Source organism: Massilia soli (assembly GCF_016809835.1).
GTDB lineage: Bacteria > Pseudomonadota > Gammaproteobacteria > Burkholderiales > Burkholderiaceae_D > Telluria_A > Telluria_A soli.
Genome location: NZ_JAFBIL020000004.1, coordinates 1 through 56,925, shown reverse-complemented (window position 1 = coordinate 56,925; position 56,925 = coordinate 1). Strand labels below are relative to the sequence as shown.

Below are 56,925 nucleotides of genomic sequence, written 5' to 3'. Positions count from 1 at the left end.
CGCGGAAGCGCACTTCGATCTTGGACGGGTGGACATTGACGTCCACCAGCGCCGGGTCGAGGTCGAGCGCCAGCACGTACGACGGGAAGCGGTCGCCGTGCAGCACGTCCTGGTAGGCCGCACGCACCGCGTGCACCAGCAGCTTGTCGCGTACGTAGCGGCCGTTCACATAAAAGAACTGGCCGTCGGCGCGCGCCTTCGAGGCGGTTGGCAGTCCGGCGTAGCCGTGGATACGCAGGGGGCCGGCCGATTCGTCGATCGGCAGGCGCGCTTCGGCGAAGTCGTTGCCGAGAATATGGGCGCTGCGCTTGGCCATCTCGCAGACGTTCCACTGGTCGATGGTGCGGCCGTTGTGCGACAGCGTGAACGACACGTCCGGCCGCGCCAGGGCGATGCGGCGCACGACTTCCGCGCAGTGGCCGTACTCGGTCTGCTCGGACTTGAGGAACTTGCGCCGCGCGGGCGTGTTGAAATACAGGTCCTGGACATCGATGGTGGTGCCCAGCGCGCCCGACGAAGGCGCGACGGTGCCATGATGCGAGCCGACGATTTCCCATGCGTGCGCCGCATCGGCGGTGCGCGACGTGACGCTGACGGCGGCGACGGCGGCTATCGACGCCAGCGCCTCGCCGCGAAAGCCCAGCGTGTTGACGTTTTCAAGGTCGTGCAGCGACGAGATCTTGGAGGTCGCATGGCGCGCCAGCGCGAGCGGCAGCTGCTCGGGCGGGATGCCGCGGCCATTGTCGGTGATGGCGATGCGCTTGACGCCGCCTTCCTCCAGGCGCACGGTGATCTGGGTGGAGCCGGCGTCGAGTGCGTTCTCAAGCAGCTCCTTGACCACCGCCGACGGCCGCTCGACCACTTCGCCTGCGGCGATTTGGGAGATCAACTGGTCGGGGAGGGCCTGGATGGGGCGGTGTGCGGGAATCGGGGCGTTCATCGGAGAATTATAGCCTGCGGACATGTCGTCGTTCCCGGAACTGCCGGAACCGGCTTCCCGCTTGCGCGCACTGCTGTCCGGAATAGTCTTGTTGACAGTGACATTGCATCAATCGGGCTCGGGGCGCTCACAGCAATTGCGGCATTGAAACCTGGAATGCAAGACTTAACGTCGCCCCTGCGAAGGCAGGGGGCCATACTCGGCATGTTAAGTATGGGCCCCTGCCTTCGCAGGGGCGACGTTGGCCTGCATTGCCGATGTCGTTGTGGCTGTAGCTTCTAAAACGACGCGCGTCGTCTTATTTGGCTTCGCGCACGGGGATCGGGGCGTTACACAGCTCAACATGGCCGGCGGCGACCTTGTTCCACGGCCCGCCACGGTTGCGTTGCGCCTCGACCACGGCCTTGTACATGGCGCTGTCGGTGCGCATCACTTCAAACTTGCTGCGCTCGGCGTCCGGCACGTCGGCGGCGACCCGGAAGCGGCCGATCGGGACGTATTGCTCCGGCTTGTCGTAAAAGCCCATCGGCGCCGGGCCGCGCGTGAGCGACGACAGCAGCGGCATGCCCGACACAACCCGGCCGACCACGGTGATGTTGCGGTCGAGGTGGCGCGGGGCGTGGCCGGTAACGGCGTACAGCGACGAGCCGCCGCCGGAGTCGGCGTCGGTGTCGCGCCCGACCCCGACCATGCCGTAGCAATGCACCAGCCAGGCTTGGCCGGTCTTCGGGTCGCGCGCCGAGGGGAAGCCGTTCGAGTGGCCGACCTGGGCGGCGTAGCCGTCAGGGTCCGGCAGGCGCGTAAAGCGCTTGTCGTTCGCCAGAGGGACGGTAAATTCGGCCTTCAGCTTGGCCTTGGCGTTCTTGAACGGGCGCGGCGTCTTTTCATCGGCGTCGCCCCACTGGGCCACGAAATTGTCTTGCGAGCGGATCACGGCCAGGCCGTCGAAGTAGTTGTCGCGCGCCAGCGTCTTGATGTTGGCAACGTGATTTGGCGCGAAGTCGGGCGCCAGTTCGATGATGACGCGCCCGCCGGGCAGGTCCATGTAGACCGTGTTGTCCGGGTCGAGCGGGCGCCAGTCCGATGGCTTCGAGGCCTTGACCAGGTCGCCAACGGTCGGTTTTTCGGCCAGCGCCTTGGCCGCGTGCGCCGGCGCCAGCGTCATCAGCGCCACCGCTGCGGCGCCTGCCAGCAGCATCGCCTTGTTGTTCGCATCCATCACGTGCATCCCTTGTCTCCTGTCGGTGTTGTTTTTTTCTGCCGCTTGGGGCAGTCGCGTGCCGATTGTAAACTGGAATATCGGCGCGGCGGAAACTTCTGAGCCAGCGCAATCATCTGCCATTGTTGTCGGCGATTGCCCGGATTGCCGGGGCCCCGGAGATGGTATGATGCGGCGCTACCTTTTAGGAAATATATGGACCTGATGCAGTTTCTCGACATGATTCTTCATGTCGATAAAACCCTCGGCATGCTCCTTGCCGAGTACGGAATTTACGTTTACGCCGTTTTGTTCGCGATTGTCTTTTGCGAAACCGGACTGGTCGTGCTGTTCTTCTTCCCCGGCGACACCCTCTTGTTCATTGCCGGCGCGTTCTGCGCCACCGGCGAGATGAACTATTGGCTGCTGATGGCGCTGTTGATCACCGCTGCCGTCACCGGCAACACGCTGAACTATTGGATCGGCGAGAAGGTGGGCCAGCGCATGTTTACCCACGATTACCGGTGGCTCAACAAGGACGCCCTGCACAAGACCCACATGTTCTTCGAGAAGCACGGCGGCAAGACCATCATCCTGGCGCGTTTCGTGCCGGTGGTGCGTACCTTCGCGCCTTTCGTGGCCGGGGTCTCGGACATGACGCACACGCGCTTCCAGTTTTACAACATCACCGGTGCCACGCTGTGGGTCGTCAGCCTGGTCACCGCCGGTTATCTGTTCGGTAACATCCCTATCATTCGTGACAACCTGACCGCCATCGTGCTGGTCGGCGTTGGTGCGGCGATTGTCCCGATCGCCCTTGGCGGCCTGTACAAGTTCGGCCGCAAGATGCTGAGCCGGTAAGTAGCAAATTGGTACCGCGCGATGATTTATCGCGCGGTAGTTGCTCCGCGGACTCAAGTTTCCCGGTGTTTGCGCCGATAAACCAGAATGTAAGCCACCTTTCTGGATTCTCATGCGTAACCTGATCATCCTCTCCGCCTGCTGCTTCGCCATTGCGACAGCCGATGCGAAAGATCCACCTGCCGCAGCGCCAGCGCCCGCGCCTGCCGCCGCCTCTGGCGTCGCGTCGTCGAAGCCGGCAACGGCCGCGCCGGTCAAGCCTGCGCCACGGCCATTGACCGCCGCCGAGCAGCGCATCATCGATGAGCAGGCCGAGCTTGACCTGCAGGCGCGCATCGCCGCCCGCATTGCCGAAATGCGCAACAGCCAGCAGCAGCGCGCCGCCGCCGCGGCCCGCGCGCGAAAGGCCGCCGCATCCAAAAAGAAAGTGGAAGTCGCCGTGGCCAAGCCGCCGCCGCCCGCCAACGGCACCCACTGGGCCTACGATGGCGAGTTCGGCCCGGCAAACTGGAGCAAGATCAATGCCAAATGGAGCCAGTGCGGTACCGGCGGGCGCCAGTCGCCGATCGATATCCGCGACGGCATGAAAGTCGAGCTGGAACAGCTGGCCTTCGATTACAAGCCATCGTCGTTCAGCGTGGTCGATAACGGCCACACGATCCAGGTGAACCTCGCCGGCGGTAATTTCCTGACGGTGCAGAACCGCTCGTACGAACTGCAGCAGTTCCACTTCCACCGGCCGTCGGAAGAGCGCATCAACGGCAAGAGCTTCGAGATGGTGGTGCATCTGGTGCACCGCGATGCGGAAGGCAAGCTGGCGGTGCTGGCAGTGCTGCTGGAACGCGGCGCGGCCCACAACATGATCCAGACGGTTTGGAACAACCTGCCGCTGGAAAAGCACGACACCGTGCAGCCGTCGGTGGTGCTCGATGTGTCCGAGCTGCTGCCCGAGCGGCGCGACTATTTCACGTATATGGGATCGCTGACCACGCCGCCGTGCACCGAGGGCGTGCTGTGGATGGTGATGAAGCAGCCGATACAGGCGTCGCCGCCGCAGATGGCCTTGTTCAGCCGCCTGTATCCGTTCAATGCGCGCCCGGTGCAGGCCAATTCGGGGCGCGTGGTCAAGGAATCGAACTAAGGCTGTCGTTCCCGCGACGGCGCACTGCTGTCCGGAATATTCTGCTTGACACGAATCGCTCGGCAGCCAAGCATCATTGCCAACGTCGCCCCTGCGCAGGCAGGGGCCCATACTAATCGTGCCGAGTACGGACCCCTGCCTTCGCAGGGGCGACGTTAAGTCTTGCATTCCAAGTCTCAATGTCGCGATTTCTGTAAGCGCCCCGAACCCGATTGATGCAATCGCACTGTCAACAAGAATGTCAGGCGTAGACGACGTTGATCTGATGCCGGCCGGTCCAGGTGGCGCCCGCTTCCAGCGTCACCGGCTCGATCAGCGCCGGCTCGATACACACGAAGTGCTGGTACTCGTCGCCTTCCATGTCCGCCAGCGCCGCTGAATCGGCAGCGCCCGGGTTCCACACCACGGCGTCCGTGAATCCCTGCTGATCGAGCCGCAACGCCCCCATCCCCGACCTCAGCACGATCGAGCGCTCGACGCCGAAATAGATATGGTCGTACTTGTCGGTGATGAGCATCTCGCCTTCCTGCACGCCGTCGATGGCGGTATAGGCCAGCCGGTCGATCATGAAGTAGCTGTGCAGCGCGGCGGAGAACGGGAACGGCGCCGTGCCCGCGTTACGCACCGCCATCACGAAGCGCAGTTCATCGAGCAGCACCTCAACCCGCAGCGTCAGGCTGAATGCATGCGGCCAGGCCGCTGCCACGCCGGGGGCCAGTTCTGCTTGCGTGAGCGTGAATTCCGCGAAACCATCGCCGTTGTCGCCTAGCCGCCAGGTGCTGACGCGCGCAAAACCATGGCGCATGCCGTTGCCGCGCGCGGCAAACTGCGGAAAGATCACCGGCACCCCGCCGCGAATGGCACGGCTGCCGTCAAGCGACGACTTCGCGCTGCAGAAGATGCGTTCCTGCCCATCCGACGTTACCCATGACACCAGGTGCGCGCCATACAATGTGACGATGGCGACGGCGCCGTCGGGTCCTTCAATCCGCACCGCCGGCAGGGCGCCGAAATCGGTCATCGAAATTGCTGTCATGTGCACTCCCTCTAGCCAAGCCGACTCTTTGCCATCGGCGGGTTTTTAGCGAAGTAGGTCTTGATGCCCTTCATGATCGCCGAGGCGATCTGGTCCTGGTAGCCGTTGTCGCGCAGCTTGGCTTCTTCTTCCGGATTCGAAATGAAGGCGGTCTCGATCAAGATCGAGGGAATGTCCGGCGCCTTCAGCACCGCAAACCCGGCCTGTTCGACCGCGGCCTTGTGCAGGCGCGCAAAGCCGCCGATCTCGCTCAGGACGGCTGCGCCCAGCTTCATGCTGTCGTTGATCTGGGCCGTCGTCGACAGGTCGAACAGCACGCTGGCGAGCTGGCGGTCCTGGGTGCCCATGTTGACGCCGCCGATCAAGTCGGCCGCATTTTCCTTGTTGGCCAGCCAGCGCGCGGCGGTGGAGGTGGCGCCTTTTTCGGAGAGCACAAACACCGACGACCCGCGCGCGCTCGGCTTCATGAAGGCGTCGGCGTGGATCGACAAAAACAGGTCGGCCTGCACCTTGCGCGCCTTTGCGACGCGGGTGCCGAGCGGGACGAAGTAGTCGCCGTCGCGCGTAAGCATCACGCGCATATTGGGTTCTTCTTCGATCTTGAACTTGAGGCGCTTGGCGATCGCCAGCACGATGTCTTTTTCACGCGTGCCGGCCGCGCCGATCGCGCCCGGGTCTTCGCCGCCGTGGCCCGGGTCGAGCGCGATCGTCACCATGCGCACCACCTGCGGCTTGTCCAGCTTCGGCGCCGCCGGTTTGACGGGCGCGACGACCTCGGGCGTCACCACCGCCATGGCCGGCATTTCGGATTTCTGCTTGGCCAGCGGGTCGGGCGCGGCGGTAGGGGCAGGCAGCTCAGGCTTGCCGGCGGGCGCGAGGTCGTCGCGCATCCACTCGCCTTTTTCGATCATCTGGGCGATCGGGTCGCTCGGCACCACCGGGTACAGGTCGAAGATCAGCCGGTGCTTGTATTCGCCCACCGGCGCCAGTGTAAATACCTGCGGCTTGATTTCTTCCTTCAGGTCGAACACCAGCCGCACCACGTTGGGCCGGTTCTGGCCCACGCGTACCTGCTTGATGTACGGGTCTTCCGATTCGATTTTGGCGACCAGGCTTTTAAGGGTCGGGCTGAGGGTCAGGCCCTCGATGTCGACCACCAGGCGCTGCGGGTCGGGGACGATGAAGTGGGTGGCTTTCAGGTCGCTGTCGTTTTCCAGCGTCACGCGGGTGTAGTCGGGAGCGGGCCAGACGCGCACCGCAAGTATCTGCGCGGCGGCCGCTGGCAGCGGCGACAGCACCGACAACAGCAGCGTGCCGCCAGCCTTGAGCATCGTCCGGCGATTAATCGGCTTGGTCACGGAGGGGGGAGTTCGAGGCGTTCGAGGCATAACAGGCCCAAGGGAGACAACGCTTGCAATTCTACATCACGACCTTGCCCGGCCACGTTCAGTAACACATTCAAGTCGGGCGGCGGCAACACCGGGTCGGCTTTCTCGGGCCATTCGACGATGCAGATGTTGCGACCATTGAACTCTTCGCGGAAGCCGGCATCGAGGAATTCCTCCGGGCTCGACATGCGGTACAGGTCGAAGTGGATCACGTTGACGGCCACGCCGTCCAGTTCGATGCGATACGGTTCCGACAAGGTGTAGGTCGGGCTGCGCACCGGGCCGACGTGGCCGGCCGCATGCAGCATCGCGCGGGTGAGCGCGGTCTTGCCGGCGCCAAGGTCGCCGTGCAGGTGGATCACGAGGCCAGGCGCGAGGGCGCGCGCTAACGCCGCGCCTAGTGCCGCGGTGGCCGATTCGTCGGGGAGGTGGGTGGTCAAATGCTGCATCGAATAGAATGTGAGGTTAAGTCCTGCCTGATCCGGCTGGCGCTATTTTAATCCTGCCGAGCATGCAACACTCAGAACCCGACCTGCAGCAACTTGCGCACGCCATCAAACAGTGGGGCGCCGAACTTGGCTTCGCCGATGTGCGCATCGCCGACGTCGACCTGGCGCATGCCGAAGCAGGCTTGCAGGCCTGGCTTGACGCCGGCCGCCATGGCGAGATGGATTATATGGCAAGCCATGGCATGAAGCGCGCGCGTCCGGCCGAACTGGTGCCCGGGACGGTGCGCACGATCTGCGCGCGCATGGACTACCTGCCGCCATCGACCCCCGCCGACTGGCGCGAGCGCGAGACCGCGCGCTTGCGCGATCCGCACACCGCCGTCATCTCGATGTACGCACGCGGCCGCGATTATCACAAGGTGATCCGCAGCCGCCTGCAGCAGCTGGCCGACCGCGTCACCGCGGCAATTGGCGACTACGGCTACCGCGTGTTTACCGACTCGGCGCCAGTGATGGAATTGCCGCTGGCCGAAAAGGCCGGCATCGGCTGGCGCGGCAAGCACACCCTCATGCTGAACCGCGAAGCCGGCTCGATGTACTTCCTTGGCGAGATCCTGGTGGACCTGCCGCTGCCGGTCGATGCGCCGGCCAGCGCGCACTGCGGCCAGTGCCAGGCCTGCATCGACGTGTGCCCGACCGGCGCGATCCTCTCTCCCGGCAGGCTCGATGCGCGGCGCTGCATTTCCTACCTGACCATTGAACTCAAGAGCAGCATTCCGGAAGATCTGCGGCCGTTGATCGGCAACCGCGTGTACGGCTGCGACGACTGCCAGACGGTGTGCCCGTGGAACAAGTTCGCACAGCGCGCGACGGTGCCCGACTTTGACGAGCGCAATGGCCTGGGCAGTGCCAGCATGGCCGAGCTGTTTGCGTGGACCGAGGAGGAGTTCAACCGCCGCCTGGAAGGCAGCCCGATCCGCCGCATCGGGCATGAACGCTGGTTGCGCAACCTCGCGGTCGGCCTCGGCAATGCTGCCGACGGCGCGCACGGCGACGCCGCCATCGTGGCGGCCTTGCGCTTGCGCGCGGATCATCCATCGGACATGGTGCGCGAACACGTGGAATGGGCGCTGGCGCGCCACACATAGATTCGTCGTTCCCGCGAACGCGCACTGCTGTCCGGAATATTCTGCCTGACACGAATCGCTTGGCAGCCAGGCGTCGTCGCCCCTGCGAAGGCAGGGGTCCATACCAAACATGCCGAGTATGGACCCCTGCCTTCGCAGGGGCGACGTTGACTCTTGCAATCCAAGTCTCAATGTCGCGATTCCTGCGAGCGCCCCGAACCCGATTGATGCAATGGCACTGTCAACAAAGTTATTCCGGGCAGCAGTGCGCGAACGCGGGAACCTACGCGCCCAGGCTTAGAGGCGCTTGAGGCGCAGGGCCGACCAGTCGCTGTCCATCGAAATCATGGCCACGCCGGTGACGCCGTTTTCCTTGGCGTACGCACTGATACTGTCGCGGTTGATGTCGGTGGCCTTCGACGCTGTTTGCTTCAGATACGCAATCCAGAGCGACCCTTTTTCGCCCAGCCGGGCGAGCGCCTCGGGCATGAATTTTTCCAGCTGGTCGCGGTTCAGTGCAAACAGCAGCACGATGTCGGCCGGGGTATCGGCGTCCACCACGAGGGACTGCGGCAGCTGTTCGACAACCCGCGGATGAGCCGTGCCGTTAAGAATGGCCAATGATTTGGCATTCTTTAAATACATCTTGTCCGCAATAGTTTTTTCGCTCATCTGAATAGCCATTTCTGGTTGTCATGTATTACACGGGGACGTGGTCCCGAGCGTGCCTGAGCGATAGTATCAGCAATCGGACTGCGCACGATTCGGGTGGCGTTTCACGCTGGCTGAAGCTGCGCAGGCGTCCGGGCTTTGCGTGCGCGCAGCCGTTCCCACGCACGGTCGTGATACGGCAGCACCAGCACATTGATGACAGGCTCCAGCAGCGCGGCCATGCCGCCCAGCGCCAGCGAGCCGGAGGCGGCGTACATCACGCCGAAGGCGACCACGGTGTGGAGTGCGGTCTGGCTCAGCCTTTCGGCCAGCAGGGCGGTCCGGGCGTTGTCCTGAAGTGCCGCGATGGCGGCGCGCAGACGCTTCCAGCCGTGTTCGTGGAGCGGGAGCAGGGCGACGTTGACCAGTGGTTCGAGCAGCGCCGCAACGCCGCCCAGCGCGGCCGAGCCCGTCATTGCCCAGGTCACCGTGAAGGCGATGCTCATGTGGGTGACTACCTGGCTGAAAGTTTTCGCTGCTGTGACCATGTGATTCTTCCTCAACTGTTGTTAGGGAAGATGATAATCGTTCGCATTTGGAGCGGCCAGTTGAATGAATCTCTCGCGTCAATAGGTGATCGCTATCCCCCCGTCGTTCCCGCGAAAGCGCACTGCTCACAGAAATCGCGACATTGAGACTTGGAATGCAACACTTAACGTCGCCCCTGCGAAGGCAGGGGTCCATACTCGGAACGATTCGCATGGGCCCCTGCCTGCGCAGGGGCGACGTTGGCATGCATTGCCGATTTCCTTGTAGCTTCTAAAACGACGCTTGGCTGCCGAGCGATTCGTGTCAAGCAGAATATTCCGGACAGCAGTGCGCGAAAGCGGGAACCTACACTGACTGTCCATGTTTGCGGCGTATGGTTTCCCGCCTGCGCGGGAACGACGCCGCTATTTCAGCAGTCCGGCCAGTTCGACGGCGGTCTTGACCTGCATTTTCTCGAAGATGTTTGCGCGGTGTACTTCCACCGTGCGCATGCTGATGCCCAGCTCGTCGGCGACAACCTTGTTCAGTTTTCCAGCCAGGATTTTGTCCAGCACTTCGCGTTCGCGCGCCGACAGCGCAGCCAGGCGCGCCTGCACCTGCGCAGCGGCGCCCGCGGCGCGCGACGCTGCCAGCGCTTCCTGCACCCGGTCCATCAACTGGTTGTCGTTGAACGGCTTTTCGACAAAGTCGAAGGCGCCGCGTTTGAGGCTGTCGACCGCCATCGGCACATCGCCATGCCCGGTCAGGAAAATCACCGGCATGCGCGCCGTCAGCGCACGCGCGCCAAGCTGGTCGAACACCGCCACGCCGTTCATGTCGGGCATGCGCACGTCGAGCAGCACGCAGTCGCCTTCGGGCGCGAAGCGGGCGCCGGCGCTGTCGAGGAAGGCCTGGGCGGTCGCATAGCCGCACGCCTCGATGCCGCGCGAGCGGGCCAGCCAGGCGAGCGAGTCGCGAATCACGTCTTCGTCGTCGACGATGTGCAGCATGCAGTCTCCTTATCGTTAGTGATGCGCCGGCGCCGGCTCGGCCGGCAAGGCGAAAGTAAATACCGTGCCGCCGCCCGGGTTGGGACGGTGGCCCAGCGTACCGCCGTGGAACTCGATCGCGGTGCGGCAAATCGACAGCCCCATGCCCATGCCTTCGGCCTTGGTCGAGAAGAACGGCGAGTACAGGCGCGCGCTGACGTCGTCGGGGATGCCGTGGCCGTTGTCGATCACCGATACCTCGACCTGGCCATTGAGCGCGCGCGCCTCGATGCGCAGGATGCGGCGCTCCGGCGCGCTGTCTTGCATCGCCTCGACGCTGTTGCGGGTCAGGTTCAGCAGCACTTGTTCGAGCATCAGGCGGTCGGCGCGCACCGGCGGCAGCGCGACGTCGGCATGCACCTGGAGCGACACGAAAACGCGGCGCGCCTGCAGGTCCATCAGGCCGCGCACTCCCTCGATCACGCCGGTGATGTCGACCAGCTGGCGGTCGGGGTCGCGCTTCCTGACGAATTGGTGCACGCTGCGGATGATCTGCCCGGCGCGCTTCGCCTGCAAGCCGGCTTGTTCCAGCGCGGGGCGCAGCGTGTCGGCGTCGACCGCCTGGCCGCCGCCGGACAGCATGTTGAGCGCGCCCGAGGTGTAGCTGGAGATGGCCGCCAGCGGCTGGTTCAGTTCATGCGCCAGCATCGACGAGATCTCGCCCATGGTCGCCAGGCGCGAGCTGGCCTGCAGCTTTTCCTGCTGCTGGCGGTTCAGCTCTTCGGCATGCTTGCGCTCGGAGATGTCGAGGATCGATCCCATCCAGCCGGTGTGCTGGCCGTCGTTGCCGATCAGCGGCGACTCGAAAATCAGCACCGGGATGCGCTGCCCGTCGGAGCGCTGGAACACGGTTTCGAACTGCGGCGTCACGTGCCCGGACAGCACCTCGGCGAGGCGCTGCTGGTACTCGCCCATCGCTTCCGGCGCCCAGTACTGCATCGGCGGCGCGCGTCCGATCAGCTCCGCTTCGGTCAAGCCGACCATGCGGCAGAACGCCGGGTTCACGTAAGTGATACGGCCTTCGAGGTCGCGCGCGCGCAGGCCGGTGATCATCGAGTTTTCCATCGCGGTGCGAAACGCCATCTGCTGGCGCAGCGCGCCTTCGGCGGCCAGCCTGCGCGTGACGTGGCGCCACAGCGCCGCCAGGCTGGCGACCAGCCCGAGCGCCAGCAGCACGACCGAGCCGACCAGCAGGTTAGGCAGCAGCCGCGGTGCGGTCTTGACGCTGTCGGTGGAGAGCAGCAGTTCGGCGCCATTCAGGTCGAGCGGGCGGTTGTGGGTGTAGACGCCGCGTCCGGGGCCGGCCGACTCGCGCCGCGCCATGACCTTGTCGCCGGCGTCGCGCAGCGCCACCGCGTTGTCCTGCGCGAACCACCATGGCACGGTCTCGTCGAGCAGGGCGTCGAGGTCGTAGCTGAGCACCAGGCTGCCGGCGTGGAAGCCGTCGCGCGTGAGCGGCAGGTGGTAGTCCATCTGGGCAGTCGTGCCGCCGGCGCTGGCCGGCCTGCTGTAGCGGCCCTTGCCGGTCTGGCGCGCCAGCAGCGCCGCTTCGCGCGAGGCCTCGGTACTGGCCGCCGGGGCGCCGGACGAGGCGCGCACCTGGCCGGCGTCGTCAAGCCACACCACCCGGGTCAGGTCGCGCGCGACCTTGCGCATCTGTTCGAGGCGGGCCTGGACCGCTGGCGCCTCGATGCTGCCGGCAGCGATTTCGGCGCCGAGGTTGTCCAGGGTTTCGGCATTGCGCTCAAGTTCGAAACGGATCGCCTGTTCGACCCACAGCGTGTCGGCGATCAGCTGTTCCTGGCGCTCGTTGCTCTCCATCTGGCGCGCCTGCCATGGCAGCCACAGCAGCACCGCGAGGAACAGCAGCACCAGCGTGACCGGCAGGATCCAGCGCAGCGGGCCGGCGAGCTGCATCGGGCGGGGACGGGTGGTCGGTGTATTCATGCCAGGCGGGTGAACGTGGTTAACAGGTATTGTGGTTTTCCATGATAGCAGTGCAGAATGGGGGACGTCAGATCGTCTGAGGAGACAAGATGCAGCTTAGAGCCATGCTGGCGCTACTCGCCGCCGCGGCGAGCTTCAGCGCCTGGGCCGATGCGCCCATCGTCATCAAATTCAGCCATGTGGTTACGCCCGACACGCCGAAGGGGCAGGCTGCCGAGCGATTTGGCATGCTGGCGGAAAAATACACCAAAGGCCGCGTGAAGGTCGAGGTTTATCCGGACAGCCAGCTATACAAGGACAAGGAAGAACTCGAAGCGCTGCAGCTTGGCGCGGTGCAGATGCTGGCCCCGTCGCTGGCCAAATTCGGCCCGCTCGGCGTCAGGGAATTCGAAGCGTTCGACCTGCCTTACATTTTCCCGTCCAAGGCGGCACTGTACAAGGTGACCGAAGGCCCGATCGGCAGGGCGCTGCTGCAGAAGCTGGAACCGAAGGGCATCACCGGACTGGCTTACTGGGATAACGGCTTCAAGGTAATGTCGGCGAATAAGCCGTTGCGCATGCCGGCCGATTTTCGCGGCCTGAAGATGCGCATCCAGTCGTCCAAGGTGCTCGACGCGCAGATGCGCGCGCTGGGCGCGTACCCGCAGGCGCTGGCGTTCTCCGAGGCTTACCAGGCGCTGCGCATCGGTGCGGTCGACGGCACCGAGAATCCGCCGTCGAACATGTTCACCCAGCGGATGCACGAGGTGCAGAAGCACGTGACGATGTCGAACCACGGCTACCTGGGCTACGCGGTTATCGTCAACAAGAAGTTCTGGGATGGCTTGCCGGGCGACGTACGGCGCCCGCTGGAACAGGCGATGCGCGAAGCGACCATCTACGAGAAGCAGATCGCGCAGCGCGACAACGACCTGGCGATGGAAGCGATCCGGCGCGCCGGCAAGACCACGGTGCACACGCTCAGCGCGCAGGAACAGGCCGCGTGGCGAAAGGCTTTACTTCCTGTGCATAAGCAAATGGAGAGCCGGATCGGCAAAGGCTTGATCGATTCCATCACCAGTACGGCGAAATAAGAAGATCGTTTACGTCTAAATGAAGATTTCCGCAAGTGTACAAAAAGCCACAGCGCGTAAATCAAGATAGGCTATTATTGCCACCGAGTTGCACAGGAAGCATTAGGCACACAAGGATTCGGTTTGGGGAGTAGTTGATAAAAGCACGGTATTCAATACCGAAGAAGTATCGAGGAGACACGCGTTTTACAGAATGCCGTTGGCATGACCGACAGCCGGAAACGTGACCATACTTGAAGCGCACCCTGCGGGGTGCGTTTTTTTTTGGCTATGTCTTTTAAATGTGGAAAGCAGCGCTGCCACCCCTACGTCGTGCCCGCGCAGGCGGGCACCCATACTGCGTATGCTGTGCCCGCGACATTCACGTCCACCACCCGGTGTCAGTCTGGATTCCCGCTAGCGCGGAAAGGACGTATTGGATTGCACACGTAACGCTGACATGTTTTTCTTCGCCGGTACCCTGCGGCTACGGTAAACTGCGCGCATGAAACCACAGCAAGGCAGCGACATTTTCAGCGCCATCGTCGGCGCGCCGTTCGGCGCGATCGGCATCCGCACCGACGCCGGCGTGATCCGCGAGCTGGTCTACCTGCCGCCGCACTTCGGCGAGAAGGACGCCACCGACGCGCTCGCCGACGAGGCCGCATCGCAGGTGCAGTGCTACCTGGCCGACCCCGACTTCCAGTTCAACCTGCCGCTGATCGCGGCCGGCAGCGCGTTCCAGCAAAAGGTGTGGGCCGCGATTTCGTCGATCCCGCGCGGCACCGTGCGCACCTACGGCCAGGTCGCCAAGCACATCGGCTCGGCGCCGCGCGCGGTCGGCCAGGCTTGCGGCGCCAACTGGTTTCCGCTGGTGATCCCGTGCCACCGCGTCACCGCGGCGGGTGGCCTCGGCGGCTTTTCCAACCACGACGACGAGAACGGCTTCCACCTGAGCGTCAAGCGCTGGTTGCTGAGCCACGAAGGCGTGAATACTTCCCCATGGCAACAGCAAGCAATCTGGCCCTGATCGACGAGTTCTGCGACAACCTCTGGCTGGAACAGGGATTGTCGAAGAACTCGCTCGACGCCTATCGCCGCGACATGCGGCTGTTTGCGCGCTGGCTCGAGGTCACGCGGCCGGGCAACGATTCGCTGTACCAGGTCGAGCCGCACGACCTCGCCGCGTATTTCGCCGCGCGCCACGCCGAGTCCAAGCCCAGTTCGGCCAACCGGCGTTTGTCGGTGCTCAAACGTTTCTATCAGCTGGCGCTGCGCAACAAGCAGGTGAGCAGCGACCCGTGCCTGCATATGGCCTCGGCCAGGCAGCCAACCCGCTTCGTCCACACCCTGAGCGAGGCGCAGGTGGAAGCGCTGCTCGCCGCGCCCGACGTCGACACGCCGCTCGGCCTGCGCGAACGCACCATGCTGGAGCTGATGTACGCCAGCGGGCTGCGGGTGTCGGAACTGGTGGACCTGAAGATGGTCGAGCTGAGCCTGAACGACGGCGTGCTGCGCGTGACCGGCAAGGGCAGCAAGACGCGGCTGGTGCCGTTCGGGCAGGAAGCGCGCCACTGGATCGAGCGCTATGTCAGCCAGGCGCGCGGGGTGATCCTCGACGGCCAGGTCGACGACGCGCTGTTCGTCACCGCGCGCGGCGGGCCGATGACGCGCCAGATGTTCTGGGTCGTGATCAAGAAGCATGCGGCCAGGGCCGGCATCACGGCGCCGCTGTCGCCCCACACCTTGCGCCACGCCTTCGCCACCCACCTGCTCAACCACGGCGCCGACCTGCGCGTGGTGCAGCTGTTGCTGGGGCATTCGGATATTTCCACAACGCAAATCTATACCCATGTGGCGCGCGAGCGGCTAAAACACCTGCACGCCCAGCATCATCCACGTGGTTAATTCAAATGCCTTCCGCATAACTGCGTCATAATGGCAACGGGGGGCAGTGTTGACTGTCCCATTTAACCTGAGAGGTGACGCATGGCTAAGACCAATTTCTCCTATGAGAAACGGCAGCGAGAGTTAGAGAAGAAGAAGAAGGCTGAAGAAAAGGCCCGTAAAAAAGCGGAAGCAAAGCTGCGGGGTGAGCCCGAGCCGGCGGAAGAGGGCGACACGCCAGAGGAAACGCAGGAAGAGCAGGGCCAGGCATAACGCCGGTTCGCTGAAACAAAAAATTCGGCGGATGACGCGCTGTCGCGCTCTTCCGCCCTACGACGTCAACGGACCGTAGGGCGGAAGAGCGCGACGCGCGTCATCCGCCGATTTGCTTTCGCTTACGCGGCTTCGGCCAGCTCGGCCGGCTGCTTGTGGTCATCCGGCGCCCCCTTGAACCAGCGCGCGGCCTTCTTGCCGAGGTTGTCGAGGTAGGTGTAGGCCACCGGCACCACCACCAGCGTCAGCAGGGTCGAGGTGATCACGCCGCCAATCACCGCACGGCCCATCGGCGCCTGCGACTCGCCACCGTCACCCATGCCGATCGCCATCGGCAGCATGCCGAAGATCATCGCCAGCGTCGTCATCAGGATCGGACGCAGGCGCACCTGGCCCGCATCGAGGATCGCGTCGTGCTGGCTCTTGCCATGGCGCTGCCCGTGGTTGGTGAAGTCGACCAGCAGGATCGCGTTCTTCGTCACCAGCCCCATCAGCATCACGATACCGATCACCGAGAAGATGTTGAGCGTACTGCCGGTGACCAGCAGCGCGATCAGCACGCCGATCATCGACAGCGGCAGCGACACCATGATGGCGATCGGCTGCAGGAAGCTGCCGAACTGCGAGGCCAGCACCAGGTAGATGAAGATGATCGCGATGCCCAGCGCCTTGGCCGCGCCGCCCAGGGTCTCGGCCATTTGCTCGGCCTCGCCGCCGACGTCGAAGCGCACGCCTTCGGGCAGGTCGATGCTGTCCATCGCCGCCTTGACTTCGCTGTTGACGTCGCCGTTCGGGCGGCCTTCGATGGCGGCGTAGACCGCCACCCGGCGCTCAAGCGCCTGGCGCTTGAGGACCTGCGGGCTGGTCGAGGGAACGAATTCCACCACCTGGCGCAGCGGCACCATGATCGGGTTGCCGTCGGCATCCATCTTGCTGGAGGCGAGCATCAGGTCGGCCAGGTCGGACACCTTCTGGCGCCCCGATTTCGGCAGCTGCACGTTGACGTCGTAATTCTGGCCGTCCGGCGCCAGCCAGCGGCTGATCTGGTCGCCGGCGACGAAGGGACGCAGCGCCGTGCCGATCTGCTGGGTCGACAAGCCCAGGTCGCTGGCCAGCTCGTTGTTGATCTTGACGATGGTGGCCGGGTTGGCGCCTTCCTGGCTGTATTCGATGTCGACCACGCCTTTGATCTTGCGCATCTTCTCCATCAGGCGCCGGGCGCCGGCATCGAGCTTGGCTTCGTCCTGGCCGAGAATGGCGATGAAGATCGGCTTGTTCCCGACCGACATCGTGATGCCGGCGATCGGCGCCAGGCGCGCGCGGATCAGCTGCTCCAGCTCCTTCTGCGAGCGCCGTTCGGTCTTCTTCACGTCGGTCAGCTTGAGGTTGACCTGGGCGGTGTTGCGGCCGTCCCAGGTGCCCACCGTGGTGATGACCTTGTCGATTTCCTTGAACTCGCCCAGCGCCGCTTCCACCTGGCGCACCTTGGCCTCGGTGTAGTCCAGGCTCGAGCCGACCGGGGTCTTGAAGCGCAGCTGGATGTAGCCGTTGTCGGTCTCCGGGAACATCTCGCCGCCGACCATCGGCATCAGCGCGAGGCTGCCGACGAACAGCGCCAGCGCCAAGGTCAAGGTCGATTTGCGCCAGCGCAGCGCCAACTCGAGCACGCGGCCGTACCAGACGTGCACGCGGGCGATGCCGTGCTCGACCTTCTCCATCAGGCGGCCGAGCCATGGCAGGTACTTGAAGCGGTCCTTGACCGGATCGCGCCACACCGACGACAGCATCGGGTCGAGCGTGAACGAGACGAACAGCGACACCAACACCGCCACCGCCACGGTGATGCCGAACTGCAGGAAGAAGCGGCCGATGATGCCGTCCATGAAGGCGACCGGCACGAACACGGCGACGATCGCGAAGGTGGTGGCCATGACGGCCAGGCCGATTTCGTTGGTACCGTCGTTGGCGGCGTCGACGTGGTTCTTGCCCATGTCGTGGTGGCGCACGATGTTTTCGCGTACCACGATGGCGTCGTCGATCAGCAGGCCGATACACAGCGACAGCGCCATCAGCGTCAGGAAGTTGAGGGTGAAGCCGAAGTACTTCATCGCGATGAAGCTGGCCATCACCGAGATCGGCAGGGTCAATCCGGTGATCACGGTGCTGCGCCACGAGTGCAGGAACAGGAACACGATCAGCATCGTCAGGACCGCGCCTTCGATGATGGTGCGCTTGACGTTGTCGAGCTGGCTCTGGACCCGCTGCGACTGGTCTTCGAGGATGGCCAGCTTGATATCGGCCGGCAGCGTCTTTTGCATCTTCTCGACCGCGAGCTTGATGCCGGTGCCCACTTCGACCACGTTGGCGTCCTGGATCTTGGTCACTTCGAGCGTGATGGCGCGCACGCCGTTGATGCGCGAAATCGAGGTCTCTTCCTGCTCGCCGTCGATGATCTCGGCCACCTGTTCGAGGTAGACCGGGCCGCTGGCGCGGCGCGCCACGATGATCTTGTTGAAGCCGCGCGCATCCTTGATCTTGCCTTCCACCCGCACCAGGCGCTCTGCCGCGCCGTAGCTGATGTTGCCGGCCGGGAGATTGGTGTTGGTGGCCTGGATCGCGCGCAGTACTTCATCGACGCCGACGTGCTGCGCCGACAGCGCATCGGGCTTCAGGTTGACCAGTACCTGGCGGTTGGTCTTGCCATTGACGCGCACCTGGCCGACGCCGGCGACGCCCTGCAGGCGCTTGGTGATGAGCTGTTCGGTAAGCGTCGACAGGTCGCGCACGCTGCGCGTGTCGGACATCAGGCTCAGTTCGACCACGGCCTGCTCGTTGTCGCCTTCGGCGCGCACGATGAACGGCTCCTTGGCCTCTTTCGGGAAGGTGGGACGCACCCGGCTGATCTTGTCGCGCATCTCGATCATCGCCTTGTCCATATCGGTGGACAGGTTGAATTCAACCGAGACGCCGGCGCGGCCTTCCCACGAATTGCTGCGGATCGACTTGATGCCGCTGACGGTGTTGATGGTGTCTTCGAGCTGGCGCGTGATGTCGTTCTCTACCTGTTCCGGCGACGCGCCTGGGTAGGCCACTTCGACCCACGCAAACGGCAGCGCCACATTCGGCATCGCTTCGACGCCCAGGCTGCGGTAAGAGAACAGGCCGAGCACCACCAGCGCCACCATGACCATGGTGGCAAAGACCGGATTCCTGATACTTGTTTTAGTGATCCACATGGCTTAGCCTTTCGCGCCTGCTGCCGCGGCCAGCACCGGCTTGGCCGCCGGCGCGTCGACCTTGACTTTGCTACCCGGCTTGACGCCATCGAGCCTGGCCACCAGCACGCGCGCGCCGACCGCCAGGCCCTGGGTGACTTCGGCCATGCCGTCGTCTTCATTGCGCAGCCCCAGCGTCACCGGGGTCGAGACGACCTTGCCGTTTTCAACCGTGTAGACGATGTCGCGATTGTTCTCCGTGCGCAGCGCCGCCAGCGGCAGCAGCGGCGCCGGCGCCGACCTGGTGGTGGTCAGGCTGCCCTTGGCGAACATGCCGCCGCGCAGGGCGGCATCGGCATTGGCGACGCGGATATACACCATCATCGAGCGCGAGCCGGGTTCAGTGGTCGGGTTGATGCGCGCGACCTTGCCGGTGAAGCTGCGGCCCTGGTAGCCGTCAACCCTGAAGGCGACGTCCTGGCCGACCTTGACGCGCGGGATATCCGAGGCGGGGACCTGGGCTTCGAGCGTCAGTTCGCGCAGGTCGACGATCGAGAATACCGGCATGTCGGGCGACAGCTTTTCGCCTGCCTGCACATGGCGCTTGCTGATCACGCCGGACATCGGCGCGACGATCACGGTGTCGGCCAGCGCATTGCGCGCCATATCAAGCTGGGCCTGGGCCGCCTTGACGCTGGCGCGCGCCAGCGCCACCGCGTTGGAGGTCGCATCGAACGAGTTCTGCGAGATGAAGCTCTGCTTGAGCAGCATCTGGCTATTGCTGTTGTTCTTGAGCGCGAGGTCGAGGCGGGCGCTGGCTTCGTCCACCATCGCCTGCTGCTGGGCGACGCGGGCGCGCTGGTCGGCCTGGTCGAGCCGCGCGAGGACCTGGCCCTTGGCCACGGAGGTGCCTTCTTCGATGGTGGCGCCGGTGACGACGCCGGACACCTTCGACTTGACGGTTGCCTGCGCCAGCGGCGTCAGCGAGCCCGACAGCGGCAGCTTGATGTGCAGTTCGCCCTGGGCGATGCTGGCCACGTCGCGCGGCGACAGTTCGTACACGTCCACCTTCGGCGCGCCATCGCCGCCGGCCTTGGCGGCCATTGGCGCCGCTGCCGGCTTCCCAGGCTGCATCGCATACCAGCCAGCTGCGCCTATGGCGAGCACGGCCACGGCAACCGCGGGCGCGCGCCAGCGCTTCTTGCTGACGGTTTTAATGGAGGGGGCTGCTGGAGGAAGGTTTTCGAGTTTCATAATCGTTCTTTTTATATGTTCGGTTGAACGGTAGGTCGCGCATGTGCTCCGCCCTGGAAGCCAGGATGGAGCTCCACGCGCATGTTGACACTGTAGGAAAGGCGCGCGCCAAGCGCCAACGGAATGCGACAGGAAGCCGTTTCGGTCCGCTGAAGTGCAAAAACGCGGGACCAAACGTCGGCCCGCACGGTTTTGACGGGAACGCGAAAGCGCAAGGGGGGCGACTTTGCGTGTGCGCAAGCGCACGCCGAATACGCTGCCCCAAAATGGCCCCTTGCAGTAGGCGGAAAGTGCGCCCGCCGCCCTTTAAAGGATGCACCGTGACCTCCAGCCCGAAGGCTTCGCTTTACCAGCACGAACCGGACGGCCCGGGGCGCGAGGCCATCGAGGTGCTGTACCGCATTGTCGCCGCCATCGAACTGTCGCCCACGGTGGCCATTCACAGCGTCGACCGCAACGGGCTTGTGCGCTTCTGGAACCATCGCTGCGCCGAGCTGTTTGGCGTCAGCGCCGGCGAGGCCATGGGCAAGCCGCTGCTGAGCTTGGCGCCGCGCCGCAACGCGGCCTATTTTGCCGAGGTGCTGCAATCGGTCTGGGACACCGGCTCGCCCCAGGCGCATGACTGGGAAGTTGGCTTGCACGACGGCAGCACGCGCTGGATGTACTCGGCCCACTATCCGGTCGTGCGCGATGGCGAGCCGCAGCAGCTGTTCTGCATGGAAGTCGATGTCACCGACCGGGTCGCGCCAAATGGCGCCAACGGCCCGGGCCCCGGGTTCCAGGAGCTGTTTGCGCTGGCCGGCGACGCCATCGTCCTGCTGCAGAATAACGTCGTCATCGACGCCAACCCGGCTGCCCTGCAGCTGTTTCACTGCAGCACCAAAGAACAGCTGGTCGGGCGCACCCTGCCAGACTTCGCGCCGCCCACGCAGGCCGAGGGCGCGCCGCCCGGCGAAGCCGCGCAATCGCTGGCCGACGTCGCCGGGCGGTATGAGTGGCAGTACAGGTTGCCTGATGGCAGCGGCTTCTGGGGCGAGGTGCAGCTGACCCCGCTCATGCTCGACCATGCGCCGATGGCGTATGCCACCATCCGCGACATTACGCTGCGAAAGGTGTCCGAGCGCAACTTGATGATGGCGGCCCAGGTGTTCGACAACAGCCGCGACGCCATCTTGGTGCTCGACCGCAATTACAAGGTCATCGCCGTGAACCGCGCATTTTCCGACCTGATGGGCTACGCGTCCGAGCAAATCGTCGGGAAGGAAGCGCCCAGCTTGCGCTCCGGCGTGCACGACGAGGAGTTCTACCAGGAGATCTGGAGCTACGTCGCGGTGCATGACCACTGGGAGGGTGAAATCTGGACCCGCCGCCACGACGGCGCCGAGTTCCCGTGCTGGGTCGCGCTGACGGCGATTCGCAGCGGCAGCCACGGCCTGGCCGACTACATCGCCATCTTGTCCGACATTACCGACCGCAAGCGCGTCGAGGAGAAAAACCGCCACCTCGCCGAACACGATTTCCTGACCGACCTGCCGAACCGCGTGCTGCTGCTCGACCGCCTGCGGCAGGCGCTGGCCGCGGCGCGCCGCCAGCACACCAAGGTGGCGGTCATGTTCATCGACCTAGACCGTTTCAAGGCCATCAACGACGGCTTCGGGCACCAGGCCGGCGACCAGGTGCTGAAGGAAACCGCAGCCCGGCTGACGCGCTGCGTGCGCGGCGTCGATACCGTCAGCCGCCACGGTGGCGACGAATTCGTCGTGGTGCTGGCCGACATCGGCGGCGTCGACCAGGCCGCCCACGTCGCGCAGACCGTAATGCAGTCGATCATCCAGCCGGTCAGCGTGTCGGGAACCGAGCTGACCGTGAGCGTGTCGATCGGTATCAGCATCTACCCGTCCGACGGCGGCGACATCGATACGCTGACGCAGCACGCCGACGTCGCCATGTACCACGCCAAGCAGGACGGGCGCAACGCGTTCCGCTTTTTCAGCCCCGAAATGAATGCCCATGTGGTGCAGCGGGTGCAGATGGAAAACAACCTGCGCCAGGCGATCGCCAACAACGAGTTTGTCATTGAGTACCAGCCCGAGATCAGCTGCGAAACCGGCCAGGTGGTGGGGCTGGAAGCGCTGCTGCGCTGGCGCCATCCGGAGCGTGGCATGCTGGCGCCGGACGAATTTTTGCCGGTCGCCGAGTCGAGCGGGCTGATCGTGCCGATCGGCGAATGGGTGTTGCAGCAAGCATGCGAACAGGCGGCGCGCTGGCGCGACGACGGCCATCCGGTGTGCGTCGCGGTCAACTTGTCGAATGCCCAGTTCTTTCACAACGACCTGCTGGCCTGCGTCGACCGGGCGCTGGCGCGCACCGGGCTCGAAGCGCGCTACCTCGACCTGGAGATCACCGAGAACGTCATCATGAACGCGGACGAGGTCACCATCGGCGCCGTGCTGGCGCTGGCCGGGCGCGGCGTGCAGCTCACCATTGACGACTTCGGCACCGGCTGCTCCAACCTGTCCTTCCTGCGCCAGGTGCCGCTGTCGAAACTCAAGATCGACCGCACGCTGGTCGGTGAAATCCTGCGCGACCTGAACGACGACAGCATCGTTCCGGCCATCATCGCGGTGGCGCGCGGCCTGAAGCTGCGCGTGATTGCCGAAGGCGTCGAGACGGAAGAGCAGCTGCGCTTCCTGCGCCAGCACGGCTGCGACGAATACCAGGGCTACTACGCCGGCAAGGCGTCAGTCAATCCCGACCTTACATCCCCGCATCGATGAGGCCGTGGGTTTCGTCGAACAGGCGGATGCGCGCCAGCACCTGGCCGTGGTCTGAGGCTTCCGGCAAGGCCAGTACAAGGTGGTCGTTCAGGTAGTTGACCTCGACGACTTCGCCGATCGCCGTCGGCAAGGCGCCGTTGAACTCTTCGGACAGCAAGATATGGTCGATGGTGCTGAAGCGCCCGTCGTGCATGCTGGAAAAGCCGACCTGGCGGATGCGGTCCTGGCTGCGCTGCAGGTCGAATGAGTCGAACATGCGGTCGCCCAGCGGCCCGCCGATGCCTTGCACGATGGCGGTGGTGACCGAGTCGGCAACATCGTTAAAGTCGCCCAGCACCACGCGCGGACGCTTGTTGGCGCGCGCCAGGTCGCTGAGCATGACGCGTAGCCCGACGGCCTCGGTGCCGCGCCGCACCAGCGAGCGCAGGCAGGCCGTCGCGTAAATCTGTGCGTCCTCGCCGGTGTCGCCGTTGCGGTAGTCGGGGCGGCGCGATTTCAGGTGCACCACCACCACATCGACCGTGCAATCGGGCGACAGGATGACCGGAACGTGGATCACGGCGCGGGTGAAGCGGTCGGCGTCGCGGCTGCCCGGCGGCAGCGATATACCGGGCGGGAACAGCAAGTGCGGGGTGGCCGCGCCGCCCAGGGGCAGGCGCGAGACCAGCGCGACGCTCGGCGTCAGGCGCGCGGCGGCCGGGTCAGGGTCGAAGCCGATGTGGTGCGCATCGCGATAGTTGCGGGTGCGCGCCAGCGCTTCGCGCAGCGCGCCTTGCGAGAAGATCTCCTGAAAGCCGATCACGTCGGCATCCAGCAGGTCGATCTGGCGCGCGGTCCAGGCGATCTTGGCCTCGTACTCCTCGGGCGTCGAGGGCAGCAGGTTGTCATACAAGCGCGCACCGCGCGGTGCGAGATTGAAAACATTGAAGGTGGCAAAGCGAATCTCTTGCTGCATAATAAGACTCCTCAATGAACCTTTAGCGTAACACGCATGGCCCGCAAAGAGCATATTTCAGAAACTCAGGCGACCCAGTTCCTGCGCAAGCACCAGGTTGTCTTTACCGAGCACCCTTACGACTACGAGGAACATGGCGGCACCGCGGTGTCGGCGCGCGAGCTTGGCGTGTCCGAACATGACGTCGTCAAGACGCTGGTGATGCAGGACGAAGCGGCGCGCCCGCTGATCGTGCTGATGCACGGCGACTGCAAGGTCTCGACCAAGAACCTGGCGCGCGCGATTCCGTGCAAATCGGTCGAACCGTGCAAGCCCGAGGTGGCGCAGCGGCACACTGGCTACATGGTCGGCGGCACTTCGCCGTTCGGCACCAGGAAGGCGATGCCGGTGTATGTGGAGGAGGGCATCCTCGCGCTGGAAAAGATTTATATCAATGGCGGCCGGCGCGGCTACCTGGTCGGCATTGACCCGCAGGCGGTGGTGGCGCTGCTGGGCGCCAAGCCGGTGCAGTGTGCTTTGGAATAGCGACTGTATATAATCACGCCCGGCCCTGACGCCGGACTATAAAAAGAGAGACACATGAATACAGTATTGTTTGTTATTGCCGCCTACCTGATCGGCTCCATTTCGTTTGCCGTGGTGGCGAGCCGCCTGTTCGGCCTGTCGGACCCGCGCACCTATGGCTCGGGCAATCCGGGTGCGACCAATGTCCTGCGCAGCGGCAACAAGAAAGCGGCGATCGCCACCCTGATCGGCGACGCGGCCAAGGGCTGGTTCGCGGTCTGGCTGGCGATCCGCTACGGCGAGCAGTTCGGCGTTGACGACACCGGCATCGCGCTGGTGGCGCTGGCGGTCTTCATCGGCCACCTGTGGCCGGTGTTCTTCCGCTTTGTCGGCGGCAAGGGCGTGGCCACGGCGCTGGGCGTGCTGATCGGCCTGAACGTGTGGCTGGGCCTGGCGACGCTGGCCACCTGGCTGATCGTGGCCTACGCATTCCGCTACTCGTCGCTGGCGGCACTGATCGCCTCGGTGTTTGCGCCGTTCTACTATGGATTGCTGTTCGGCGCGGATGAGATCCTGTTCGCCGTGGCGGCAATGAGCGCGCTTCTGCTGTATCGTCACAGCAAGAACATTTCGAATCTGCTGGCTGGCAAGGAAAGCCGGATCGGCAGCAAATCGGCCGCGGCCAAGGCTACGGCGAAGAAAAAATAGGCGTTGTCCGCGCTACGTGCCCATCGTCGTTCCCGCGCAGGCGGGAACCTATACCGGGCGAGGTGACAATTCCAGCATGGGGCACCCGGCCGCGCGGGAACGACGACGGGTGACGGCAGGTTCAACATTTAGCTGTGTCAGCGCTAAAAATACGGAGGTATATCGTGGGCAAGCAGGTCAGAATCGATTTTGTATCAGACATCTCGTGCCCCTGGTGCGTCATCGGCCTCAAGTCGCTTGAGCAGGCGCTGGAACGCGCCAAGGACGCGGTCGGCGCGGAGATCCACTTCCAGCCATTCGAGTTGAACCCGGCCATGCCGGCGGGCGGCCAGGATATCGGCGAACATATCGCGCAAAAATACGGCGCCAACGAAGAGCAGCGGGCCGCGACCCGCGCGACCATCCGCGCCCGCGCAGCCGAACTGGGCTTCGATTTCAACATGGACACGCGCAGCCGCATCTATAACACCTTCGACGCGCACCGCTTGCTGCACTGGGCCAATACGCTGGGAAGCGAGTATGCGCTCAAGACGGCGCTGTTCGAGGCGTACTTCACCAAGGGCGAGAATCCTGGCGACCATGCGGTGCTGACGCGGGTGGCCGGGGAAATCGGTCTGGACAGCGCGGAAGCGGCGCGCATCCTGTCCAGCGGTGCCTACGCCGACGAAGTGCGCGAGCGCCAGCAGTTCTTCCAGCGGGCCGGGATCAATTCGGTACCGGCCATTATCATCAATGAACGTCACTTGATCTCCGGCGGGCAGCCGCCGGAAGTGTTCGAACAGGCGCTGAGGAGCATCGCCGCGCAGTCCTGATCGCAAGCGCGCTACGCGCACTTTGGCATCCTGTTTTGGTGCGCTGCACAACGACAGTGCCATAACAACAAGCGATTCGCACCTCTTTGCCCTTGCGCCGCGGTATTTACCGCTGGCACGTCCCTTGCTCATGTAGTGGTAACAGCCACTGCCAACGAGGGAATGATGACGACCGATAGCACCAGCAACCCGATCCGCCGCAGTCTGATCAAGGCGGGCGCCGCGGCGTCGATTACCGCACTCGCCACCGGCGGCGTGTGGGCCGCGGGGTCCGACAAGCCCGAGCTGGCCGAGGTCAAAGTCGGTTTCATCCCGCTGACCGATTGCGCATCGATTGTGATGGCGTCGGTGATGGGCTTCGATAAAAAGTACGGCATCAAGATTATCCCCAGCAAGGAATCGTCCTGGGCCAGCGTGCGCGACAAGCTGGTCAATGGCGAGCTCGACGCCGCCCATGTTCTGTACGGCCTGATCTACGGCGTGCAACTGGGCGCTGGCGGCGCCAAAAAAGACATGGCAGTCCTGATGAGCCTGAACCAGAACGGCCAGGCCATCAGCCTGTCGAAGAAAATTGCCGACAAGGGCGCCGTCGACGGCGCATCGCTGGCCAAGCTGATGCAGACCGACAAGCGCGAGTACACCTTTGCGCAGACCTTCCCGACCGGCACCCACGCGATGTGGCTGTACTACTGGCTGGCCAGCTACGGCATCAATCCCATGAAAGACGCGCGCGCCATTACCGTGCCGCCACCCCAGATGGTGGCCAACATGCGGGTGGGGAACATGGACGGTTTCTGCGTGGGTGAACCGTGGAACCACCGCGCCATCGTGGACGGCGTCGGCATCACGGCCGCAACCAGCCAGGACATCTGGAGGGACCATCCCGAGAAGACGCTGGGCACCACGCTCGAGTGGGTGAAGAAGCATCCGAACACGGCGCGCGCGCTGGTGGCCGCGATCCTCGATGCCAGCAAATGGATCGACGCCTCGTTGTCGAACAAGACCAAGATGGCGGCGACCATCGCCGACAAGTCGTATGTCAACACGTCGGTCGACGTGATCAACCAGCGCATCCTCGGTCGCTACCAGAATGGACTCGGCAAGACCTGGGACGATCCGAACCACATGAAGTTCTTCAACGACGGCAGCGTGAACTTCCCGTACCTGTCGGATGGCATGTGGTTCATGACCCAGCACAAGCGCTGGGGCTTGCTCAAGGCCGAGCCGGACTACCTGGCCGTTGCCAGCAGCGTCAACCAGGTTGCGCTGTACAAGGAAGCGGCGTCGATGGCCAAGGTGAGCGTGCCGAAGTCGCCGATGCGCACCGTCAAGATGATCGATGGCACTGTCTGGGATGGCAAGAACCCGGCCGCCTACGCCAATTCTTTCAAGATCAAAGCCTGACGCAAGGAGCCAATCATGAGTGCAGTCCTGGAACCGATTGTGAGACCTGTCATGGCCGAAGAACCCGTTAAACCGTTGCGCAGCGAACGGCTGGCCCGCCAGGGCTACAAGTTAAGCGGCCGAAGCGCGCGCGCGTCAGGTGTGGTGATGGCCGTCCTGCCGCCGTTCGCCGGCCTGGCGCTGCTGGTGGTGATGTGGCAAGTGCTCGCCGCCAACAACCCGTCATTTCCTACGCCCGCCGCCACCTGGGAGGAGGCGGTCAAGTTGTTCTCCGACCCGTTCTATCGGAATGGGCCGAACGACCAGGGCATCGGCTGGAATATCCTGGCGTCGCTGAAACGTGTCGCGCTGGGCTTTGGCCTGGCCGCAGCGGTCGGCATTCCGCTCGGCTTCATGATTGGCCGTTTCAAGTTTATGGGCGGCATGTTCAATCCGATCATCAGCCTGCTCAAGCCGGTGTCGCCGCTGGCCTGGCTGCCGATCGGGCTGCTGGTGTTCAAGTCCGCCGACCCGGCCGCGATCTGGTCGATCTTCATCTGCTCGATCTGGCCGATGATCGTCAACACGGCGGTCGGTGTGCAGCGCGTGCCGCAGGACTACATGAATGTGGCGCGGGTGCTGAACCTGTCGGAGTGGAAGATTTTCACCAAGATCCTGCTGCCATCGGTGCTGCCCTACATGCTGACCGGCGTGAGGCTGGCCATCGGCACCGCCTGGCTGGTGATCGTGGCGGCGGAAATGCTGACCGGTGGTGTCGGCATCGGCTTCTGGGTTTGGGACGAATGGAATAACTTGAATGTGCCGCACATCATCATTGCGATTGTCGTCATCGGCGTGGTCGGGCTGGTGCTGGAGCAAATCCTGGTCGCCATCGCACGATCGTTCACGTACGAAGAAACGGGGAGTTGAGATGGCCGCAAAGAAATTCATCGAAGTACGGGGCGCGGAGATGGTGTTTGAGACCCGTAAAGGCCGCTTCCACGCGCTGCGCAACATCAACCTGACGGTGGCGCAGGGCGAGTTCATCACCCTGATCGGGCACTCTGGCTGCGGCAAATCGACCTTGCTGAACCTGATCGCCGGCCTGACCGAGGCCACCGACGGCGCCCTGATCTGCGCCGGACGCGAGATCGACGGGCCGTCGCCGGAGCGCGGCGTGGTGTTCCAGAATCATTCGCTGCTTCCGTGGCTGAGCTGCTTCGACAACGTCTACCTGGCGGTCGAACGGGTGTTTGGCGCGCGCGAAGACCGCAACAAGCTGCGCGAGCGCACCGCTGCCGCATTGGCGATGGTCGGCCTGACCGCAGCCGGCGCCAAGCGGCCGAATGAAATCTCGGGCGGCATGAAGCAGCGGGTTGGCATCGCGCGGGCGCTGTCGATGGAGCCGAAGGTGTTGCTGATGGATGAGCCGTTTGGCGCGCTGGATGCGCTGACCCGCGCCCACCTGCAGGACGAGCTGCTGCGCATTGTCGCCAACACCGGATCGACGGTGGTGATGGTGACCCACGATGTGGATGAGGCGGTGCTATTGTCGGACCGCATCGTGATGATGACCAACGGGCCGGCCGCAACCATCGGAGAGATCGCCGAGATCCGCTTGCCGCGTCCGCGCGACCGGGTGGCGCTGGCGCTCGATCCGCTGTACATGGAATACCGCACTCATGTGCTGGAATTCCTGCACCGGCGGCAGGCCAATCCCATGCGGGCGGTCGCCTAGTCCAGATGATGTCGATAACAATCGGCTGGCGCCGAAGAGCAGGGTGGCCTAGCAGGACACCCGAACGTCCCCCTCGCCAGTTCGAAGATCTATTCCGATCCAGCACCGATAGTGGGAATTTGCTGTATTTTCAAGGCGAGCGGTATATGAGCAATGAACGCCTTTTTTTTCTCGCACCCGGTTGCCGTCCGCATCATCACAGACTGGTTTCACGTCAGGCCCGATCTGTTCGAATACCTGCCTGGCGGCTTCACCTTTGAAGGCGACCGTAAAAACGCTATCAAGCTTCGTTGGCGGTTCGGAATATGCCGTGCCCCCCGAATGGATTTTGTAGTTCGCTTGAAGAAGCGCATTCCACTCGTTCAGCTCGTGGAGTTTGTTGTTGCTCTCACCAGCAGTCGCTTGCTGGCAAAGGCCAACAAAAATTAACAACGCGATTTTGCGCATATTCACCCTATCAGAGCAACATGAAAGTGGTCATCGTGACCCTTGGCGGTCTTCACGAACGGGATGCTGGTATCGTTGAAAAGAACGATCTTCACTGGTGCAAACGTCCTGAATAATTCGATCAACTTGGCCGTTCCTTCTTGGTCGTATTGGCGATCTGTCCAGACGACGGGTACTTCGAGGCCGTCCTTACGGACTGGCCGGATGTCCACCTGAAGCCCGTTCAGGTGAGAGCCGTGATCGTCGTCATCAAACCCGTTAGCGCGGCTGATATTGCCAATCCCAATGCGGCGCCAGTCGACGGCTTGCCACTCCAGCGCTACGCGAAGGATCGCCTGCATCATGATTGGGTGCGGGTACTGATATCCGCCCCTGTCCGGCTTCTTGTCCATCTGGCCATAGCTGTAGTAGCCAGATTCCGCCGGTGTACGTGGCAGCATGAAGAAACCGCGCGAGTCTTTCGTAGGCCGCAGCGGATCGGATTTTGCATCGCTCATGACATTCCTCCGTCACGCGCACGACTTGTTGCAGGACAGGTCCCAACCGCCCGCCGTATGGCCGCCCATTCCGCCGTTGATCTTCTGCTGGGTGTATTTCCATTTGACTTTGCTGAACTGAAGGGCGAGATGGTCACGCAGAATGCTGCCCTCGGCCACCATCTGCTCCATGTTCGCGATTAGCACGTTCTCCAGCTCGACTTCGTAATACTTTACGCGGTTGCCATCCCCATCGGCCCGCATGAATTCCAGCTTCGCCTTCGGGATAGTTTTATCCGTTCGCACAGTGCTGCATCAGCGCAGGCGATGCCAGATCTGCGAGCTTTGCCAGCGACATCGAGCGATATTCGCTCCGTCCGGTGGTGCGACCGCCGGCACCGGATCCGGGTGCAATAATGGGCTGCGTCACGCCCCATTGGGCCTGGCTAACCTCGATCCAACCATGGTGCGTCGAATCGGTAGATTCGCCCTTGATGCCATCAATTTGCAGATACACGTCGATTGCCATTGGTCTACTCCTCAGAACTGGATACAGAGAACCATTCTGAGTCTGGACAGGGCCAGGCAAATTGGCGGGGCGCAAGATTTCGTGACTTAACGAAGCGCATCCTTCCTGACCGCTACCTCCAGTTGAGGTATGACGAGCATCCAGTCTAGGTGAGGTCAATCACGATTGGCTGGTGGTCCGAGGCCGCGGTTTCGGACTGCACCGACACGTCGTTCAGGCGCGGTAGCAAATCCTGCGTCACAAAGAAATAGTCGTAGCATTCCGGGCGCTCCGGCCACTTGAACCCATGCAGGCCGGCGGTCGGCGCACGGGCGGTGTCCGGATGGGTATGGCTCCACGCATCCACCAGCGGCAGGGCGATGCTGTCGTCGGTTGCCAGCATCTCCGCGTGCTCAGCCGAATCGTGCGCGAAGTTGAAGTCTCCGCAATAGATCGCGCTGCCGGGCCTGAAGCCAAGCTGGAACGGCGCGTCGAGTCCGAGATTGGGCTGGTACAGGCGCGCGCGTTCGCACGCCTCCCGGTGCAGGTGCTTGATGTGCCTGACCTGCGCCATCCGCTGGATCTGGGAATAGTACTCAAGGTGGGTGGTCAGCACGCGCATCTTGCCGCCGGGCGCTTCGACGACCGCTTCGATCATGCCGCGCGGCATGCCGGCATCGGCTGGATCGGGAGGCCACGGCAGCGAGTGGCGATGCACTTGTGTCATACGGTACTTCGACAGCAGCAGGTTGCCGAACTGGCGCGGCAGATTGTTCTGATAAATTTCGCTGGTCGGCTCCAGCACCGGCTGGTAACCCCCGAACGCGCCCGCAAGCTGGCGGAACTGGTTGGCGCTGGCATTGCCCTCCAGTTCAGGGTGATTCGCCGCTACTTCTTGCAAGCAGATGATGTCGGGATTTAACTTGCGCAGTACATCGATGATCGCGTGGATGCGGATCCGGCTGTCTTTGCCGCAGCCCCAATGAATGTTCCAACTGACAACGCGCATACGCCACCTCCGGAAAAGGACGACCAGGCGAGTTTGACATTATTAGGCCAACAGCGTGACACCTTATGAGGACGACAAAGTTTTTTTCTACGCCGCCTCGATCTCATCAAGGGGCCAGCGCGGCCGTACATTGAAGCCATAGTCGCGCTGGGCGGCGTCAGGATTGATCTGCAGGCGCATCGCGCCGGCGAAGGCGATCATCGCGCCGTTGTCGGTGCAAAACTCCAGCTCTGGATAGTAGACGCGGAACTTCTTCAGTTCGGCGGCGGCGTTGAGCGAGGCGCGCAGCTGCGAATTGGCGCCGACGCCGCCGGCGATCACCAGCCGCTTGAGCCCCGAGTGGCGCAGCGCGCTCACGCACTTGGCCGTCAGCACGTCGACGATGGCATCGACGAAGCCGCGCGCGATGTCGGCCTTGTCCTGATCGCAAATGTTGGCGATCACTTTCTCTTCGTGGTTCTTTACCACGGTCAGCACCGCGGTCTTCAGGCCCGAGAAGCTGAAGTTGAAATCTTTCGAGTGCAGCATCGGGCGCGGCAGCTTGTAGGCGTCCGGGTTGCCGAATTCGGCCAGGCGGGAAATGGCCGGGCCGCCGGGATAGCCCAGGCCGAGCAGTTTGGCCGACTTGTCGAACGCTTCGCCGGCGGCATCGTCGAGGGTTTCGCCGAGCAAGGTATAGCGGCCGACGCCGTCGACCCGCATCAGCTGGGTATGGCCGCCGGAGACCAGCAGGGCAATGAAGGGGAATTTCGGCGGATCGCTGGCCAGCAGCGGCGACAGCAGGTGGCCTTCGAGGTGGTGCACGCCGAGTACCGGCTTGTCGAGCGCCAGGCCGAGGCTGCAGGCGATGGACGAGCCAACCAGCAGCGCGCCGGCCAGGCCGGGGCCCTGGGTGTAGGCGATGGCGTCAATGCCGGACGCTTCGATGCCGGCGTCGGCCAGGGTTTGCTCCAGCAGCGGAATGGCGCGGCGAATGTGGTCGCGCGAGGCCAGCTCGGGCACGACGCCGCCGTACTCCTCGTGCATCGCAACTTGCGAGTGGAGTGCGTGCGACAGCAGGCCGCGTTGCGTGTCGTATAACGCAAGGCCGGTTTCATCGCAGGAGGATTCGACGCCGAGAACGATCATGGGGACTTAACAGGTGGGACAGAAAGGTGACATTGTAGCCGTCGTTCCCGCGTATGCGGGAATCCATGCGGCGCGTTGATGCATGCGATGTATGGATTCCCGCTTGCGCGGGAACGACGTTATGGGCGCTGGAGGAGTTCCTGGTGCGCCGCCTTCAGCATCGCCTCAGTGGTTTCCCAATCGATGCAGCCATCCGTCACCGAACAGCCATACTTCAGTTCCGCCAAGTTGCTCGGAATTTTCTGGTTGCCGCCAACAATGTTCGACTCGATCATCACGCCGACCACCGACTGGTTGCCGTGCTTGATCTGCTGGATCACATCGGACATCACCAGCGGCTGCAGTTCAGGCTTCTTGTAGCTGTTCGCGTGCGAGCAATCGACCACCAGGTTGGCCGGCAGCTTGGCCTTGGCCAAAGCCTGCTCGGCAATCGCGACCGACACCGAATCGTAATTCGGACGGCCATCGCCGCCACGCAGTACTACGTGACCGTAGGCGTTGCCGCTGGTGCGCACAATCGACACGGTGCCCTGGCTGCTGATGCCGAGGAAGGAGTGCGGGTGCGCCGACGACAGGATCGCGTTGATCGCGATGCTGATATCGCCGTCGGTGCCATTCTTGAAGCCAACCGGCGTCGACAGGCCCGACGACATCTCGCGGTGGGTCTGCGACTCGGTGGTGCGCGCGCCAATGGCCGTCCAGGCGATCAGGTCGCCCAGGTACTGCGGCGAAATCGGGTCGAGCGCTTCGGTGGCGGTCGGCAGGCCGAGTTCGCACACGTCGAGCAGGAACTTGCGCGCGTTGCTCATGCCCACGTCGACGCGGAACGAATCGTCCATGTCCGGATCGTTGATGTAGCCCTTCCAGCCGGTCGTGGTGCGCGGTTTCTCGAAGTACACGCGCATGACCAGCAGCATGGTGTCTGCCACTTCTTGTTGCAGCTTCAATAGGCGGCGCGCGTAGTCGAGGCCGGCAACCGGATCGTGAATCGAGCACGGTCCGACCACGACGAACATGCGCTTGTCCTTGCGGTCAAGAATGTTGCGCAGCGCTTCGCGCCCGCGCATGACGGTCTGGAAGGCGGCGTCGGAGAGGGGCAGCACGGCGTGCAGTTGCTCGGGCGAAGGCATCACCGCGAACGAGCTGACGTTACTATTTTCGATATCTGGCGTGATCATTGGTGTCCGCTTGTTGGTGGGAGATTGTGCATTAGGGATCTGCCAGTGTAGTACGAATTTCCGCGTGCTGCATTGCAACAGGCCAAAATCCCCTCACAGTTAAAAGCGCCCGGTGTAAGCTTCATCAATGACGACAAATTTTGAACCATTTCCAGCCGCCCACTTCATCAAGGAAATTGGACGCGGCAAAAAGGGTGCCCGCAGCCTGTCTCGCGACGATGCACGGGCGCTGTACCAGGCGTTGCTCGACGGCAGGGTGTCCGACCTGGAAACCGGCGCCATCGTGCTGGCCCTGCGCATCAAGGGCGAATCGGTCAGCGAGATTGCCGGCTTCCTGGAGGCCGCCGAGGCCTCGTTCCCGCTGCTGCCGGTGCCGGCCAGCCAGTACGCCCCAGTCGTTATCCCGAGTTATAACGGCGCGCGCAAACTGGCCAACCTGACGCCCTTGCTGGCGCTGCTGCTGGCGCGCGAAGGCGTGCCGGTGCTGGTGCATGGCGTCAGCACCGACCCTGGCCGTGTGACGACTGCGGAAATCCTTGCGGCCATGGGGCTCGCCCCAGCCACTTCGCCAGCCGGCCTGCTGGAGGCAGTGGCGCGCCGCGAGCCCTGCTTCATGCCGGTTGAAACGCTGGCGCCGAAGATGGCGCGCCTGCTGGCGCTGCGCCGCATCCTCGGCGTGCGCAACTCGACCCATACCCTGGTCAAGATCCTGCAGCCATTTGACGGTCCGGCGCTGCGGCTGGTGTCGTATACCCATCCCGAATACCTCGAGATGCTCAGCGACTATTTCACCACCTCGGCGCCGCCCGGGCGTGGCGACGCCTTCCTGATGCGCGGCACCGAAGGCGAAACGGTGGCCAACGCCCACCGGGGCCAGCAAATCCAGTGGTTCCACAACGGCGAGGGCGTGCTGCTGGTGCAGAAGGGCGATCCGACCGATGAGCTGGCCGAGATGCCCTCCGCGCGCGACGCGGCCAGCACCGCCGAGTGGATCGCGCAGGCGCTGCGCGGCGAGGTGCCGGTGCCCGAACCCATCATCGAGCAAGTCCAACAATGCCTGATGGTAGCGAAAGCATTGAAGGGCCAAGCCGCGCCCGGTTTACAATCACGTCTTTTGTAAATGCGGAACCTGGCACCAGATGGCTAAACAATATGATGTAGCAGTGATCGGCGCGGGCGCGGCCGGCATGATGTGCGCGGCGGTTGCCGCCCAGCGTGGCAAGCGCGTTGTCCTGATCGATCACGCGGCCAAGCTGGCTGAAAAGATCCGTATCTCCGGTGGCGGACGATGCAATTTCACCAACATTAATGCGGGGCCAGCCAATTTCTTGTCCGAGAACCCGCACTTCGCCAAGAGCGCGCTGTCGCGCTACACCCCGCAGGACTTCCTCGCGCTGGTGAAGAAACACCGCATCGGCTACCACGAGAAGCATCGCGGCCAGCTGTTCTGCGACGATTCGGCCGAGCAAATCATCCAGATGCTCAAGGAAGAGTGCGCCGAGGGCGCCGTCACCTGGCGCATGCCGTGCCAGGTTGGCGCGGTCGACAACACCTCCGAAGGCTTCCTGATCGCCACCGACACCGGCGACATCCTGGCCGACAGCCTGGTGATTGCCAGCGGCGGCTTGTCGATCCCGAAAATCGGCGCGACCGACTTCGGCTACAAGATCGCCACCCAGTTCGGCCTGAACATCATCGAACCGCGTCCGGGCCTGGTGCCGCTGACCTTCGACGGCCCAAGCTGGGAGGCCTACGCGCCGCTGTCGGGCATCGCGCTGGAAGTGGAGGTGGAAACCGGCTCGGGCAAAGGCAAGGGCGCCAAGCGCGGCCATTTCCGCGAGGACTTGCTGTTCACCCACCGCGGCTTGTCCGGACCGGCCATCTTGCAGATTTCCAGCTACTGGCAGCCGGGCACGCCGATTGTGCTGAACTTGTTGCCTGACATGGACGTGGCCCAGGTGTTGATCGAAGGCAAGGGTACGATCAAGAAGCAGCTTGGCAACGTGCTGTCGCAGTGGCTGCCGGTGCGCCTTGCCGAAGGCTTGCTGTTGGCCAACGGTTTCGAGCTCGACGCGCGCCTGGCCGACATGCCGGACGCAAAGTTGCGCAAGCTGGGCGACGCCATCAACCGTTGGGCGATCGTGCCGACTGGCTCGGAAGGCTACCGCAAGGCCGAGGTCACGCTCGGCGGGGTCGACACGCGCGAGCTGTCGCAGCAGTCGATGATGGCCAATAAGGTGCCCGGGCTGTACTTTATCGGCGAGGCGGTCGACGTCACCGGCTGGCTGGGCGGCTATAATTTTCAGTGGGCCTGGGCCTCGGGTGTGGCGGCAGGTTTGGCAGTAGGGGAATGAGGTTTTTGGTGTGGCGCTTGCGAAACAGGAAATCAAAAGGCTTCCCATCATTTTGAAATGCTGCTAGAATCTCGTTCTTCCCATCTAAATCTAACGGTTTGATTTTTACATGACCACTATTCGCCTTAAAGAAAACGAGCCGTTCGAAGTAGCCATGCGCCGCTTCAAGCGCACTATCGAAAAAACTGGTCTGCTGACCGAACTGCGTGCACGCGAGTTCTACGAAAAGCCAACGGCTGAGCGCAAGCGCAAGCTGGCAGCTGCCGTAAAGCGCCACTACAAGCGCATTCGCAGCCAGCAACTGCCAAAGAAGCTGTACTAAGATTTCCAATCGGGACTGGTTCCGGTGAATGGCTTCGTGCCGCGCCGGACGGGTAGTCTTGATGAGTCGCAGACCCGCTCCGGTTTTCCGCAGCGGGTTTTGCTATTTTTACTGGGCCAATTGGCCACGACGCGAGGATGACATGAGCTTAAAAGAACAAATCACCGAAGACATGAAAGCGGCGATGCGCGCGAAAGATGCGACCCGCCTGCAGACCATCCGCCTGATACTCGCTGAAATCAAGCGCAAGGAAGTCGACGAGCGCATCGAGCTCGACGACACCCAGACCCAGGCGATCATCGAAAAGATGATCAAGCAGCGCAAGGACTCGATCAGCCAGTTCGAAGCGGGCAACCGCCAGGACCTGGCCGACATCGAAAAGGCCGAGCTGGCCATTCTGGTGGCCTACATGCCTGCCGGCCTGTCGGACGAAGAAATTGCCGCCGAAGTGGCCGCTGCGGTTGCCGCCTCTGGTGCTGCCGGTCCACAAGACATGGGCAAGGTGATGGCGATCGTCAAGCCGAAGCTGGCTGGACGCGCCGACATGACGGCAGTTTCCGCGCTCGTCAAGAAGGCGCTGACCGGCGCCTGAAGCGTCGTTCCCGCGCAGGCGGGAACCCATGCCGAACCAGCAAGGTAGGGACTCCCGCCTGCGCGGGAGCGACGTTGGAGCCGCAATGGCCGAAAGATCGCCGAAGGAAATCCATGTCGCGTATTGTTTCAGCTCAATGCTGACACTTGCTCGGCGGTATAGTCTGACCTAAGACAAAGACTGTTCATCAAACGTGATTCCACAATCGTTCATTACCGATCTGCTCAACCGTGTCGACATCGTCGATGTGGTTGGCAAATACGTGCAGCTGAAAAAGGGCGGCGCGAATTATCAGGGCTTGTGCCCGTTCCATAACGAAAAATCGCCCAGCTTCACCGTCAGCCCGACCAAGCAGTTCTATCATTGCTTCGGCTGCGGCGCGCATGGCACCTCGATTGGTTTCCTGATTGAATACTCGGGCATGGGCTTCGTCGACGCCGTCAAGGACCTTGCCCAGAATGTCGGCATGGTCGTGCCCGATGCAGACGACAAGATCCCGCCGCTCCAGCGCGCCCAGAACCAGGCGCAAGCACTCGCCCTGTCCGACGCCATGACGCGCGCCTGCGATTTTTACCGCGGCCAGCTGCGCAGCGCGCCGAACGCCATCGAGTACCTGAAGCGGCGCGGCTTGACGGGCGAAATCTGCGCCCGCTTCGGCATGGGTTACGCCCCGGGCGGCTGGGACAACCTGCGCTCCGTATTCCCCGAGTATGACGCGCTGGCGCTGGTCGAGTCCGGCCTGGTCATCGACAAGGTCGACGAAGAGGGCAACCGGCAAAAGCGCTACGACCGCTTCCGCGAGCGCATCATGTTTCCGATCCGCAACGTCAAAGGACAGGTGATTGGCTTTGGCGGCCGCGTGCTCGACTCGGGCGAGCCGAAATACCTGAACTCGCCGGAAACGCCGCTGTTCCAGAAGGGCCTTGAGCTGTACGGCTTGTTCGAGGCGCGCCAGTCGATCCGCGACGCCGGTTATGTCCTGGTGACGGAAGGCTATATGGATGTCGTCGCACTGGCCCAGCTTGGTTTCCCGCAGGCGGTCGCCACCCTGGGTACGGCCTGCACCAGCACCCACGTGCAAAAGCTGCTGCGCCAGACCGATACCGTGATCTTCAGTTTCGACGGCGACAAGGCCGGCCGTAAGGCGGCGCGCCGCGCGCTCGAAGCTTGCTTGCCACAGGTCACCGACGACAAGATCATCAAGTTCCTGTTCTTGCCACAAGAACACGATCCGGACAGCTTCGTGCGCGAGCGCGGCGCCGATGCGTTCGACCAAGAAATCCATGAAGCCATGCCGCTGTCGCAATTCCTGTTGCGCGAGGTATCGGCGGAACATGACTTGTCGGAACCGGAGGGCCGCGCGCATGTCCAATTTGATGCCAAGCCCTTGTTGCAGTCGATGGCGCCATCGGCGCTGCGCCTGCAGATTGTGCGCGGGCTCGCCGGCCTGACCAACTCGACCCCGGCGGAAATCGAGGGGCTGTTCGAGCTGGCCAAGCCGGTTGCCGTTGCGCGCAAGGCGCCGCCGCGCCAGGGCAGGCCGCAGCCGGTCGGGCTGGAAGCGCAAATCCTGCGTCACCTGGTGTCGCATCCGCCGCTGGCGCTCGAGCTGGACGAATCGGCGTTGCAGTCGTTTAACCATTTCGGGCCAGATTCGGCCGAGCGCTTGTTGCAACTGGTCGCCGCGGCGCAGGCGCTGGGGCCGAACGGTGGCTTCGCTGCCTTATCGCAACATCTGAAGCTGGAAGGCCCGGATTACGACGGGCTCATTGCCGAAATCGCATCGGAACCCGAGTCCGATTATGACAGCGTCAAATTGTGGCTCGCAGGAGCTGTGAGGCAGATCAAGATGGACGCATTAAAACACGAGCTCAATCAGTTGTTTTCGTCCGGTTTGACCTCAGATCAGGTGGGAATTCGTTACCGGGAGATTACGGCGATGCAGGACCAGTTGTTGCGCGAAACGCAAGCCGAACTGGCCGCGCGCTAGCTGCGTCAACCGGGCTTTGGCGCCGGGCGTTAGTGACTGGAAAAAGCCGGGGTGCGTGCTATAATAAAACGCTAAGTGTTGTTTTCTTAGTAAGCTTACTTATTAACAGGAAGTGATGTTCTTCCTCTAAGTTAGGCTCTTGATCGGCGCGTTGGATGGCGCCGGCGGCCAGGGCCAGCTTTGGTTGAGCGGCGCGATGCGCGCCACGGCACAATGCCCTCGACCACTCGGCTCTTGCCCCCGCCCGCCGTCCTGCTGCAGCCGAAACCGCCACCAGGCAGTTGCCGGTGGGCGGTATCAGGCGTGCGGCGCTGCGCGGATCGGGCTGCAAGGTGATGTAAAGGTGTAACGAGTGCAGCAATGCCGGACTGGCCCTTCAGGTGGGTCCGGTACGTAGGGCCAGCAACAAATTTTACTTAAACCATCGTAAAGCTAGTCGTTGTGACATCGAAAGCGCCTGTGCCAATCAAGAAACCCGAACCCAATGTGGCTGCAAAGCCGAGAGCCTCCTCCGCCAAAGCGGACAAAGCAGACACCGCCGACGTGCGCGCCCCGGCCGCACCGCCTGCTGTCAGCCAGACAACCGATGCCGCCGCCCTGGCAGCCATCGACACGTCGGGCTATGTGCTGCCGACCGTAAAGGTGCCGGGCCGGCGCGGGCGCAAGCCGAAGGAATTCCAGCCTGAGAATGACGAAGTCGCCGCGCTGAACGCGGTAGAACGCGCCGAGCTGAAGGCGGTCGACAAGGCCAAGGCCAAGGACCGCAAAGCCAAGGAAAAAGCGCTGCTGAAGGACGCCTTCTCGTCCGACACCGAGGCATCCGAGGAAGAACTCGAGCGCCGCCGCACCAAACTCAAGACCCTGATCAAGTTCGGCAAGGAACGTGGTTTCCTGACCTACGCGGAAATCAACGACCACCTGCCCGAGAACATCGTCGATCCTGAAGCGATCGAAGGCATCATCGGCACCTTTAACGACATGGGCATTGCCGTGTACGAGCACGCGCCCGATGCCGAAACGCTGCTGCTGTCCGACAACGTTGCCACCGTCACCAGCGACGATGAAGCCGAAGCGGCTGCGGAAGCGGCGCTGTCGACGGTCGACTCCGACTTCGGCCGCACCACCGACCCGGTCCGCATGTACATGCGCGAGATGGGTTCGGTCGAGCTGCTGACGCGCGAAGGCGAGATCGAAATCGCCAAGCGCATCGAAGACGGCCTGAAAGACATGATCCAGGCAATTTCCGCCTGCCCGGTCACGATCGCGGAAATCATTTCCGCTGCCATCCGCATCCAGAACGACGAAACCAAGATCGACGAAATCGTCGACGGCATGGTCGATGAAGATGGCGAGGCGACGACGCCGCCAGGCGCGCCGGTCGCCGCGTCGGACGACGATGACGACGACGACGAAACCGAAGGCGAAGAAGAAGCCGAGGAAGAAGAAACCACCGCTTCCGGCGCGGCTGGCTATTCCGCCGAGCAGCTTGAGGCTTTGAAAGCTGAAGCGCTGGAGAAATTCGAAGTCATCTCGGTCCAGTTCGACAAGATGCGCAAGGCGTTCGAAAAGGACGGCTACAACTCGAAAGCGTACGTCAAGGCGCAGGAAGCGATTTCCAACGAACTGCTGGGCATTCGCTTCACCGCCAAGGTCGTCGAGAAGCTGTGCGACACGCTGCGCGGCCAGGTCGACGAAGTACGCCACATTGAGAAGCAGATCCTCGACGTTGCGGTGAATAAGTGCGGCATGCCGCGCGCCCACTTCATCAAGGTCTTCCCAGGCAATGAAACGAACCTCGACTGGGTCGACGGCGAAGTCAACGCCGGCCACGCGTACTCCGCCATCCTCGGACGCAACATTCCGACGATCAAAGAGCTGCAGCAGCGCCTGATCGATCTCCAGGCACGGGTGGTGCTGCCGCTGCCTGACCTGCGCAACATCAATCGCCAGATGGCGGCTGGTGAAATGAAGGCGCGCAAGGCCAAGCGCGAAATGACCGAGGCCAACTTGCGCCTGGTGATTTCGATCGCCAAGAAGTACACCAACCGCGGCCTGCAGTTCCTCGACCTGATCCAGGAAGGCAACATCGGCCTGATGAAGGCGGTGGACAAGTTTGAATACCGCCGCGGCTACAAGTTCTCGACCTATGCAACGTGGTGGATCCGCCAGGCGATCACGCGTTCGATCGCCGACCAGGCACGCACCATCCGTATTCCGGTGCACATGATCGAGACGATCAACAAGATGAACCGCATCTCGCGCCAGATTCTGCAAGAGACCGGCGCCGAGCCCGACCCGGCAACGCTGGCGATCAAGATGGAAATGCCGGAAGATAAGATCCGGAAAATCATGAAGATCGCCAAAGAGCCGATCTCGATGGAAACGCCGATTGGCGACGATGACGACTCCCACCTGGGCGACTTCATCGAAGACAACAATACGCTGGCGCCATCGGACGCCGCGCTGCACGCCTCGATGCGTGGCGTGGTCAAGGATGTGCTCGATTCGCTGACCCCGCGCGAAGCGAAGGTGCTGCGCATGCGTTTCGGTATCGAGATGTCGACCGACCACACCCTCGAAGAAGTGGGCAAGCAGTTCGACGTGACGCGCGAGCGGATTCGCCAGATCGAAGCGAAGGCGCTGCGCAAGCTGCGCCACCCATCGCGCTCGGACAAGCTGAAGAGCTTCCTCGAAGGCAATTAAGTCTTGACGGGGCGAGGCAGAGAAACTATCCTCGCCCCTTCCAATTTTTCGTCGTCGTTCCCGTGCAAACGGGAACCCATACTGCGCAATCGTGAGCAGTATGCGTCCTCATTCCAGAGGAGCGGACCCTTCAAGGGCCTCTAGCTCATGCTTGGTTAGAGCAGCGGACTCATAATCCGTTGGTGCCGTGTTCGACTCACGGGAGGCCCACCATAATCTTCTGTTGATTGTAAAGACGTGCATGCTAATGTTTGCATGGATGTCTGTCGCGCTGGCCGTCTATTCGGCGTAAACCAAGCCAAAGCAGTCCAACGAATTTGGACATGGCGAGCCCTTCAGCGCGGCTCCCCTCCTTGTCCGTCAGATGACGTTTTGGATCCCGGATGAGCCCCGCGGCTGTGCGCACAGTGTGCGGCCACTCCCTGCAGGCTGCCGCAGCGGTGCGACTAGCCGCGCTCCCGATAACCGCGCAGCTCAGGTTCTCTCCTGTCACAGCTCAAGGTGCTGAACGCCCTGCGAGTTCGCCACTGGTCCCTGCGCGCTGTGCATCCGCGACCCGACAACCTCCGCTCCACGTCCCTGCCGCCAAGCGGCCGGTGAACTTCGCTCCAACGCGATGTCCAACAAATTAATCGCGCGTTTAACTTTCAATGAACGACGGCGTGTGGATGTGCGGTTCTTCTTTGGCTGACGGTGTCGATGAGCCCCCGATGACGCTGCAAAGAAACATGGGAGCGCACGGTCCGACCAACTTGATGGGAGGGTAACATGGCGATTGCGATAATTGATCCTGGCCACGGCGGTACCAGCGAGGTCGGAGGCTCGAGCCCGAACAACGCAAAGGGGCCCAATGGCCTGCTCGAGAAAGACATTGCATTGGACTTGGCGCGCCGCGTGTGCAGCGCGCTGAAAGGTGCGGCGGTCGACGCGCGCCTGACCCGCGACACCGACCGAAACCTCGGACTGAAAGCCCGTGCCGACATCACCCGGCAGGCCGGGGCGGACGCCTTCATCTCGATCCACCTCAATGGCTATAACGGTTTGGCGCAAGGTACCGAAACATGGCATCACAGCGCAGCGTCCAGCGACTCAAAGACGCTTGCCACGCTCGTGCAGGCGGCGGTCCGGAAGGCAACCGGGCTCAGGGACCGAGGAGTGAGGGTGAACGCATTTAGCGTGCTGCGGCCTGACTATCATGCGGCCAACACGGCGGCCTGCCTCGTCGAGGTGAGCTTCATGGATGTCGCGCTTGAGGAGGCACGCTTGCGCTCGAACGACTACAAGGACAACATCGCCGCCGCACTGGCAGGTGCAATCAAGGGATGGCTCGTGGCGGATGGCCGCATGGGGACCGTCGAGCGGATCGCCGTAGCGCTTGATGAGCGTGAAACAGTAGCGCAGGACGGTTTCGAGGCAAGTCAGGTCGAAGCGATGGCGCAGGACAGCTACCAGGCGACATGCGCCGAAGCGGTGGCGCCGGACCTCAGCCAGGTGAGACGCCGCGACGATGTTGTCGCAGCTGAGCCCATCGCGCACGACGACGCAGCTCGCACCAGCCAGCGACGAGCGGAGCGCCCGGTAGTGGAAGCGGACAGCGGGGATGCCTCCCTGCCCATCACCTTCCTTGCCGATCCGGGCGAGCGCAAGGCAACCAGCGCGGCCGGCGTGGAAAATCTCGACGGGATGCTGCGCGGGTGGCGCAAGGAGCTTCTCAGCCCGCCGGGAAGTGATACGGCGCTGCCGGAAATTATCATTGGCCGCGACGAGTCGCTCGACGCTGTCTTCCTGGCCCTGCTCGCCAGGCGGCGCGAGGCGGTCGGCATCATCCGCACCGAGGGTGTCGACTACAACGGCCACCGCGGCAAGTGGTGTGGCACCGGGTTCCTGGTGGCACCCAACATCCTGCTCACCAACCACCATGTACTCAACTCGCCGGCGGCGGCCCAGGCAGCACAGGTGGCGTTTGACTACGAGCTGAGCGCCCACGCACTCGCCAGCGGGCGCAAGAGCGACCCGGCGCGCGGGGTTAGCTATCGGTTGCGCCCCGACCGGCTGTTCGTAACCAGTCCGCTAGTAGGCGGACTCGACTTCAGTTTCGTCTGGATCGACGATGTGAAGCTGGCCGATGGCGCGCTAATTCGTATGGAACGGGTTGCCTTCGCCGTTCAACCCAACGAGCGCGCCTTCGTCATCCACCACCCAGGCGGCCGGCCCAAGCGCGTGTCGCTCGACGATGCCGACATCATCACGGCGCGCCCTGACGGCGCGGTCATTCACTATACGAGCGATACCGAACCCGGCTCCTCGGGAGCGCCGGTGTTCGACCGGTGCGGGCGGCTCATCGCGCTTCACCACGCCTCGCGCCAGAACAGCGCAGGCATCCGCACCTTCGACGGGCTGATGCCGCATTACGTCAACGAAGGCATCAAAGTGGCCGCCATCGCGCTCGAGCTTGAGGCGCGCCAGGCCCGCGAAGCGAACGCAATGATCGATATGGTTCTCGGCGAAGTCTATGGCTCCGATACGCTGACCGGCTTCTTCGGCGCGGCCGGCCGGCAGATAAAGGCTGGACGGCCGGCCGCGGAGCGCGTCATTGAGCTGTACAACGCAACCAGTCAGGACATCGACCTGGGCTTCTGGAACCTCGGATGGTTTGCCGATCGCTACGATGAGAAGGTCGACGAAGTTGCTACTATGGTCGTCGATCTCGGTCTTGACGTTTGGGCCCTCACCGAGTCCTCGCCGGCCGCCACGGCGGCTCTGGCAGAGACCATCGAAAGAAAGTTCGGCCTGCAACTTCAATACCTCCACGCTGAACCCAACGCGACTGGGGCGGCGCGATCGGCTGCGGTCCTCTGGAACCCTGCCACGGTAGACGCAGAACGCCTGCGTTGGCCCGACCAGATCGACGCGCTGTTTGATCTCACGGGCGACGATATCGGGACCGGGGCGCGGCGCGGGGTGCACCCGGGGAAAATTTTCGGTCGCCACCCGGCGCTGTTCCGTTTCCTCGGTCACAACGGCGGCGGAATCGACTTCAACCTGGTGCCGCTTCACCTTGATGCTGCGGGCATCGGCGGGAACCGCCGCCGCATGGCGACGCAGATCCTCGCCCGTGCCATCGACGAGACGATCCAGCGCGACGGCGCCGAGCGCGACTGGGTACTTGGGGGCGCCTTCGATGCTGCGCTTTCAAGCGGCGAAATCGAGGCGCTCATCAAAGCTGGCTTGACGCCGCTGTCGGCGCAGGACGAGGCGGGCGGGGCGCTGAGTTACCTCAAGCATCCGGGCTCGCACATCGAGCATGTGTTCTTGTCGCCGAACATGTCGCGTCTCCATGGGCCCAGCGGCTTCTTTGTCCTCGCCAAGGAGAAAAGCCAGGTGGACTACCTTACGCGGTTCTCTGACCACCGACCGGTGATGCTGCGCTTGTCGGCGCGCAGCGCCAAGGCGGCACCGGAACAGCGTGTGGCACCCGACCGAGCGCTTGCCGAGATGATCGACGAGATCCTGGCCCGTGCGGAGCGCTGAGGAGGGATGAGGCCGCGACCGACAGTCCGATGCGGCTGGCGCCGGGTGGTGCGTTGCGCAGGGCGCTAGCCGGCTCGCCCAACGTCGGGCCCGGCGCGTGAATAGCGACGGGCCTGGTTGAGCACGGTCAACTCAGCCGTAGTCAGGCCCGCGATAATGGCTGAGTATCCTGCGCGCGGAGCACCATATCCAATGACAATCTTAGTGAGCCGGCTGTACAGCGATTACCTCATGCCATCGCGCTTGCCGGCGTACGAGCAGTTCATCATTGCGGCGCGTGAGCTGGGCTATACCCAAACCTCGTTGCGCGATTTCCATGCGTCGATTTCGCGCGGTAGCGTTCACGAAGAACAGAAAGTCGTCGTGCATCGGCATGATATTGATACCGATCTGCGCACCGCGAGAAAGCTGTTCGAGCTGGAGAAAAAATACCAGATCAGGTCATCGTTTTACTTTCGCCTCTCCACCCTCGACTTCAGCTTCATGCGCGAAATCGAAGACTACGGCAGCGAGGCCAGCTATCACTACGAGGAACTGGCAACCTTCGCCAAGAAACACCGCATCCGCGATGCAGCGTGCATCCAGGCACGCATGCCGGAAATCCGCGAATCATTCTCGCGCAACTTCCGCGCCATTGAACGCCAGCTTGGCGCCAAGATGACCACGGTGGCGAGCCATGGCGACTTCGCCAACCGCCGGCTCAAACTGAACAACACCGAAGTGCTGAACGACCAGCAGCTACGCGACAGTTGCGGCATCCGGTGCGAGGCCTACGACCAGGCATTGCTACAAAGCTTTGATTTTTACGTGGCCGACCGCCCGCACCCGAAGTACTACCATCCGAGCCATCCCAACGATGCGCTCGGCACGTACCAGCGCATCTGCTTTCTCACCCATCCCCGGCAGTTTGAAACCAATTGGATAGCGAACACCAGGGACAATCTGTTCCGGTTATACGAGGGCGCGCGCTGGTAACCGCGCGCGGCATGCGATCGTTAACTCTTCCGGTACCTATCTATGAGCGCCGACTTCACGTTTTGGGGACATAACTGCTTCCTGATCGAAACCAATCGCGAAGCACTGCTGATCGATCCATGGCTTAACGATACCGGCGCCTTCTTTGGAAGCTGGCACCAGTGGCCGCCGAACGGCCATTTGCGTCCTGCAGTGCTGAAACGATGCGCCGAGAAAAAGCTCAGTGTCTTTCTCAGCCACGAACATCAGGATCATTTCGATCCATCGACGCTGGCAGCATTGTCCACGCACCCGGATTGCACCATTTTCATTCCGGCGTACAAAGACAAGTTCTTGCTCGACGCGCTTAACGACATGGGGCTGCACGCGCTGGAACTGGCCGCAGCGGAGCCTCGCGGCGGCGACATCCAATTCCATATCTACATCGACGACAGCGGCATCAACCACGATGCGGCGATATTCGTCGCGGCGCCAGGATTCACGTTGTTTAACCAGAACGACTGCAAGATTTTCGACCGCTTGCCAATGCTGGTCAAAGACTTGCCGCCGATTGATTATTATTCGGTGCAGTTTTCCGGAGCCAACTGGCATCCGTCGAACTTTTTGCTCGCGGAAGACCAGCGCCGCCTGCTCGCCAAAAAGAAGGTGCTCAGCAAATTGCGCAACGTGGCGAGCGGCATCAACACACTGGCCCCGCTTTTCTTCGTACCAGCTGCCGGCCCGGCGTTCTTTCCTTTCCTTGCGCCAGCGTTAAGCGCCGGTACCGGCACCATTTTTGTCCACCAGCATGAGCTCGACAAGTACCTGGCCCAGAGCAGCATACGAAACGTGCTGTACCCGCGTCCCGGTGAGCGCGTCGACGGCAACGCCAGCCGCCTGCCGATTCCCGGCCCGACGCCAGAGGAGGTCGCGCACTACGTGGCGACGCACAGGGATGTATGGGCGTCGATCGACGATACGTTCTCGCCTGGCCAGTTTGCGAAGATCCTGCAACGCCGTCTCGCCTTGATCGCCGATATTGCCTTGCCGGCCGACACTCCTTCGATTGGGTTCCGCTGGGGCAGCCAGCCGTCGGAGTCGATGGTGGTCGACCTGGCCGGCAATGCATTGCTGTCCGGGCTGGAACCGCAGCCGCCATGCCTGGTCCTTGGCGCCAGCACCAAGTATTTTTCGCTGATGTGTGGAAAGGACCGCTGGCAGGACATTGCCCTGAGCCTGCGCGCGACCATCGAGCGCCAGCCCGATATCTACAACACCATCGTCAACATCTTCCTGTTCGCGGACGAATCGAACCTCGCCGAGTCCTTGGTTCGCAATCTCAACCTGTCCAAAGAGCGCATCGTGATCACTCACCAGGGGGCGCAGTATGCAATCAACCGCTATTGCCCGCACCAGGGCGGCGACCTGGCCTATGCCATCGTCGACGACGAGCTGCATGTGGTCTGCCCGCGCCACAGCTGGCGCTTCGACCTGGCTTGCGAAGGCATATGCAAGACCTCGGGCATGAGTATTGACGCGGTCAAACTGGCCAGCAAGCCTTCCGAAACAGGCACATAGGCAAATAAACGACACTTTCTGCGATACCTGCAATTGGGCATGTGAGAGGCATATAATGAAATACATTGCCCCAATGCAAAGTTCATTCCTATGCTTCAAGCCCTGCAGGTAGTTGCCGATGCCCCGATGCCCAGGGAAGATGCGATTCAGCTATCGGAGATCATCGGCGCGCTGAGCTATGCGCTCGATATCACCGAAGGGCAACCGGCCGGCCATTGCGTGCGCTGCTGCTGGATTGGCATGCATATCGGACAAAAGGCCGGGTTGCCGGAAAAGCAGCTTTGGGAGCTGTACTACACGCTGTTGCTGAAGGATCTAGGTTGCAGCAGCAACGCGGCGCGCATTTGCGAGCTGTACATGACCGACGACCTCCAGTTCAAGCGCGATTTCAAGACCGTCGGCGACAGCTTGCCGCAGGTGTTGTCGTTCGTGTTCAGCCATACCGGCCTCAAGGCGGGCCTGGCCGAACGCTTCCGCAGTGTGCTGGGGATCCTGCGCAACGGCACCGAAATTGCCCATGAACTGATCGCCACCCGCTGCCAGCGCGGTGCCGAGATCGCACGCTTGCTGCGGTTTCCGGAGGACGTATCGAGCGGCATCTTCTCGCTCGACGAGCACTACAACGGTAAGGGCAAGCCCGCCGCGCTGGTGGGCGACGAAATCCCCGTCTACGCACGCATCGCCTTGCTGTCGCAAGTGATCGATGTGTTCCACACGGCCGATGGCCGCAGCGCCGCGCTGGCCGAGGCGCGCGGCCGCGCCGGCAGCTGGTTCGATCCGCTGCTGGTCGATGCATTCGAGGCGGTGGCGCAAGACGAGCGATTCTGGGACACGCTGGCGTCGCCCGGCGTCGACGCCGCCGTGATCGCCCTGGTGCCAGCCGGCCACGAAGTGCCGCTCGATGAAGATTATCTCGACGATATCGCCACCGCCTTCGGCCAGGTGGTCGACTCCAAGAGCCCTTACACCAGCGGCCACAGCGCGCGCGTCGCGCTGTACACCGACATGATCGGCGAAGCGCTGGGATTATCCGACCAGCGCCGCCGCTGGCTGCGCCGGGGCGCCTTGTTGCATGATGTTGGCAAGCTCGGCGTCAGCAACAGCGTGCTCGACAAGGCTGGTTCCCTCGACCGCATCGAGTGGGACGCGGTCAAGCTGCATGCCCAGTTCTCCGAGCAGATCCTGTCGCGAATCAGTGCGTTTTCCGAACTGGCCGTCGTCGCCGGCGCGCACCACGAGCGCCTCGACGGAACCGGCTACCCGCGCGGCCTGAAGGCCGAGCAGATCAGCCTTGAGACGCGCATCGTCACCACCGCCGATATTTTTGACGCCATCACGGCCGAGCGCCCGTACCGTGGCGCGATTCCGATCCCCAAGGCGCTCGAGATGATGGAGCAAACCGTCGGCACCGCGCTTGACCCCGAAGTTTTTGACGCCTTGAAGCGCGCCATCGCCCGCCTGCCGGTCCCGCTATAATTCCTGGACATTCATGCGGTTCCGCTCGCGGCGCCGCCAGGGAGAAAGCATGGACATCGCCATCTGGTTCGACTTTGCCAGCAACTACAGCTACCTCAGCGTGATGCGGGTTGAAGCGTGCGCGCGCGAGCGCGGCGTCGGCGTCAGCTGGCGGCCTTTCCTGCTGGGACCGGTGTTCAAGTCGCTCGGCATGGACAACTCGCCCTTCGTTACCCAAAAGATCAAGGGCGCCTATGTCTGGACCGACATGGAGCGCCAGTGCGCCAAGTACCGGCTGGGCTGGACCAAGCCGACCACCTTCCCGCGCCGCAGCATCCTGCCGGCGCGCATCGCCACCTTGGCCGACGGCCAGACGTGGCAGGGCGAATTCATTCGCCAAGTGATGCAACTCAATTTCGTCGAAGACCATGACATGGAAGATCACGCAGCGCTCGGCGCGATCCTGGCGTCGCTCGGCCAGGACGGCCCGTCGATCATTGCCGCCGCCGAAGCCGACGCGATCAAGCAGCAACTGCGTGAGCGGACCGAACAAGCCCGGCTGCGCGGCGTGTTTGGCGCCCCCACGTTCTTTGTCGGCGACGAGATGTTCTGGGGGAATGACCGCCTGGACGACGCGCTCGACCTCGCCGCAACGCGCCGCTAGCGGGTACGCAGGGTAGGGACGAACGCGCACAAATAGATCGTAACGCCGGCGGCAATGCTGATCAACAGCGCAACCAGCGCCATGCTGCCAACGGCAAACGCCGAATAGCCGATCGACGCCCACAGCATGGCCAGCGCCACGACCTTGCCGCGCAGCGGAATGCCGCGGCCTTGTTCAACATCGCGCAGGTAGGCGCCGAACACCCGGTTATTGATCAGCCAGGCATGCAGCCGGGTCGAGCCGCGTGCAAAACATGCCGACGCCAGCAGCAGGAATGGTGTGGTCGGCAGCAGTGGAAGAAACACGCCGAGGATGGCGAGCACAACGGCAATTCCGCCAATCAGGTTCAGCGCTAGTTTCATCATTCATTCATCCATCGTGGCGGGAACCGTCCCGGCCATGCTCCGCAGAATCGTATCACCATCGCCGGCGGCGCGCGCGCTGTTGCAAATACACGTTTTGTTACCTGGAAACGCTTGTCGGTATTCGGGGCGCCCTCATACAATCGAGCTTTTCCGGATTGGTGCAAAGGGCGTCATGAAAAAGAGTTCACTTGTTAAACTGGCAGCAGTGCTTCTGCTTCCAGCCGTCCTCAGCGGCTGCGGCGTGCTCGCTGCGCCATGCCGGATCGGCTCGGCGGTCATCAAGATGGTGCCGGTGGTGGGCAAGACCGCAGCCTTGCCGACTGACGCCTGCGCCGCGGTCATCGATCCTTGAGCCGTGAAGGAATCGTGCGCGTGGGTTGCGCGCGATTCTGTCATCATGGGGCATGGCTACTCTTTCCATTCCCTTGTTTCCATTAGGAACAGTACTGTTTCCTGACGGTGTATTGCCCCTGCAAGTATTCGAGGTGCGCTACCTCGACATGATGCGCAAGTGCATCGACAGCGGCAGTCCATTCGGCGTCGTGCTGCTTACGCACGGCAGCGAGATACGCAAGCCCGATAGCGACGAGCAGTTTGAACAGGCGGGCACGCTGGCCACAGTCCAGGAAACGCTCGAAGCCACCCCCGGCCTGCTCAAGGTCATGTGCCGTGGCGCGGCGCGCTTCCACATCGTGTCGAGCGAGCGCAAGCCAAACGGTCTGTGGACCGCCGACGTCGAGCTGCTCGAAAACGATCACGCTGTTCCCATTCCATCCGAGTTGCAGGGCGCCGCCGATGCGCTCGATCGGGTGCTGGAGTCGCTCGGCGACATTCCCGAAGACCGCTGGCCGCTGTTGCCGCCATTCCAGCTGGACGATTGCGGCTGGGTCTCGAACCGCTGGTGCGACCTGCTGCCGCTACCGGCCTCGCAAAAGCAAATGCTGCTCACATTGGACAACCCGCTGATCCGGCTGGAACTACTGCACGACATGCTCGACGAGCATGGCTTGATCACGTCCTGATTCCCGCGTGCGCCCGCGAGGGTCCGGCATGCCGGACCCTCTGCTGCGCAAAACCCTTCCCGTGCTTAATTGGCCTCGCCGCTGGCGTTGGCCGCGCCGTTGCCGCTGGCGGCAGCGCCGACGCTCGCCGAGGGCTGCAGATCCACTGATCTAGCGCTGCTGAGCGCTGCCTGCCTACTGGCGCCTGCCGTGCCGCGCGCGGTGGCCGCGCTGGCGCTGGCATAGCCGCGGGTGGTCCGGGCCTGTTCGCGCACGCCCGCGCCGACCGGTTCCGCCACAGCGCGCATGCCCTGCGCGGCATTGCCGACGCCATCAAGGCCGAGCGCTGCATTCGCGCTGCCGGAGCCGCTGCCGCTGGCCGAACCCTGCGCGCCGCGTGCGGCATCCTGCATTGCCGGTGCCGCCTGTGCCGCGCTCTCTTTGCCGCCGCGGAACCACCCGAACAGGCCGCCCGAGCCGCTGCCGCTGGCAGCCCCCTGCGCCGAGGTTTCTTTCGATGCGCTGCCGGCCAGATTGCCTGCCGTGCTGGCGCTATCGATGCGCTGCGTCGCCGAGCGGGCCATGCCGAGCTGGCCGCGCTCGGCCATCGATCCCATGCCGCCGACCTGGCCGCCAATGTTGCCGGCGCCGCCGATCATGCCGCCGACAGAACTGCCCAGCGCGCCGCCGCGGCCCAGCAATTGCGCGTGTGCCGAAAAGGCCATGCCGATGGACAGGACGAGGACAGCTTGTTTCAGGAAGGTGACTGGTTTCATGGTGGTTCTCCTTGTTGGCGCCGCAGACAATCTGCGGCTGTTGAAAGGAAAACGGTCGAGCTCAGCGGTTTATTCCATCGATCCTGAAATTTTTTTAAAAATTTATCGGAACGCCGATGGATCGTTGCGGTACGCCATGCCGACAATGCCATAGCCAGTCTCGTTGCTGACCGTATTGCCAGCGTCGCCGCGCGCTTGCCGGGTGAGCGCGTCGATGGCCGCGCGCGCCGCCGCCGCCGATGGCGAGGGCACGCCAGGCGCCAGCAGTGCCGCCACGATCGGCGCGGCAAACGAGGTGCCGCGCACCGGGCGGTATGGTGGGCTGCCGGTCGCGGCGCTGACCATCTGGTTGGCCGGCGCCGCAAACATCACTTGCGGCCCGCGCGCCGCTTCCGGCAGCGGACGGCCGCGCTTGTCGACGCCGCTCACGCCGACCACGCCGCGATAACTGGCCGGGTACAGCGGCGGCGCGGCAGGCCCGTCATTGCCGACCGCGGCGACCAGCACATGGCCGCGCTGAACCATCGCCGTCACCACGCGCTCTAACAAGATGTTGGAAGGACCGACGAGGCTGATGTTAACGACGCCAACGTGCTCGCTGGCCAACCATGCGAGCGCGGCGGCAATCTTGTCGGCCGATCCGCCGGTGGCGCTGTCGCAGTAAATGTCGGCGGCATACAGCCGGGCTGCGGGAGCGACGCCGCGAAACGGCGCGGCGTGCCCGACCATCAGCGCGGCCACGGCGGTACCGTGCGGGGCAGGGTGCGCAGCGCCGCCGCAGCCCCAGCGCGCGATGCTGGCGCCGCGAAACACGGGGTGGCCGGCATCGACACCGCTGTCGATCAGGCCGACCCTGGCCGTGCCGGGCGGCGGCGCGGTTTTGCTGTCCGGCTCAGCCTCACGGGCCGCGCCGGCAAGTCCACTGCCAAGCGGCAGCGCCGAGCTGCCCGTATAGATATGGTTAAAATCGTAGGCGCCGTGCGGATCGGCGGCGCGCAGTTTTTCCAGCGCCGCGGCAAGGTCGGCATCGTCCGGCACCAGCAGTACCGTCACCGTGCCCAGCAGGTCGAGCGACTGTTCGCGCACCATCCGCATGCCAGCGGCGCGGGCGGCGGCCAGCCCGGCCGCGCTGGCCGAGAACGCCAGAATCTCGCCCCTGACGACCGGCTCGCCGCGCGGATCGGCCTCGAGCGCATCGCGATGCTGGCGCAACAGGCGCGCCACCAGGCCGAGCCGCACCTCCCCCAGATTGCCCAGCTCAGCCGCGCCGAGCAGCCGTTCGCCGGGGCCGCGCAGGGCGTGCGTGTCGAGCCCTCCGAGACGGTCGGGAAGGGCCAGGTTCAGCGAGGGTACGCGCAACTGGGCGCTTGCGCTGGTAGCGCCCAGCGCAAGAGTGAGTGCTAACGTCGTCGATGCCGCACGGAAGGGATATTTGAGCTTCATGGCCGGATGATAATATAGAGAAATCGGAGATCCTGACCAGTAAACGTTCGGGACAGGGAATAAAATCCCCAGCCGGATCGTTTACCTGCTATCCATGACTTTTACCGCCACACCGCTTCCTGCCCAGATTGCCGCCTTGCTGCCGCGCTTGCGCCGGTTCGCGCGCACCATCACCTTCAACCGTGACGATGCGGACGACCTGGTGCAGATCGCGGTCGAGCGCGCCCTGAACCGCAGCGCGCAGTGGGAAGCTGGCACGCGGCTGGACAGCTGGATCTTCCGGATCATGAAAAATGCCTGGATTGACGAAGTCCGCTCGCGCATCCGCCGCGACGCCGTGTTCGCACCGGAAGAAGCGGGCGAGCACGTCGGCGACGATTTTGCCGAAGCCCACCAGCAGCGCATGGCGATCCAGAAGGCCATCAGCCTGCTGTCGGAAGATCACCGTATCGTGATCGGCCTGGTGCTGGTCGACGGCCTGCCCTACAAAGAGGCGGCGGAGGTGCTGGAAGTACCGATGGGGACCCTGACGAGCCGGCTGGCGCGCGCACGCGAAGCCTTGCAGGGTTTGTTATCCGATCAAGCGAGGAACGCATCATGAAGTTTTCCGACGAAACCCTGATGGCTTACGCCGATGGCGAACTCGACCCTGCCACCCGCGGCGCGGTCGAGCGCGCCATCCGCGCCGACCCCACGCTGGCGGCCAAGGTGCGCCAGCACAGCGCCATGCGCGACAACGTGTTTGCCGCATTTGCGCCGATTGCCAGCGAGCCGGTGCCGCCGCGCCTGGCCAGCGCGGCCCGCTCGGGCAAGGTCATCCAGCTCAAGACGGCGCGGGCGCCGCGCATCGAACCGGATCAGGACAAGCGCCGCTGGCTGTGGGCCGAGTGGGGCGGCATTGCCGCGGCCCTGATGGTCGGCGTGCTGGCCGGCGGCGCCGCCGTGCTCGGGCTGCAGGAACAGCCGCCGCTGGTCGCCGGTGCCGGCGGCGCGCTGCAGGCGCGGGGCGGCCTGGCCGACGCCTTGTCGACCCAGCTGGCCGGCGCCGGCGCGCCCGGCGCCGCGGTAAAAATCGGCGTCAGCTTCGAAGCGAAGGATGGCGGCTACTGCCGCAGCTTCATGATGGGCGCGGCGGCCGGCCTGGCCTGCCGCAACGGCGCCGAGTGGGCGGTGCCGGTCATGGCGCAGGCGCCCGCCGGCCCGGGCGGCGACTATCGCCAGGCCAGCAGCGCGATGCCGCCGCTGGTGCTCGACGCGATCGACCAGCGCATGTCGGGCCAGACGCTCGACGCCGCCGCCGAGGCGGCGGCACGCGATCGCGGCTGGAAACGCTAAACCGGCGATAGTTATCCTTAAGGCAAGTGTTCTTTCAAAATACATGATTCGATATACAGTTGATGCGAATTAGGGTATCGTTTAGGGCGCTGCAATTGTATCTACGTCCGAGCGCCTGTACAGCTGGCGCGATCGTGTCACTACGCAAGCCGGCCACCGGCCCGTCAATGGGCGGCGGCCAGGTCCCCGCCCACTCTGGAGTTCCCCACGTTGGCCTTCATTCCGGGCAGTGCCCGCCGCATTGCCGGACGCAGAGCACCTTCATCAATCGCACAAGAGAACTATGTCTGAAACACCGATTACCGTAGCACCCGATAGCGCGCCGACCGTGCGTTTTGCCGACTTTGGCCTGGCGCCGGAGATCCTGCGCGCACTGTCCGACCAGGGGTACGTACACCCGACCCCGATCCAGGCCGAAGCGATTCCGATCGTGCTGCAAGGCCGCGACGTGATGGGCGCGGCCCAGACCGGCACTGGCAAGACCGCTGGCTTCTCGCTGCCGATCATCCAGCTGCTGCTGGCCCACGCCAGCCCGAGCATGTCGCCGGCGCGCCACCCGGTGCGCGCGCTGGTGCTGGTGCCGACCCGCGAACTGGCGGTGCAGGTCGCCGAAAACGTCAAGGCTTACGCGCGCCACACGCCGCTGCGTTCGACCGTGGTGTTCGGCGGCATGGACATGAAGCCGCAGACCGTCATCCTGCGCAATGGCGTTGAAATCGTCATCGCCACGCCGGGCCGCCTGCTGGACCACGTCGAACAGAAGAACGTCAGCCTCGGCCAGGTCCAGATCCTGGTCATGGACGAAGCCGACCGCATGCTCGACATGGGCTTCCTGCCCGACCTGCAGCGCATCATCAACATGCTGCCGAAGCAGCGCCAGAACCTGATGTTCTCGGCCACGTTCTCGACCGAGATCAAGCGCCTGGCCAACAGCTTCCTGACCAACCCGGTCATCATCGAAGTCGCGCGCAGCAACGCGACGGCCGACAAGGTGACCCAGATCGTCTACAAGGTTGACGAAGACGCCAAGCGCGACGTGGTCGAACACCTGATCCGCCAGCGCAACCTGAAGCAAGTCATCGTGTTCTCGAACACCAAGATCGGCGCCTCGCGCCTGGCGCGCCACCTGGAGCAGGCCGGCATCAACGCCGTCGCCATCCACGGCGACAAGACGCAGCAGGAACGCATGGCCGCGCTGGAAGCGTTCAAGAAAAGCGAGATCGAAGTACTGGTCGCCACCGACGTCGCCGCGCGCGGCCTCGACATCACCGACCTGCCGTGCGTGATCAACTTCGACCTGCCATACAACGCCGAAGACTATGTGCACCGGATTGGCCGTACCGGCCGCGCCGGCGCCTCGGGCGATGCGCTGTCGGTGTACTCGGACAAGGACGAGCGCCTGCTGGCCGATATCGAGAAGCTGATCAAGCAAACCGTCACCCGCGGCACCCTGGAAGGTTTCGCCGTGCGTTCGGCGCGTCCTGCGCGCGACGCCGCGCCGGAACGCCGCGCGCGCCGCGAGCCGGACGGCGCAAGTCGCTCCGCCCCAGAGCGTCCGGGCAGCCGTCCGGGCGGGCCGATGCCGCGCCGCGAGAAGGTCGATCCCTGGTTCCTGAAGCCGTACGAACCAGCCGCAGCGCCTGCGCCGGTTGCCTCGAACACGCCATCGTCGTCGATCAAGCCGGGCAAGCAGAAGCTGGCCGCGCTGTTGGGCGGCATCCCGAAGTAGCCGTAGTCGTTCCCGCGCACGCGGGAACCCATCTCACGCCTGCATCACCAAGCCGTATCGGCTCCCGCCTTCGCGGGAGCGACGGTGCTTAGATCGGCGGCGCTCCGAAGTAGCCGCAGTCGTTCCCTCGGTAGCCGCCGTCGTTCCCGCGCACGCGGGAACCCATCTCACGCCTGCATCACCAAGCCGTATCGGCCCCCGCCTTCGCGGGAGCGACGGTTCGCTTAGATCGGCGGCGCTCCGAAGTAGCCGCAGTCATTCCCGCGGTAGCCGCCGTCGTTCCCGCGCACGCGGGAACCCATCTCACGCCTGCATCACGAACCAATAACGCCTGCATCACCAAACCGTATCGGCTCCCGCCTTCGCGGGAGCGACGGTTTGCTTAGATCGGTGGCGTCCCGAAGTAGCCGCAGTCGTTCCCGCGGTAGCCGCCGTCGTTCCCGCGCACGCGGGAACCCATCTCACGCCTGCATCACCAAGCCGTATCGGCTCCCGCCTTCGCGGGAGCGACGGT

Annotated in this window: 50 protein-coding genes, 1 tRNA gene and 1 pseudogene (1 of these 52 only partly in view); 32 read left to right on the top strand and 20 right to left on the bottom strand. The window is 63.5% G+C overall.

Annotated features, from left to right (window positions below; all coding sequences use genetic code 11):
* Both mutL and I4X03_RS10410 read right to left on the bottom strand, forming a co-directional pair.
* Positions 1-940 carry the 5' portion of a DNA mismatch repair endonuclease MutL gene (gene mutL / locus I4X03_RS10415; protein ID WP_223468567.1) on the bottom strand. 929 nt of this gene lie to the left of the window's left edge, so the window shows 940 of its 1,869 coding nt (coding positions 1-940); it begins with the start codon at positions 938-940; the stop codon falls past the left edge of the window.
* A gap of 298 nt (positions 941-1,238) precedes the next feature.
* On the bottom strand, positions 1,239-2,159 hold the full coding sequence (locus tag I4X03_RS10410) for a peptidylprolyl isomerase (protein WP_370660514.1): 921 nt from the start codon (positions 2,157-2,159) through the stop codon (positions 1,239-1,241).
* A 195-nt stretch (positions 2,160-2,354) separates the two neighbouring features.
* On the opposite strand from I4X03_RS10410, the gene I4X03_RS10405 reads away from it, so the two are divergent.
* Entirely contained in the window at positions 2,355-2,999 is a 645-nt protein-coding gene (locus tag I4X03_RS10405; RefSeq protein WP_223468159.1) for a VTT domain-containing protein, read from the top strand.
* A gap of 112 nt (positions 3,000-3,111) precedes the next feature.
* Positions 3,112-4,140, top strand: coding sequence for a carbonic anhydrase (locus tag I4X03_RS10400; protein WP_223468158.1), 1,029 nt, complete (start codon positions 3,112-3,114; stop codon positions 4,138-4,140).
* A gap of 241 nt (positions 4,141-4,381) precedes the next feature.
* Here I4X03_RS10400 and I4X03_RS10395 read toward each other — a convergent pair whose 3' ends face one another.
* The 3 genes from I4X03_RS10395 to tsaE are packed head-to-tail and all read right to left on the bottom strand — an operon-like array spanning position 4,382 to position 7,013.
* Entirely contained in the window at positions 4,382-5,176 is a 795-nt protein-coding gene (locus I4X03_RS10395; RefSeq protein ID WP_223468157.1) for a D-hexose-6-phosphate mutarotase, read from the bottom strand.
* An 11-nt stretch (positions 5,177-5,187) separates the two neighbouring features.
* The gene (locus I4X03_RS10390; protein ID WP_370660504.1) at positions 5,188-6,564 is read right to left on the bottom strand and encodes an N-acetylmuramoyl-L-alanine amidase; all 1,377 of its coding nucleotides are present in this window, start codon (positions 6,562-6,564) and stop codon (positions 5,188-5,190) included.
* Positions 6,531-7,013, bottom strand: coding sequence for a tRNA (adenosine(37)-N6)-threonylcarbamoyltransferase complex ATPase subunit type 1 TsaE (tsaE, locus tag I4X03_RS10385; protein ID WP_223468156.1), 483 nt, complete (start codon positions 7,011-7,013; stop codon positions 6,531-6,533). Before tsaE ends, I4X03_RS10390 begins: the two co-directional genes overlap by 34 nt.
* Before the next feature lie 62 nt (positions 7,014-7,075).
* Here tsaE and queG point away from each other — a divergent pair, with 62 nt between their 5' ends.
* Complete coding sequence (gene queG, locus I4X03_RS10380; protein ID WP_223468155.1) at positions 7,076-8,161, top strand: tRNA epoxyqueuosine(34) reductase QueG; 1,086 nt, start codon at positions 7,076-7,078, stop codon at positions 8,159-8,161.
* A 276-nt stretch (positions 8,162-8,437) separates the two neighbouring features.
* Here queG and I4X03_RS10375 read toward each other — a convergent pair whose 3' ends face one another.
* From I4X03_RS10375 to I4X03_RS10360, 4 genes are all read right to left on the bottom strand, one after another.
* Positions 8,438-8,812, bottom strand: a complete 375-nt coding sequence (locus I4X03_RS10375; RefSeq protein ID WP_223468154.1) for a DUF3052 family protein — start codon at positions 8,810-8,812, stop codon at positions 8,438-8,440.
* A gap of 104 nt (positions 8,813-8,916) precedes the next feature.
* Positions 8,917-9,339: a DUF2061 domain-containing protein gene (locus tag I4X03_RS10370; RefSeq protein WP_223468153.1), complete on the bottom strand. Its 423-nt coding sequence runs from the start codon at positions 9,337-9,339 to the stop codon at positions 8,917-8,919.
* Positions 9,340-9,744: 405 nt separating this feature from the next.
* On the bottom strand, positions 9,745-10,329 hold the full coding sequence (locus I4X03_RS10365; protein ID WP_223468152.1) for a response regulator transcription factor: 585 nt from the start codon (positions 10,327-10,329) through the stop codon (positions 9,745-9,747).
* A 15-nt stretch (positions 10,330-10,344) separates the two neighbouring features.
* Positions 10,345-12,315 carry a two-component system sensor histidine kinase NtrB gene (locus I4X03_RS10360; protein WP_223468151.1) on the bottom strand — a complete coding sequence of 657 codons (1,971 nt, stop codon included), beginning with the start codon at positions 12,313-12,315 and terminating at the stop codon, positions 10,345-10,347.
* 89 nt (positions 12,316-12,404) lie between these two features.
* Between I4X03_RS10360 and I4X03_RS10355 the strand changes: the two genes are divergently transcribed.
* The 4 genes from I4X03_RS10355 (at position 12,405) to I4X03_RS10340 (ending at position 15,527) form a co-directional block, all read left to right on the top strand.
* On the top strand, positions 12,405-13,388 hold the full coding sequence (locus I4X03_RS10355; RefSeq protein WP_223468150.1) for a TRAP transporter substrate-binding protein: 984 nt from the start codon (positions 12,405-12,407) through the stop codon (positions 13,386-13,388).
* 484 nt (positions 13,389-13,872) lie between these two features.
* Positions 13,873-14,397: a methylated-DNA--[protein]-cysteine S-methyltransferase gene (locus tag I4X03_RS10350; RefSeq protein ID WP_223468149.1), complete on the top strand. Its 525-nt coding sequence runs from the start codon at positions 13,873-13,875 to the stop codon at positions 14,395-14,397.
* Positions 14,370-15,275: a site-specific tyrosine recombinase XerD gene (gene xerD / locus I4X03_RS10345; protein WP_223468148.1), complete on the top strand. Its 906-nt coding sequence runs from the start codon at positions 14,370-14,372 to the stop codon at positions 15,273-15,275. Before I4X03_RS10350 ends, xerD begins: the two co-directional genes overlap by 28 nt.
* A gap of 81 nt (positions 15,276-15,356) precedes the next feature.
* Positions 15,357-15,527 carry a hypothetical protein gene (locus I4X03_RS10340; RefSeq protein WP_223468147.1) on the top strand — a complete coding sequence of 57 codons (171 nt, stop codon included), beginning with the start codon at positions 15,357-15,359 and terminating at the stop codon, positions 15,525-15,527.
* Between the two features lie 122 nt (positions 15,528-15,649).
* Here the strand turns inward: I4X03_RS10340 and I4X03_RS10335 are convergent, their stop codons facing one another.
* The gene (locus tag I4X03_RS10335) at positions 15,650-18,763 is read right to left on the bottom strand and encodes an efflux RND transporter permease subunit (RefSeq protein WP_223468146.1); all 3,114 of its coding nucleotides are present in this window, start codon (positions 18,761-18,763) and stop codon (positions 15,650-15,652) included.
* A 3-nt stretch (positions 18,764-18,766) separates the two neighbouring features.
* Complete coding sequence (locus I4X03_RS10330; protein WP_223468145.1) at positions 18,767-19,996, bottom strand: efflux RND transporter periplasmic adaptor subunit; 1,230 nt, start codon at positions 19,994-19,996, stop codon at positions 18,767-18,769.
* Between the two features lie 320 nt (positions 19,997-20,316).
* On the opposite strand from I4X03_RS10330, the gene I4X03_RS10325 reads away from it, so the two are divergent.
* A complete protein-coding gene (locus I4X03_RS10325) occupies positions 20,317-22,773 on the top strand; it encodes a sensor domain-containing protein (RefSeq protein WP_223468144.1) in 2,457 nt (818 codons plus the stop codon).
* On the opposite strand, the gene I4X03_RS10320 is transcribed toward I4X03_RS10325, so the two are convergent.
* Positions 22,754-23,728, bottom strand: a complete 975-nt coding sequence (locus I4X03_RS10320; RefSeq protein WP_223468143.1) for an endonuclease/exonuclease/phosphatase family protein — start codon at positions 23,726-23,728, stop codon at positions 22,754-22,756. The two genes, I4X03_RS10325 and I4X03_RS10320, sit on opposite strands and share 20 nt — an antisense overlap.
* A 36-nt stretch (positions 23,729-23,764) precedes the next feature.
* On the opposite strand from I4X03_RS10320, the gene ybaK reads away from it, so the two are divergent.
* From ybaK to I4X03_RS10285, 7 genes are all read left to right on the top strand, one after another.
* Positions 23,765-24,253: a Cys-tRNA(Pro) deacylase gene (gene ybaK / locus I4X03_RS10315; RefSeq protein ID WP_223468142.1), complete on the top strand. Its 489-nt coding sequence runs from the start codon at positions 23,765-23,767 to the stop codon at positions 24,251-24,253.
* A 54-nt stretch (positions 24,254-24,307) separates the two neighbouring features.
* Positions 24,308-24,940 carry a glycerol-3-phosphate 1-O-acyltransferase PlsY gene (gene plsY / locus I4X03_RS10310; RefSeq protein WP_223468141.1) on the top strand — a complete coding sequence of 211 codons (633 nt, stop codon included), beginning with the start codon at positions 24,308-24,310 and terminating at the stop codon, positions 24,938-24,940.
* Between the two features lie 164 nt (positions 24,941-25,104).
* Positions 25,105-25,752, top strand: a complete 648-nt coding sequence (locus I4X03_RS10305; protein ID WP_223468140.1) for a DsbA family oxidoreductase — start codon at positions 25,105-25,107, stop codon at positions 25,750-25,752.
* Between the two features lie 165 nt (positions 25,753-25,917).
* The gene (locus tag I4X03_RS10300; protein WP_223468139.1) at positions 25,918-27,156 is read left to right on the top strand and encodes a CmpA/NrtA family ABC transporter substrate-binding protein; all 1,239 of its coding nucleotides are present in this window, start codon (positions 25,918-25,920) and stop codon (positions 27,154-27,156) included.
* 15 nt (positions 27,157-27,171) lie between these two features.
* A complete protein-coding gene (gene ntrB / locus I4X03_RS10295; RefSeq protein ID WP_223468138.1) occupies positions 27,172-28,065 on the top strand; it encodes a nitrate ABC transporter permease in 894 nt (297 codons plus the stop codon).
* Between the two features lies 1 nt (position 28,066).
* Complete coding sequence (locus I4X03_RS10290) at positions 28,067-28,873, top strand: ABC transporter ATP-binding protein (protein WP_223468137.1); 807 nt, start codon at positions 28,067-28,069, stop codon at positions 28,871-28,873.
* Between the two features lie 153 nt (positions 28,874-29,026).
* Positions 29,027-29,302: a hypothetical protein gene (locus I4X03_RS10285; protein ID WP_223468136.1), complete on the top strand. Its 276-nt coding sequence runs from the start codon at positions 29,027-29,029 to the stop codon at positions 29,300-29,302.
* Positions 29,303-29,322: 20 nt separating this feature from the next.
* On the opposite strand, the gene I4X03_RS10280 is transcribed toward I4X03_RS10285, so the two are convergent.
* The 5 genes and pseudogenes from I4X03_RS10280 to I4X03_RS10260 all read right to left on the bottom strand — a co-directional run bounded on the left by I4X03_RS10280 (position 29,323) and on the right by I4X03_RS10260 (position 33,619).
* On the bottom strand, positions 29,323-29,817 hold the full coding sequence (locus I4X03_RS10280) for a M74 family metallopeptidase (RefSeq protein ID WP_223468135.1): 495 nt from the start codon (positions 29,815-29,817) through the stop codon (positions 29,323-29,325).
* Positions 29,818-29,829: 12 nt separating this feature from the next.
* Positions 29,830-30,325 (bottom strand): annotated as a pseudogene (locus tag I4X03_RS10275) (Hcp family type VI secretion system effector).
* A 145-nt stretch (positions 30,326-30,470) separates the two neighbouring features.
* Complete coding sequence (locus tag I4X03_RS10270) at positions 30,471-31,313, bottom strand: endonuclease/exonuclease/phosphatase family protein (RefSeq protein WP_223468134.1); 843 nt, start codon at positions 31,311-31,313, stop codon at positions 30,471-30,473.
* A gap of 87 nt (positions 31,314-31,400) precedes the next feature.
* Complete coding sequence (gene tsaD / locus I4X03_RS10265; protein ID WP_223468133.1) at positions 31,401-32,441, bottom strand: tRNA (adenosine(37)-N6)-threonylcarbamoyltransferase complex transferase subunit TsaD; 1,041 nt, start codon at positions 32,439-32,441, stop codon at positions 31,401-31,403.
* 119 nt (positions 32,442-32,560) lie between these two features.
* The gene (locus I4X03_RS10260; RefSeq protein WP_223468132.1) at positions 32,561-33,619 is read right to left on the bottom strand and encodes a 3-deoxy-7-phosphoheptulonate synthase; all 1,059 of its coding nucleotides are present in this window, start codon (positions 33,617-33,619) and stop codon (positions 32,561-32,563) included.
* Positions 33,620-33,746: 127 nt separating this feature from the next.
* Between I4X03_RS10260 and ybiB the strand changes: the two genes are divergently transcribed.
* From ybiB to I4X03_RS10200, 12 genes are all read left to right on the top strand, one after another.
* Complete coding sequence (ybiB, locus tag I4X03_RS10255) at positions 33,747-34,739, top strand: DNA-binding protein YbiB (protein WP_223468131.1); 993 nt, start codon at positions 33,747-33,749, stop codon at positions 34,737-34,739.
* Positions 34,740-34,758: 19 nt separating this feature from the next.
* The gene (locus tag I4X03_RS10250) at positions 34,759-35,973 is read left to right on the top strand and encodes a BaiN/RdsA family NAD(P)/FAD-dependent oxidoreductase (protein ID WP_223468130.1); all 1,215 of its coding nucleotides are present in this window, start codon (positions 34,759-34,761) and stop codon (positions 35,971-35,973) included.
* A 109-nt stretch (positions 35,974-36,082) separates the two neighbouring features.
* Positions 36,083-36,295 (top strand): 30S ribosomal protein S21, encoded by a 213-nt coding sequence (gene rpsU, locus I4X03_RS10245; protein ID WP_005665410.1) that lies wholly within the window; start codon positions 36,083-36,085, stop codon positions 36,293-36,295.
* Between the two features lie 142 nt (positions 36,296-36,437).
* Positions 36,438-36,887: a GatB/YqeY domain-containing protein gene (locus I4X03_RS10240; RefSeq protein WP_223468129.1), complete on the top strand. Its 450-nt coding sequence runs from the start codon at positions 36,438-36,440 to the stop codon at positions 36,885-36,887.
* Positions 36,888-37,080: 193 nt separating this feature from the next.
* Positions 37,081-38,877 (top strand): DNA primase, encoded by a 1,797-nt coding sequence (dnaG, locus tag I4X03_RS10235; protein WP_223468128.1) that lies wholly within the window; start codon positions 37,081-37,083, stop codon positions 38,875-38,877.
* Between the two features lie 459 nt (positions 38,878-39,336).
* Positions 39,337-41,580 carry an RNA polymerase sigma factor RpoD gene (gene rpoD, locus I4X03_RS10230; protein WP_223468127.1) on the top strand — a complete coding sequence of 748 codons (2,244 nt, stop codon included), beginning with the start codon at positions 39,337-39,339 and terminating at the stop codon, positions 41,578-41,580.
* A gap of 134 nt (positions 41,581-41,714) precedes the next feature.
* Positions 41,715-41,793, top strand: a tRNA-Ile gene (locus I4X03_RS10225).
* Between the two features lie 555 nt (positions 41,794-42,348).
* The gene (locus tag I4X03_RS10220) at positions 42,349-45,111 is read left to right on the top strand and encodes an N-acetylmuramoyl-L-alanine amidase (protein WP_223468126.1); all 2,763 of its coding nucleotides are present in this window, start codon (positions 42,349-42,351) and stop codon (positions 45,109-45,111) included.
* A 204-nt stretch (positions 45,112-45,315) separates the two neighbouring features.
* On the top strand, positions 45,316-46,086 hold the full coding sequence (locus I4X03_RS10215) for a polysaccharide deacetylase family protein (RefSeq protein WP_223468125.1): 771 nt from the start codon (positions 45,316-45,318) through the stop codon (positions 46,084-46,086).
* Between the two features lie 42 nt (positions 46,087-46,128).
* Positions 46,129-47,643: a Rieske 2Fe-2S domain-containing protein gene (locus I4X03_RS10210; protein ID WP_223468124.1), complete on the top strand. Its 1,515-nt coding sequence runs from the start codon at positions 46,129-46,131 to the stop codon at positions 47,641-47,643.
* 90 nt (positions 47,644-47,733) lie between these two features.
* A complete protein-coding gene (locus I4X03_RS10205; protein WP_307735357.1) occupies positions 47,734-49,119 on the top strand; it encodes an HD-GYP domain-containing protein in 1,386 nt (461 codons plus the stop codon).
* Between the two features lie 49 nt (positions 49,120-49,168).
* On the top strand, positions 49,169-49,762 hold the full coding sequence (locus tag I4X03_RS10200) for a 2-hydroxychromene-2-carboxylate isomerase (protein WP_223468123.1): 594 nt from the start codon (positions 49,169-49,171) through the stop codon (positions 49,760-49,762).
* Here the strand turns inward: I4X03_RS10200 and I4X03_RS10195 are convergent.
* The gene (locus I4X03_RS10195; protein ID WP_307735356.1) at positions 49,759-50,127 is read right to left on the bottom strand and encodes a YbaN family protein; all 369 of its coding nucleotides are present in this window, start codon (positions 50,125-50,127) and stop codon (positions 49,759-49,761) included. The two genes, I4X03_RS10200 and I4X03_RS10195, sit on opposite strands and share 4 nt — an antisense overlap.
* A gap of 172 nt (positions 50,128-50,299) precedes the next feature.
* Here I4X03_RS10195 and I4X03_RS10190 point away from each other — a divergent pair, with 172 nt between their 5' ends.
* A complete protein-coding gene (locus tag I4X03_RS10190) occupies positions 50,300-50,479 on the top strand; it encodes a DUF6726 family protein (RefSeq protein ID WP_223468122.1) in 180 nt (59 codons plus the stop codon).
* Between the two features lie 52 nt (positions 50,480-50,531).
* Positions 50,532-51,149, top strand: a complete 618-nt coding sequence (locus I4X03_RS10185) for an LON peptidase substrate-binding domain-containing protein (RefSeq protein WP_223468121.1) — start codon at positions 50,532-50,534, stop codon at positions 51,147-51,149.
* A 65-nt stretch (positions 51,150-51,214) separates the two neighbouring features.
* Here I4X03_RS10185 and I4X03_RS10180 read toward each other — a convergent pair whose 3' ends face one another.
* Both I4X03_RS10180 and I4X03_RS10175 read right to left on the bottom strand, forming a co-directional pair.
* Positions 51,215-51,904, bottom strand: coding sequence for a hypothetical protein (locus tag I4X03_RS10180; protein WP_223468120.1), 690 nt, complete (start codon positions 51,902-51,904; stop codon positions 51,215-51,217).
* 102 nt (positions 51,905-52,006) lie between these two features.
* Positions 52,007-53,347 carry a S8 family serine peptidase gene (locus tag I4X03_RS10175; RefSeq protein WP_223468119.1) on the bottom strand — a complete coding sequence of 447 codons (1,341 nt, stop codon included), beginning with the start codon at positions 53,345-53,347 and terminating at the stop codon, positions 52,007-52,009.
* 94 nt (positions 53,348-53,441) lie between these two features.
* On the opposite strand from I4X03_RS10175, the gene I4X03_RS10170 reads away from it, so the two are divergent.
* The 3 genes from I4X03_RS10170 to I4X03_RS10160 all read left to right on the top strand — a co-directional run bounded on the left by I4X03_RS10170 (position 53,442) and on the right by I4X03_RS10160 (position 56,411).
* The gene (locus I4X03_RS10170) at positions 53,442-53,948 is read left to right on the top strand and encodes an RNA polymerase sigma factor (RefSeq protein WP_223468118.1); all 507 of its coding nucleotides are present in this window, start codon (positions 53,442-53,444) and stop codon (positions 53,946-53,948) included.
* Entirely contained in the window at positions 53,945-54,682 is a 738-nt protein-coding gene (locus tag I4X03_RS10165) for an anti-sigma factor family protein (RefSeq protein WP_223468117.1), read from the top strand. Before I4X03_RS10170 ends, I4X03_RS10165 begins: the two co-directional genes overlap by 4 nt.
* Before the next feature lie 283 nt (positions 54,683-54,965).
* Positions 54,966-56,411: a DEAD/DEAH box helicase gene (locus I4X03_RS10160; protein WP_223468116.1), complete on the top strand. Its 1,446-nt coding sequence runs from the start codon at positions 54,966-54,968 to the stop codon at positions 56,409-56,411.
* Positions 56,412-56,925 lie beyond the last annotated feature (514 nt).

Excerpts from the sequence above, each read along its gene's own strand:
- I4X03_RS10185 (WP_223468121.1), top strand. The coding sequence starts at position 50,532 with ATGGCTACTCTTTCCATTCCCTTGTTTCCATTAGGAACAGTACTGTTT.
- I4X03_RS10355 (WP_223468150.1), top strand. The coding sequence starts at position 12,405 with ATGCAGCTTAGAGCCATGCTGGCGCTACTCGCCGCCGCGGCGAGCTTC.
- I4X03_RS10165 (WP_223468117.1), top strand. The coding sequence starts at position 53,945 with ATGAAGTTTTCCGACGAAACCCTGATGGCTTACGCCGATGGCGAACTC.
- ntrB (WP_223468138.1), top strand. The coding sequence starts at position 27,172 with ATGAGTGCAGTCCTGGAACCGATTGTGAGACCTGTCATGGCCGAAGAA.
- I4X03_RS10410 (WP_370660514.1), bottom strand. The coding sequence starts at position 2,159 with ATGGATGCGAACAACAAGGCGATGCTGCTGGCAGGCGCCGCAGCGGTG.
- I4X03_RS10240 (WP_223468129.1), top strand. The coding sequence starts at position 36,438 with ATGAGCTTAAAAGAACAAATCACCGAAGACATGAAAGCGGCGATGCGC.
- xerD (WP_223468148.1), top strand. The coding sequence starts at position 14,370 with ATGGCAACAGCAAGCAATCTGGCCCTGATCGACGAGTTCTGCGACAAC.
- I4X03_RS10200 (WP_223468123.1), top strand. The coding sequence starts at position 49,169 with ATGGACATCGCCATCTGGTTCGACTTTGCCAGCAACTACAGCTACCTC.
- I4X03_RS10210 (WP_223468124.1), top strand. The coding sequence starts at position 46,129 with ATGAGCGCCGACTTCACGTTTTGGGGACATAACTGCTTCCTGATCGAA.
- ybiB (WP_223468131.1), top strand. The coding sequence starts at position 33,747 with ATGACGACAAATTTTGAACCATTTCCAGCCGCCCACTTCATCAAGGAA.
- I4X03_RS10320 (WP_223468143.1), bottom strand. The coding sequence starts at position 23,728 with ATGCAGCAAGAGATTCGCTTTGCCACCTTCAATGTTTTCAATCTCGCA.
- I4X03_RS10330 (WP_223468145.1), bottom strand. The coding sequence starts at position 19,996 with ATGAAACTCGAAAACCTTCCTCCAGCAGCCCCCTCCATTAAAACCGTC.
- I4X03_RS10190 (WP_223468122.1), top strand. The coding sequence starts at position 50,300 with ATGAAAAAGAGTTCACTTGTTAAACTGGCAGCAGTGCTTCTGCTTCCA.
- I4X03_RS10350 (WP_223468149.1), top strand. The coding sequence starts at position 13,873 with ATGAAACCACAGCAAGGCAGCGACATTTTCAGCGCCATCGTCGGCGCG.
- I4X03_RS10280 (WP_223468135.1), bottom strand. The coding sequence starts at position 29,817 with ATGAGCGATGCAAAATCCGATCCGCTGCGGCCTACGAAAGACTCGCGC.
- I4X03_RS10300 (WP_223468139.1), top strand. The coding sequence starts at position 25,918 with ATGACGACCGATAGCACCAGCAACCCGATCCGCCGCAGTCTGATCAAG.
- plsY (WP_223468141.1), top strand. The coding sequence starts at position 24,308 with ATGAATACAGTATTGTTTGTTATTGCCGCCTACCTGATCGGCTCCATT.
- I4X03_RS10290 (WP_223468137.1), top strand. The coding sequence starts at position 28,067 with ATGGCCGCAAAGAAATTCATCGAAGTACGGGGCGCGGAGATGGTGTTT.
- I4X03_RS10390 (WP_370660504.1), bottom strand. The coding sequence starts at position 6,564 with ATGCCTCGAACGCCTCGAACTCCCCCCTCCGTGACCAAGCCGATTAAT.
- tsaD (WP_223468133.1), bottom strand. The coding sequence starts at position 32,441 with ATGATCGTTCTCGGCGTCGAATCCTCCTGCGATGAAACCGGCCTTGCG.
- queG (WP_223468155.1), top strand. The coding sequence starts at position 7,076 with ATGCAACACTCAGAACCCGACCTGCAGCAACTTGCGCACGCCATCAAA.
- I4X03_RS10195 (WP_307735356.1), bottom strand. The coding sequence starts at position 50,127 with ATGATGAAACTAGCGCTGAACCTGATTGGCGGAATTGCCGTTGTGCTC.
- I4X03_RS10175 (WP_223468119.1), bottom strand. The coding sequence starts at position 53,347 with ATGAAGCTCAAATATCCCTTCCGTGCGGCATCGACGACGTTAGCACTC.
- I4X03_RS10220 (WP_223468126.1), top strand. The coding sequence starts at position 42,349 with ATGGCGATTGCGATAATTGATCCTGGCCACGGCGGTACCAGCGAGGTC.
- I4X03_RS10285 (WP_223468136.1), top strand. The coding sequence starts at position 29,027 with ATGAACGCCTTTTTTTTCTCGCACCCGGTTGCCGTCCGCATCATCACA.
- I4X03_RS10270 (WP_223468134.1), bottom strand. The coding sequence starts at position 31,313 with ATGCGCGTTGTCAGTTGGAACATTCATTGGGGCTGCGGCAAAGACAGC.
- I4X03_RS10160 (WP_223468116.1), top strand. The coding sequence starts at position 54,966 with ATGTCTGAAACACCGATTACCGTAGCACCCGATAGCGCGCCGACCGTG.
- I4X03_RS10180 (WP_223468120.1), bottom strand. The coding sequence starts at position 51,904 with ATGAAACCAGTCACCTTCCTGAAACAAGCTGTCCTCGTCCTGTCCATC.
- I4X03_RS10405 (WP_223468159.1), top strand. The coding sequence starts at position 2,355 with ATGGACCTGATGCAGTTTCTCGACATGATTCTTCATGTCGATAAAACC.
- I4X03_RS10260 (WP_223468132.1), bottom strand. The coding sequence starts at position 33,619 with ATGATCACGCCAGATATCGAAAATAGTAACGTCAGCTCGTTCGCGGTG.
- I4X03_RS10170 (WP_223468118.1), top strand. The coding sequence starts at position 53,442 with ATGACTTTTACCGCCACACCGCTTCCTGCCCAGATTGCCGCCTTGCTG.
- I4X03_RS10365 (WP_223468152.1), bottom strand. The coding sequence starts at position 10,329 with ATGCTGCACATCGTCGACGACGAAGACGTGATTCGCGACTCGCTCGCC.
- I4X03_RS10340 (WP_223468147.1), top strand. The coding sequence starts at position 15,357 with ATGGCTAAGACCAATTTCTCCTATGAGAAACGGCAGCGAGAGTTAGAG.
- I4X03_RS10360 (WP_223468151.1), bottom strand. The coding sequence starts at position 12,315 with ATGAATACACCGACCACCCGTCCCCGCCCGATGCAGCTCGCCGGCCCG.
- I4X03_RS10395 (WP_223468157.1), bottom strand. The coding sequence starts at position 5,176 with ATGACAGCAATTTCGATGACCGATTTCGGCGCCCTGCCGGCGGTGCGG.
- I4X03_RS10250 (WP_223468130.1), top strand. The coding sequence starts at position 34,759 with ATGGCTAAACAATATGATGTAGCAGTGATCGGCGCGGGCGCGGCCGGC.
- I4X03_RS10205 (WP_307735357.1), top strand. The coding sequence starts at position 47,734 with ATGCTTCAAGCCCTGCAGGTAGTTGCCGATGCCCCGATGCCCAGGGAA.
- tsaE (WP_223468156.1), bottom strand. The coding sequence starts at position 7,013 with ATGCAGCATTTGACCACCCACCTCCCCGACGAATCGGCCACCGCGGCA.
- I4X03_RS10335 (WP_223468146.1), bottom strand. The coding sequence starts at position 18,763 with ATGTGGATCACTAAAACAAGTATCAGGAATCCGGTCTTTGCCACCATG.
- ybaK (WP_223468142.1), top strand. The coding sequence starts at position 23,765 with ATGGCCCGCAAAGAGCATATTTCAGAAACTCAGGCGACCCAGTTCCTG.
- rpsU (WP_005665410.1), top strand. The coding sequence starts at position 36,083 with ATGACCACTATTCGCCTTAAAGAAAACGAGCCGTTCGAAGTAGCCATG.
- I4X03_RS10370 (WP_223468153.1), bottom strand. The coding sequence starts at position 9,339 with ATGGTCACAGCAGCGAAAACTTTCAGCCAGGTAGTCACCCACATGAGC.
- I4X03_RS10400 (WP_223468158.1), top strand. The coding sequence starts at position 3,112 with ATGCGTAACCTGATCATCCTCTCCGCCTGCTGCTTCGCCATTGCGACA.
- I4X03_RS10375 (WP_223468154.1), bottom strand. The coding sequence starts at position 8,812 with ATGAGCGAAAAAACTATTGCGGACAAGATGTATTTAAAGAATGCCAAA.